47 protein-coding genes and 2 tRNA genes (1 of these 49 running past the window's edge) are annotated in these 57,671 nt (G+C 54.4%); 10 read left to right on the top strand and 39 right to left on the bottom strand.

Annotated features, from left to right (window positions below; all coding sequences use genetic code 11):
• The 4 genes from hppD to maiA all read left to right on the top strand — a co-directional run.
• Window positions 1-657, top strand: the 3' portion of a protein-coding gene (gene hppD, locus QSV34_RS10020; RefSeq protein WP_289154308.1) for a 4-hydroxyphenylpyruvate dioxygenase. Its footprint begins 423 nt before the window's first position; only the last 657 of its 1,080 coding nucleotides appear in the window; the start codon falls outside the window, past its left edge; it ends in the stop codon at window positions 655-657.
• Window positions 658-741: 84 nt separating this feature from the next.
• Complete coding sequence (gene hmgA, locus QSV34_RS10015) at window positions 742-2,049, top strand: homogentisate 1,2-dioxygenase (protein WP_289154306.1); 1,308 nt, start codon at window positions 742-744, stop codon at window positions 2,047-2,049.
• Between the two features lie 100 nt (window positions 2,050-2,149).
• Window positions 2,150-3,463 (top strand): fumarylacetoacetase, encoded by a 1,314-nt coding sequence (gene fahA / locus QSV34_RS10010; protein WP_289154305.1) that lies wholly within the window; start codon window positions 2,150-2,152, stop codon window positions 3,461-3,463.
• 295 nt (window positions 3,464-3,758) lie between these two features.
• Window positions 3,759-4,403, top strand: a complete 645-nt coding sequence (gene maiA, locus QSV34_RS10005) for a maleylacetoacetate isomerase (protein ID WP_289154304.1) — start codon at window positions 3,759-3,761, stop codon at window positions 4,401-4,403.
• A 216-nt stretch (window positions 4,404-4,619) separates the two neighbouring features.
• Here the strand turns inward: maiA and QSV34_RS10000 are convergent, their stop codons facing one another.
• The 8 genes from QSV34_RS10000 to sdhA form a co-directional block, all read right to left on the bottom strand.
• Window positions 4,620-5,291: an alpha/beta hydrolase gene (locus QSV34_RS10000; RefSeq protein ID WP_289154302.1), complete on the bottom strand. Its 672-nt coding sequence runs from the start codon at window positions 5,289-5,291 to the stop codon at window positions 4,620-4,622.
• Window positions 5,292-5,472: 181 nt separating this feature from the next.
• Window positions 5,473-6,345 carry a succinate--CoA ligase subunit alpha gene (sucD, locus tag QSV34_RS09995; protein ID WP_289154300.1) on the bottom strand — a complete coding sequence of 291 codons (873 nt, stop codon included), beginning with the start codon at window positions 6,343-6,345 and terminating at the stop codon, window positions 5,473-5,475.
• A 15-nt stretch (window positions 6,346-6,360) separates the two neighbouring features.
• On the bottom strand, window positions 6,361-7,527 hold the full coding sequence (gene sucC / locus QSV34_RS09990; RefSeq protein ID WP_289154298.1) for an ADP-forming succinate--CoA ligase subunit beta: 1,167 nt from the start codon (window positions 7,525-7,527) through the stop codon (window positions 6,361-6,363).
• 241 nt (window positions 7,528-7,768) lie between these two features.
• On the bottom strand, window positions 7,769-9,205 hold the full coding sequence (lpdA, locus tag QSV34_RS09985; protein ID WP_289154297.1) for a dihydrolipoyl dehydrogenase: 1,437 nt from the start codon (window positions 9,203-9,205) through the stop codon (window positions 7,769-7,771).
• A 78-nt stretch (window positions 9,206-9,283) separates the two neighbouring features.
• On the bottom strand, window positions 9,284-10,480 hold the full coding sequence (gene odhB / locus QSV34_RS09980) for a 2-oxoglutarate dehydrogenase complex dihydrolipoyllysine-residue succinyltransferase (protein WP_289154295.1): 1,197 nt from the start codon (window positions 10,478-10,480) through the stop codon (window positions 9,284-9,286).
• Between the two features lie 49 nt (window positions 10,481-10,529).
• Window positions 10,530-13,361, bottom strand: a complete 2,832-nt coding sequence (locus QSV34_RS09975; RefSeq protein ID WP_289154293.1) for a 2-oxoglutarate dehydrogenase E1 component — start codon at window positions 13,359-13,361, stop codon at window positions 10,530-10,532.
• Window positions 13,362-13,468: 107 nt separating this feature from the next.
• Entirely contained in the window at window positions 13,469-14,173 is a 705-nt protein-coding gene (locus QSV34_RS09970; protein ID WP_289154291.1) for a succinate dehydrogenase iron-sulfur subunit, read from the bottom strand.
• Window positions 14,174-14,188: 15 nt separating this feature from the next.
• On the bottom strand, window positions 14,189-15,961 hold the full coding sequence (gene sdhA / locus QSV34_RS09965; protein WP_289154290.1) for a succinate dehydrogenase flavoprotein subunit: 1,773 nt from the start codon (window positions 15,959-15,961) through the stop codon (window positions 14,189-14,191).
• Window positions 15,962-16,378: 417 nt separating this feature from the next.
• Between sdhA and QSV34_RS09960 the strand changes: the two genes are divergently transcribed.
• Together QSV34_RS09960 and QSV34_RS09955 are read left to right on the top strand one after the other, a co-directional pair.
• A complete protein-coding gene (locus QSV34_RS09960; RefSeq protein WP_289154287.1) occupies window positions 16,379-17,653 on the top strand; it encodes a citrate synthase in 1,275 nt (424 codons plus the stop codon).
• A 220-nt stretch (window positions 17,654-17,873) separates the two neighbouring features.
• On the top strand, window positions 17,874-19,172 hold the full coding sequence (locus QSV34_RS09955) for a GGDEF domain-containing protein (protein ID WP_289154285.1): 1,299 nt from the start codon (window positions 17,874-17,876) through the stop codon (window positions 19,170-19,172).
• Between the two features lie 46 nt (window positions 19,173-19,218).
• On the opposite strand, the gene QSV34_RS09950 is transcribed toward QSV34_RS09955, so the two are convergent.
• The 18 genes from QSV34_RS09950 to leuC all read right to left on the bottom strand — a co-directional run bounded on the left by QSV34_RS09950 (window position 19,219) and on the right by leuC (window position 37,919).
• Window positions 19,219-19,551 carry a barstar family protein gene (locus tag QSV34_RS09950; protein WP_289154283.1) on the bottom strand — a complete coding sequence of 111 codons (333 nt, stop codon included), beginning with the start codon at window positions 19,549-19,551 and terminating at the stop codon, window positions 19,219-19,221.
• 30 nt (window positions 19,552-19,581) lie between these two features.
• Window positions 19,582-20,109, bottom strand: a complete 528-nt coding sequence (locus tag QSV34_RS09945; RefSeq protein ID WP_289154281.1) for an SRPBCC family protein — start codon at window positions 20,107-20,109, stop codon at window positions 19,582-19,584.
• Between the two features lie 129 nt (window positions 20,110-20,238).
• Window positions 20,239-21,423 carry an O-succinylhomoserine sulfhydrylase gene (locus tag QSV34_RS09940; protein ID WP_289154279.1) on the bottom strand — a complete coding sequence of 395 codons (1,185 nt, stop codon included), beginning with the start codon at window positions 21,421-21,423 and terminating at the stop codon, window positions 20,239-20,241.
• Window positions 21,424-21,584: 161 nt separating this feature from the next.
• Window positions 21,585-23,111: an amidophosphoribosyltransferase gene (gene purF / locus QSV34_RS09935; RefSeq protein ID WP_289154278.1), complete on the bottom strand. Its 1,527-nt coding sequence runs from the start codon at window positions 23,109-23,111 to the stop codon at window positions 21,585-21,587.
• A 4-nt stretch (window positions 23,112-23,115) separates the two neighbouring features.
• Complete coding sequence (locus QSV34_RS09930; protein WP_289154276.1) at window positions 23,116-23,667, bottom strand: CvpA family protein; 552 nt, start codon at window positions 23,665-23,667, stop codon at window positions 23,116-23,118.
• Between the two features lie 55 nt (window positions 23,668-23,722).
• The gene (locus QSV34_RS09925; protein WP_289154274.1) at window positions 23,723-24,280 is read right to left on the bottom strand and encodes an SPOR domain-containing protein; all 558 of its coding nucleotides are present in this window, start codon (window positions 24,278-24,280) and stop codon (window positions 23,723-23,725) included.
• Window positions 24,277-25,497 carry a bifunctional folylpolyglutamate synthase/dihydrofolate synthase gene (locus QSV34_RS09920; protein ID WP_289154273.1) on the bottom strand — a complete coding sequence of 407 codons (1,221 nt, stop codon included), beginning with the start codon at window positions 25,495-25,497 and terminating at the stop codon, window positions 24,277-24,279. Before QSV34_RS09920 ends, QSV34_RS09925 begins: the two co-directional genes overlap by 4 nt.
• Before the next feature lie 9 nt (window positions 25,498-25,506).
• The gene (gene accD, locus QSV34_RS09915) at window positions 25,507-26,412 is read right to left on the bottom strand and encodes an acetyl-CoA carboxylase, carboxyltransferase subunit beta (protein WP_289154272.1); all 906 of its coding nucleotides are present in this window, start codon (window positions 26,410-26,412) and stop codon (window positions 25,507-25,509) included.
• Window positions 26,413-26,439: 27 nt separating this feature from the next.
• Window positions 26,440-27,246 (bottom strand): tryptophan synthase subunit alpha, encoded by an 807-nt coding sequence (gene trpA, locus QSV34_RS09910; protein ID WP_289154270.1) that lies wholly within the window; start codon window positions 27,244-27,246, stop codon window positions 26,440-26,442.
• Between the two features lie 2 nt (window positions 27,247-27,248).
• Window positions 27,249-28,460: a tryptophan synthase subunit beta gene (gene trpB / locus QSV34_RS09905; RefSeq protein ID WP_289154268.1), complete on the bottom strand. Its 1,212-nt coding sequence runs from the start codon at window positions 28,458-28,460 to the stop codon at window positions 27,249-27,251.
• Window positions 28,461-28,472: 12 nt separating this feature from the next.
• A complete protein-coding gene (locus QSV34_RS09900) occupies window positions 28,473-29,087 on the bottom strand; it encodes a phosphoribosylanthranilate isomerase (protein WP_289154266.1) in 615 nt (204 codons plus the stop codon).
• Window positions 29,088-29,185: 98 nt separating this feature from the next.
• Window positions 29,186-30,082, bottom strand: a complete 897-nt coding sequence (gene truA, locus QSV34_RS09895) for a tRNA pseudouridine(38-40) synthase TruA (protein WP_289154264.1) — start codon at window positions 30,080-30,082, stop codon at window positions 29,186-29,188.
• A 107-nt stretch (window positions 30,083-30,189) separates the two neighbouring features.
• Window positions 30,190-32,244, bottom strand: coding sequence for a motility hub landmark protein FimV (locus QSV34_RS09890; RefSeq protein WP_289154262.1), 2,055 nt, complete (start codon window positions 32,242-32,244; stop codon window positions 30,190-30,192).
• A 65-nt stretch (window positions 32,245-32,309) separates the two neighbouring features.
• Window positions 32,310-33,341 (bottom strand): aspartate-semialdehyde dehydrogenase, encoded by a 1,032-nt coding sequence (locus QSV34_RS09885; protein ID WP_289154260.1) that lies wholly within the window; start codon window positions 33,339-33,341, stop codon window positions 32,310-32,312.
• On the bottom strand, window positions 33,342-34,445 hold the full coding sequence (asd, locus tag QSV34_RS09880) for an aspartate-semialdehyde dehydrogenase (protein ID WP_289154257.1): 1,104 nt from the start codon (window positions 34,443-34,445) through the stop codon (window positions 33,342-33,344).
• A gap of 108 nt (window positions 34,446-34,553) precedes the next feature.
• Window positions 34,554-35,636 carry a 3-isopropylmalate dehydrogenase gene (gene leuB, locus QSV34_RS09875; RefSeq protein ID WP_289154254.1) on the bottom strand — a complete coding sequence of 361 codons (1,083 nt, stop codon included), beginning with the start codon at window positions 35,634-35,636 and terminating at the stop codon, window positions 34,554-34,556.
• A gap of 205 nt (window positions 35,637-35,841) precedes the next feature.
• Window positions 35,842-36,489 carry a 3-isopropylmalate dehydratase small subunit gene (gene leuD / locus QSV34_RS09870; protein ID WP_289154253.1) on the bottom strand — a complete coding sequence of 216 codons (648 nt, stop codon included), beginning with the start codon at window positions 36,487-36,489 and terminating at the stop codon, window positions 35,842-35,844.
• Window positions 36,490-36,491: 2 nt separating this feature from the next.
• Complete coding sequence (leuC, locus tag QSV34_RS09865; protein WP_289154251.1) at window positions 36,492-37,919, bottom strand: 3-isopropylmalate dehydratase large subunit; 1,428 nt, start codon at window positions 37,917-37,919, stop codon at window positions 36,492-36,494.
• 154 nt (window positions 37,920-38,073) lie between these two features.
• On the opposite strand from leuC, the gene QSV34_RS09860 reads away from it, so the two are divergent.
• Window positions 38,074-38,943, top strand: a complete 870-nt coding sequence (locus QSV34_RS09860) for a LysR family transcriptional regulator (RefSeq protein WP_289154249.1) — start codon at window positions 38,074-38,076, stop codon at window positions 38,941-38,943.
• Between the two features lie 146 nt (window positions 38,944-39,089).
• Here the strand turns inward: QSV34_RS09860 and QSV34_RS09855 are convergent, their stop codons facing one another.
• The 8 genes from QSV34_RS09855 to QSV34_RS09820 form a co-directional block, all read right to left on the bottom strand.
• Complete coding sequence (locus tag QSV34_RS09855; protein WP_289154247.1) at window positions 39,090-40,874, bottom strand: acyl-CoA dehydrogenase; 1,785 nt, start codon at window positions 40,872-40,874, stop codon at window positions 39,090-39,092.
• A gap of 145 nt (window positions 40,875-41,019) precedes the next feature.
• The gene (trmH, locus tag QSV34_RS09850) at window positions 41,020-41,691 is read right to left on the bottom strand and encodes a tRNA (guanosine(18)-2'-O)-methyltransferase TrmH (protein ID WP_289154245.1); all 672 of its coding nucleotides are present in this window, start codon (window positions 41,689-41,691) and stop codon (window positions 41,020-41,022) included.
• 1 nt (window position 41,692) lies between these two features.
• Window positions 41,693-43,909 carry a putative bifunctional diguanylate cyclase/phosphodiesterase gene (locus QSV34_RS09845; protein ID WP_289154244.1) on the bottom strand — a complete coding sequence of 739 codons (2,217 nt, stop codon included), beginning with the start codon at window positions 43,907-43,909 and terminating at the stop codon, window positions 41,693-41,695.
• Between the two features lie 480 nt (window positions 43,910-44,389).
• Window positions 44,390-44,476 (bottom strand) — tRNA-Leu (locus QSV34_RS09840).
• A gap of 39 nt (window positions 44,477-44,515) precedes the next feature.
• A tRNA-Cys gene (locus QSV34_RS09835) sits at window positions 44,516-44,589 on the bottom strand.
• An 85-nt stretch (window positions 44,590-44,674) separates the two neighbouring features.
• A complete protein-coding gene (pgsA, locus tag QSV34_RS09830; protein ID WP_289154242.1) occupies window positions 44,675-45,238 on the bottom strand; it encodes a CDP-diacylglycerol--glycerol-3-phosphate 3-phosphatidyltransferase in 564 nt (187 codons plus the stop codon).
• 163 nt (window positions 45,239-45,401) lie between these two features.
• Window positions 45,402-47,237 (bottom strand): excinuclease ABC subunit UvrC, encoded by a 1,836-nt coding sequence (gene uvrC / locus QSV34_RS09825; protein ID WP_289154240.1) that lies wholly within the window; start codon window positions 47,235-47,237, stop codon window positions 45,402-45,404.
• Entirely contained in the window at window positions 47,234-47,884 is a 651-nt protein-coding gene (locus QSV34_RS09820; RefSeq protein ID WP_289154238.1) for a response regulator, read from the bottom strand. Before QSV34_RS09820 ends, uvrC begins: the two co-directional genes overlap by 4 nt.
• A 162-nt stretch (window positions 47,885-48,046) precedes the next feature.
• Here QSV34_RS09820 and QSV34_RS09815 point away from each other — a divergent pair, with 162 nt between their 5' ends.
• Together QSV34_RS09815 and QSV34_RS09810 are read left to right on the top strand one after the other, a co-directional pair.
• Window positions 48,047-49,630, top strand: a complete 1,584-nt coding sequence (locus QSV34_RS09815) for a S41 family peptidase (RefSeq protein ID WP_289154236.1) — start codon at window positions 48,047-48,049, stop codon at window positions 49,628-49,630.
• A complete protein-coding gene (locus tag QSV34_RS09810) occupies window positions 49,630-49,998 on the top strand; it encodes a hypothetical protein (protein ID WP_289154234.1) in 369 nt (122 codons plus the stop codon). The genes QSV34_RS09815 and QSV34_RS09810 overlap by 1 nt, the downstream gene beginning before the upstream one ends.
• A gap of 71 nt (window positions 49,999-50,069) precedes the next feature.
• Here the strand turns inward: QSV34_RS09810 and thrC are convergent, their stop codons facing one another.
• The 4 genes from thrC to xerD all read right to left on the bottom strand — a co-directional run bounded on the left by thrC (window position 50,070) and on the right by xerD (window position 54,657).
• Entirely contained in the window at window positions 50,070-51,461 is a 1,392-nt protein-coding gene (gene thrC, locus QSV34_RS09805; protein WP_289154231.1) for a threonine synthase, read from the bottom strand.
• Window positions 51,461-52,762, bottom strand: coding sequence for a homoserine dehydrogenase (locus tag QSV34_RS09800; RefSeq protein ID WP_289154228.1), 1,302 nt, complete (start codon window positions 52,760-52,762; stop codon window positions 51,461-51,463). The genes thrC and QSV34_RS09800 overlap by 1 nt, the downstream gene beginning before the upstream one ends.
• Before the next feature lie 165 nt (window positions 52,763-52,927).
• Window positions 52,928-53,665, bottom strand: coding sequence for a DsbC family protein (locus QSV34_RS09795; RefSeq protein WP_289154226.1), 738 nt, complete (start codon window positions 53,663-53,665; stop codon window positions 52,928-52,930).
• A gap of 83 nt (window positions 53,666-53,748) precedes the next feature.
• Window positions 53,749-54,657 carry a site-specific tyrosine recombinase XerD gene (xerD, locus tag QSV34_RS09790; protein WP_289154224.1) on the bottom strand — a complete coding sequence of 303 codons (909 nt, stop codon included), beginning with the start codon at window positions 54,655-54,657 and terminating at the stop codon, window positions 53,749-53,751.
• A 304-nt stretch (window positions 54,658-54,961) separates the two neighbouring features.
• On the opposite strand from xerD, the gene QSV34_RS09785 reads away from it, so the two are divergent.
• Entirely contained in the window at window positions 54,962-55,486 is a 525-nt protein-coding gene (locus tag QSV34_RS09785; RefSeq protein ID WP_289154221.1) for a GNAT family N-acetyltransferase, read from the top strand.
• 91 nt (window positions 55,487-55,577) lie between these two features.
• Here QSV34_RS09785 and QSV34_RS09780 read toward each other — a convergent pair whose 3' ends face one another.
• Complete coding sequence (locus QSV34_RS09780; RefSeq protein WP_289154219.1) at window positions 55,578-57,437, bottom strand: M48 family metalloprotease; 1,860 nt, start codon at window positions 57,435-57,437, stop codon at window positions 55,578-55,580.
• Between the last annotated feature and the right edge of the window lie 234 nt (window positions 57,438-57,671).

Below are 57,671 nucleotides of genomic sequence, written 5' to 3'. Positions count from 1 at the left end.
ATCTACGATGTGGACTTCAAGTTCTACGACGGCTGGAGAGAGACCGTAGCAGCCAACGAAGGCGGCCTTAAAGACCTGGACCACCTGACCCACAACGTACACACCGGCAACATGGAAACCTGGGCCAGCTTCTACGAGAATATCGGCAATTTCCGTGAAATCCGCTTCTTTGATATCACCGGCAAGAAAACCGGCCTGGTATCCAAGGCCATGACTGCCCCCTGCGGCAAGATCCGCATTCCTCTGAATGAATCCTCTGACGACAAGTCACAGATCGCCGAATACCTGCGCGAATACAACGGCGAAGGCATTCAGCATATCGCCCTGTCTACTGAAGACATCTACCAGACCGTTCGCAACCTGCGCGCCAAAGGCATGGACTTTATGCCTACTCCAGACACTTACTACGAGAAAGTAGATAGTCGAGTGCAGGGCCACAAGGAAAACGTGGACGAAATGCGCGAACTGCAAATCCTGATCGACGGCGACCCGGAATCCTCTGGCCTGCTGCTGCAAATCTTCACCCAGACAGTAATCGGCCCTGTGTTCTTTGAAATCATCCAACGCAAAGGCAACGACGGCTTCGGCGAAGGCAACTTCCAGGCACTGTTTGAGTCCATCGAAGAAGACCAGATTCGCCGCGGCGTTCTGGACTAACAATTAATACGTCCGTCATCCCCGCGCAGGCGGGGATCCATGCGCGCCGCTGGGCGCACCCTTGAAACAACAAGGAATCCTCGTATGCCAAACAAATACGACGACCTACAATACCTCTCCGGTTTTAACAACGAACACGAAACCGAAGCTCTGCCCGGTGCACTGCCCCAAGGCAGGTTTTCGCCGCAGAAAGTGGCCTACGGCCTGTACGCTGAAAAATTCACCAGCACTGCCTTTACCGCGCCGCGCCATCAAAACCGCCGCACCTGGTTCTACCGCATTCGCCCATCCGTAGCCCAAGGCGACTATCGCCAGATCGACCAGGGGCTGGTGCGCAGCGCGCCTATTACTGAAGTGGTGACGCCGCCCACCATGTACCGCTGGAACCCGCTGCCGGTTCCCGCAGAGCCCACCGACTTTGTGGATGGCCTGGTAACCATGGCCGCCAACGGTGACCTGGGCGCGCAAGCGGGTATTGGCATTCACCACTACCGCATCAACCGCTCCATGGAAGACCGCTACTTCTATAACGCCGATGGCGAGCTGCTGTTTGTGCCACAAATGGGCGCCCTGGCGCTGCACACCGAATGCGGTATCTTGGCTATTAAAGCCGGTGAAATTGCTGTGATTCCCCGGGGTATCAAATTCCGCGTTGAACTGCTGGACGAACAAGCCCGCGGCTACCTCTGCGAAAACTACGGCGCCCCCATGGTGTTGCCAGAGCGCGGCCCGGTGGGCTCCGATGGCTACGCCAACGACCGGGACTTCAAATACCCGGTCGCTGCCTACGAAGACCGGGAAGGCAATTTCCAGCTGGCGTGCAAATTCGGCGGCAATCTATTTACCTGCGACATCGACCACTCCCCGTTGGATGTAGTGGCCTGGGTGGGCAATTCCGCGCCGTACAAATACGACCTGGAACGCTTTAACACCATGGGCACCATCAGCTACGACCACCCGGATCCGTCCATCTTTACCGTGCTGTCGTCGCCCTCGGATACGGAAGGTGTGGCCAATCTGGACTTCGTCATCTTCCCGCCCCGCTGGATGGTAGGCGAAAACACCTTCCGCCCCCCCTGGTACCATCGCAATATCATGAGCGAATACATGGGCCTGATTTACGGCGTGTACGACGCCAAGGAAGAAGGCTTTGTGCCCGGCGGTTCCAGCCTGCACAACTGCATGTCGCCCCACGGCCCGGAAGCAGCAGTATTCGAAAAAGCCAGCAACTGCGAACTGCTGCCGGAAAAACAAGAGGCTACAATGGCCTTTATGTTCGAGTCCCGCTACGTGATACAGCCCACCAAATACGCACTGGAAAGCGAACAGCGGCAGCAGGATTATTTGGATTGCTGGAACGGGCTGAATAAGCACTTTACTGGCGAGCCATAACTGACAACATGTCATCCTGAGCGCAGCGAAGGATCTCACAGCTAACTCATGCAAAGAGATTCTTCGCTGCGCTCAGAATGACAATAATCGAGAATACACAATGACCACTCTGTTAAACGAAACCCACGACCCCGCCCTCACCAGTTGGGTCGAATCAGCCCAAGGCAGCGACTTCCCCATCCAGAATCTGCCGTTTTCGGTATTCCGCCGCGCCGGCAGTGACGAAGAATTCCGCGGTGGCGTTGCCATCGGTGACCAGGTAATCGATATGCAAGCGCTGGCCGCTGCCGACATCCTTGACGATGCCGCTCAGGAAGCCTGTGAAGCCGCCGGTGAACCTATCCTCAATATGCTGATGAGCATGGGCAAAGACGCCAACTCCGCTCTGCGCCTGGCGCTATCCCGCGCTCTGCGCACTGGCTCTGAACAGCAGGCCGAGGTGGAAAAATGCCTGGTTGCCATGGCCGAGGTGGAATACGACCTGCCCTGCGTGATTGGTGATTACACCGACTTCTACACCTCCATCCACCACGCCACTGCGGTAGGCTCTCTGTTCCGCCCGGACAACCCCCTGCTGCCCAACTACAAGTGGGTACCCATCGGCTACCACGGCCGTGCCTCTACCGTTGACGTATCCGGCCAGAGCTTCCCCCGCCCGGTCGGTCAAACCAAAGCGCCGGACGCCGCCGAACCCAGCTTCGGCCCCTGCAAGCGCATGGACTACGAACTGGAAATGGGCATCTACATCGGCGAAGGCAACGCCTTGGGCGAGCGAGTGGATATTGAAAACGCCGAAGACCACGTGTTCGGCCTGTGCCTTTTCAACGACTGGTCTGCCCGCGACCTGCAAGCCTGGGAATACCAACCCCTGGGGCCGTTCCTGGCTAAGAACTTTGCCTCTACCGTTTCCCCGTGGATCATCACCACCGAAGCTCTGGCGCCATTCCGCAGCGCATTTACCCGCCCGGAGAGCGATCCGCAGCCACTGCCCTACTTGACCAGTGACTTCAATAATGAAAACGGCAGCATGGACATTCAGCTGGAATGCCTGATCGAAACCGAACAAATGCGTAACGCTGGCGAAGCACCTGCCAAATTGTCGGAATCCAGCTTTAAACACAGCTACTGGACCGTGGCACAAATGGTGGCCCACCACACGGTGAATGGCTGCGCCATGCAGCCCGGCGACCTGCTGGGCTCCGGCACCCAATCCGGCCCGGAGCACGAAGAAGCAGGCTCCCTGCTGGAACTAAGCCGCGGTGGCAAACAAGCCATCACACTGCCCAACGGCGAGCAACGCACCTTCCTGAACGACGGCGACAGCGTGATTATGCGCGGCTACTGTGAGCGCGATGGTGCGGTGCGTATTGGTTTTGGCGAAGTGGTTGGCACTGTGCTGCCAGCGTTGGTGTAAGTGCTTCGTTAGTTAGCAAGGAAAGCCCTGCTTGTGCGGGGCTTTTTTGTAATTGATTTGGTCGCACGTCTGACGTCGCACGTCGCACGCTAAAACCAAGCACTTTGTAGGTCGGGCTTTAGCCCGTCAGGACTCGCGCTACGTAGTGCAGACTTTGACGGCCTGAAGGCCGACCTACAGGGTACTGGCCAAAGCGTGCGACGTGCGACGTGCGACGTGTGACCTGTTGTTAAGAATAGTTTTGTCACCAACTCATCTATATTGTCTTAGTGGCACCAAACAACAGGACACAAACATGAAACTCTACGGCTACTGGCGCTCCTCCGCCGCTTATCGCTGCCGCATCGCCCTTAACCTGAAAGGTGTGGACTACGATCAAGAGTCTGTGCATCTGGTGAAAGACGGCGGTCAGCAATTCAGTGACAACTACACCGCCATGAACCCGGCGCAACTGGTACCAACACTGGTGGATGGTGAGCTGGTGTTAAACCAGTCCATGGCCATTCTCGATTACATCGAGAATAAATTCCCGCAGCCTTCCCTGTTTCCTATAGACACCGCCGCGCGCGCCCAGGTGCTCGCCCTGGCCAACGATATCGCCTGCGATATTCATCCCATCTGTAACCTGCGAGTGCTGAAACACATCACCGGTGAGCTGGGGGCCAGCGAAGAACAAAAAGTGCAGTGGATTCACAATTGGATAAACAAAGGCTTTTCTGCACTGGAAATACAGGCAAATAAATATGGCAGCAACGGCAAATTTTTATTTGGCGGTCAGGTGACCTTGGCAGATGTGGTACTGATTCCGCAAATTTACAACGCATTGCGGTTTAGTGTGGATATGGAACAACACCCAACCCTGAAATCCATTTGGGAGCACTGCAATACGCTGGAAGCGTTTGAAAAAGCATTGCCAGAAAATCAGCCGGATGCGGGTTAAAAAATTCGGTAAAAAATGACGTAGGGCGGATTAGCGTAGCGTAATCCGCCTTTTCTATTACTGCGAACTAAACGGTGGATTACGCTCCGCTAATCCACCCTACAAACTGTTATTTCCCTCTCCCAAATCAAACATATTTCGTCATCGCGAAGGAGCGTAGCGACTGCGGCGATCTCCATCTACAACGCGCAAAAGTCACGAGATTGCCGCGTCGTTTTACTCCTCGCAATGACGGAGGCTTTTTGTCAGCCACACCCCAATATCCAAAATTTCCGGCAAGCTAACATTGTGCTCAATGGGGTAGGTTTTGTAGTCCACATCATAATCTTTGCCACGCAACAACTGATTGGCTTTTTGCCCCAGCACTTCCGGCACTACCGGATCGCGAGTGCCGTGCATTATTTGGATAGGCAAACTCTTATTGGCCTCAGAAAATTCAATATCGTCGGCAGTGGCAAAGTACGTAGATAGCGCCAGCAAACCTCCCAGAGGCTTTCCATATCGCAACGCCAATTCGTAGGCCACCGCTCCACCTTGGGAAAATCCGGCAAGAATAATATTCTGACTATCGATGCCCTGTTCTATCTGTTGCTCAACCAGCTTTTCTACAGCGTCCGCCGAAGCACGCAATTGCACAGCGTCCACCTTGCGGTCGATATTCATTTCCAAAATATCGTACCAAGCCGGCATCACGTAGCCGCCGTTGATGGTGACCGGCATTTCCGGTGCATGGGGGAAAATAAACCGTACCACCAGATCACTGGGCAGCTTTAACTCTGGAATAACCGGCTCAAAGTCGTGGCCATTGGCGCCCAGGCCATGAAGCCAGATTACGGCAGCTGTTGGGCTGGGGGCGGTTTCTATTTGAATGTATTGCAAGTCTTGCACGGGTATTCCTTACTCAAAGTTGTCATCGCGAGCGAAGCGCGGCGATCCAGAGTCTTGGCATTAAAGCCACTAGATTGCCGCGTCGCTTCGCTCCTCGCAATGACGAAGAATACAAAAAGGCAGCCCTCCGGCTGCCTTTTTGAAGCGTCCGACCTCAGACGTCAGACTTCCGACCAGGAAATTACCAACCGGTAATTTCCTTCAGTCCTTCGCCAATATCCGCCAGGCTGCGAACGGTTTTTACACCGGCATCCTGAAGAGCGGCAAACTTCTCGTCGGCAGTGCCTTTACCACCGGAGATGATGGCCCCGGCGTGGCCCATGCGCTTTCCGGGAGGTGCGGTAACACCAGCGATGTAAGAAACCACGGGCTTGCTGACATTCTCTTTAATGTAAGCCGCCGCTTCTTCCTCAGCAGTACCGCCGATTTCACCGATCATGACGATGGCTTCGGTGGCTGGGTCTTTTTCAAACATTTCCAGAATGTCGATAAAGTTGGAGCCGGGAATCGGGTCACCACCAATGCCCACACAAGTGGACTGGCCAAAACCGAAGTCAGTGGTTTGTTTAACCGCTTCGTAGGTCAGAGTACCGGAGCGGGAAACGATGCCCACTTTACCGGGCTGGTGAATATGACCGGGCATAATGCCGATCTTGCACTCGCCGGGAGTGATCACGCCGGGGCAGTTGGGGCCGATCAGGCGTGCACCCAGTTCGTCACACTTAACCTTGGCTTCCAGCATATCCAGAGTCGGGATGCCTTCGGTAATGCACACGATCAGCTGGATGCCGGCGTTGGCCGCTTCCAGAATGGAGTCCTTACAGAACGGCGCGGGCACGTAGATAACGGACGCTTCCGCGCCAGTTGCTGCAACCGCATCGGCAACGGTGTTAAATACGGGCAGGCCCAAGTGTTGTTGGCCACCTTTGCCGGGGGTTACACCACCCACCATATTTGTGCCGTATTCAATGGCTTGCTCGGAGTGGAAAGTGCCCTGGGCGCCAGTAAAGCCCTGGCAGATTACTTTGGTGTCTTTGTTAATCAAAATACTCATGGTCTACTTCTCCACTCAGTTGCCAGCAGCGGCTTTTACCGCTTGCTGTGCAGCATCGGTCAGGCTGGTCGCGGCGATGATGTTGAGGCCACTGTCGGCCAATACCTTGGCACCCACTTCGGCGTTGTTGCCTTCCAGGCGAACCACCACAGGCACTTGTACGCCCACTTCTTCAACCGCACCGATTACACCTTCGGCAATCAGGTCACAGCGCACGATGCCACCGAAGATATTGATCAGTACCGCTTCCACACTGTCGTCGGAGAGAATGATCTTGAAGGCTTCAATCACGCGCTCTTTGGTAGCGCCACCACCCACGTCGAGGAAGTTGGCGGGCTGGCCGCCGTGCAGCTTAACGATGTCCATGGTGCCCATGGCCAGACCAGCACCGTTCACCATGCAACCGATGTTGCCGTCCAAAGCCACGTAGTTCAGGTCCCACTGGGCAGCGTGCGCTTCGCGAGCGTCTTCCTGAGAGGGATCGTGCATTTCCTTAACGGCTTTTTGACGATACAGCGCGTTGGAGTCGATGACGACTTTGGCGTCCAGGCAGTGCAGGTTGCCTTCGTCAGTGATTACCAGCGGGTTAATTTCCAGCAGCGCCAGGTCTTTTTCCTGGAACATTTTTGCCAGGCCCAGGAAGATTTGGGTGAATTGCTTCACCTGAACACCTTCCAGACCCAGGCGGAACGCCAGGTCGCGGCCTTGGTAAGGCTGAGCACCTACCAGCGGGTCAACTTCCGCTTTGAGGATTTTCTCAGGGGTTTCTTCCGCCACCTTCTCGATTTCAACACCGCCTTCGGTAGAGGCCATGAAAACAATACGGCGAGTGGAGCGGTCAACAACTGCACCCAGGTACAGCTCGTTGGCGATATCGGTGCAAGTTTCCACCAGGATACGACTCACAGGTTGGCCGTTGGCGTCTGTCTGGTAAGTCACCAGGTTTTTGCCCAGCCATTGCTTGGCAAATGCCTCTACGTCTTCGTAGTTATTTACCAGCTTTACGCCACCCGCTTTACCGCGGCCACCAGCGTGCACCTGGGCTTTAACAACCCAGGTGTCGCCACCAATTTCTTTTGCAGCCGCTACCGCTTCAGATGCGGTTTCGCAGGCGATGCCAGCAGAAACCGGCAGGCCGTATTCGGCGAACAGCTGCTTCCCTTGATATTCGTGTAAGTTCATAACTTCTAATCTCTGGATGGATATTTTTTGTCGCACGTCGCACGTCTGACGTCGCACGCTAAAACCAAGCACTCTGTAGGTCGGGCTTTAGCCCGTCAATAAAGGCACTACGTAGTGTCGAATTTTGACGGCCTAAAGGCCGACCTACATGGGTTCGGATAAAAGCGTGCGACGTGCGACGTGAAGCGTGCGACCACTATATTCAGCGTGCCCAGCCTAAGCGCACACCGCACTACAATACTTACTTCCTTTTCTTACGATTGGGCATATGAATGGCATGGCCATGCACAGCCAGTGCCGCTTCTTTTACGGCCTCGGAGAAGGTTGGGTGGCCGAATACGGTCATACCAATATCTTCTGCACTGGAGCCAAACTCCATGGCAATGGCCACCTGCTGCACCAAATCGGCAGCGCTGGGGCCAACAATGTGGCAGCCCAGAACACGGTCGGTCTCAGCGTGGGCCACTATTTTCACCATGCCTTCCGCCTGGTCTGCAGCCACCGCACGGCCAATGGCCATAAACGGGAAAGTACCCACTTCGTAGGGCTCACCGGACTGCTTCACTTCTTCCTCGGTAAGACCCACAGAAGCGATTTCCGGGTGGGTGTAGATCACATTGGGAATAATGTCGTAGTTCATGGCAGTTTTCTGACCGGCGATGCGCTCAGCCACCATCACGCCCTCTTCCGAGCCTTTGTGTGCCAGCATCGGGCCGCGTACTACATCACCCACCGCCCATACGCCAGGGGCGTTGGTGGCACAGTAATCGTCGACGAAGATAAAGCCGCGCTCGTCCAGGTTAACACCACTGTCTGGAGCCAGCAGGCCCTCGGTGTAAGGACGGCGGCCAACACAAACGATCAGCTTGTCAAAAGTTTCCTGTTGGGTGCCTTCGCCGTTTTCGTAGCTTACGGTAACCTGGCCATCTTTGACTTCACTGCCGGTAACACGGGCGCCCATGCGGATATCCAGGCCCTGCTTCTTGAAAATCTTCAGGGATTCCTTGGCAATCTGCTTGTCCATCATGGCGAGGAAGTCTGGCAGCGCTTCCAGTACCACCACTTCGGAACCCAGGCGACCCCAAACACTGCCCAGTTCCAGACCAATAACACCAGCGCCAATCACACCCAGGCGCTTGGGCACTTCCTGCAGTTCCAAAGCGCCGGTGGAATCGATGATCACATCGTTGTCCACTGGGGCAACCGGGATGTTAATGGGCAGGGAGCCGGTGGCGATAATTACGTTGTCCGCTTCCAGGGTTTGCACACTGCCATCAGCAGCGGTGACTTCCACCTTATGGCCCGCCAACAGACGACCAGAACCAAATACAGAAGTCACACCATTGGCCTGAAACAACCCGGAAATACCACCGGCCATTTGCGCGACAATTTTCTCTTTGCGGGCGATCATTGCGGGCACATCCACGCTCATTTCGCCGGTCACAATGCCGTGGGATTGATAAGCGTGGGCAGCGTCGTGGTATTTGTGGGAGCTATCCAGCAACGCCTTAGAGGGAATACAACCCACGTTCAAGCAAGTGCCACCGTTGACCATTTTGCCGTCTTTCTGCCACTTTTCCACGCAGGCGGTTTTCAAGCCGAGCTGGGCTGCACGAATGGCAGCCACATACCCTGCCGGGCCGGAGCCGATCACTACGACATCGTATTTATCAGACATTTTTACATCCTAAATCAATAATTTATATCGATAAGTTAAAGTTAAATCTTTACTTTGTCATTCCCGCGAAGGCGACCATTAAATCTCCAAAAGGATCTTGGCCGGATTCTCAATCATTTCTTTAATCGCTACCAGGAATTGCACCGCTTCTTTGCCGTCGATCAGGCGGTGATCGTAGGACAGAGCCAGGTACATCATCGGACGAATCACCACTTCACCGTTCTCAGCTACAGGGCGTTGCTGAATGCTGTGCATGCCCAGAATGGCGGTCTGCGGTGAGTTGATAATCGGTGTAGACAGCAGCGAACCGAACACACCGCCATTAGTGATGGTGAAGGTGCCACCAGTCATTTCATCAATAGTCAGTTTGCCATCGCGAGCTTTGCCACCCAATTCGGCAATTTTGGCTTCGATGTTGGCAATGCTCATTTGGTCTGCATCGCGCAATACGGGTACCACCAGGCCGCGTTCAGTGGACACTGCAACACTCACATCCTGATAACCGTGGTAAACGATGTCTTTGCCATCGATAGAAGCGTTGACTGACGGGAAGCGTTTCAGAGCCTCTACCGCGGCGCGCACAAAAAAGCCCATAAAGCCCAGCTTGGTGCCATCGTGGGCTTTTATGAAGGCGTCTTTGAACTGGGCGCGCAGATCCATCACCCGGTGCATATCCACCTCGTTAAAAGTGGTCAGCATGGCAGTGCTCTGGGTGACGTCCAGCAGGCGCTCGGCAATACGGGCGCGCATACGGTTCATGGGCACACGTTTTTCAACCCGTTCACCGGGGATGACTGCCGGCTCTGCAGCAGCGGGAGCAGCTGGGGCAGCTGGGGCGGCAGCACCCTTGTGAGCCACCACGTCTTCTTTGGTTACCAGGCCATTCTTGCCGGTACCAGTAACTTGTTGCGGGTCGATACCGCGTTCTTCTGCCAATTTGCGAGCAGCTGGGGCAACCGGCTTCTCGCCATCAGCGGCAGGCGCTTCCGCCTGAGGTGCAGCGTCTGCAGCCGGTGCGGCACTGGCAGCGGCGGCTGCGCCAGCCTCAATACGGGCAATCACCTCGTTACTGAGAACCGTATCGCCCTCGCCTTTGAGGATTTCCTGCAACACACCATCTTGAGGAGCGACAACTTCCAGCACCACTTTATCGGTTTCGATATCCACCAGCAGGTCATCGCGGCTTACCGCTTCGCCCGGTTGCTTGTGCCAGGTGGCAATGGAACCCTCTTGAACTGATTCTGGAAATGTCGGGGCCTTGATTTCGACTGACATTGTTTTGTTCCTTGGTTTTTTTCAGTTAATTATTGGTTACAGCCATCACCTAGGAGGTGGTTAGCGCTGCACGTACAAAGCGTTGCTGTTCTTCCAGGTGAGTGGACATATAGCCCGCCGCTGGCGCAGCAGAGGCCTCGCGGCCCACGTAATCCAGGTAAACATCCGGGTAGAATTTGTGCAGGATACGGCGCATATGATGCTGACTGCTGTACCAAGCACCCTGGTTCACTGGTTCTTCCTGACACCAGACCACAGATGTCAGATTTTTAAACTGGTCGATCACCGCTGAAAGCTCATCATCCGGGAACGGGTACAGCTGCTCCAGACGCACCAGAGCAACATCTTCGATGCCGCGTTCAATACGCTCTTCCAGCAGGTGGTAGTACACCTTGCCACTGCACATCACCAAGCGGGTTACCTTGGCTGGGTCTACCTGATTGTCACCAATCACCGAGTGGAAGCTGCCGTTGGCCAGGTCTTCCAGAGACGAGGTAGCCAGCTTGTGACGCAGAATCCATTTCGGACTCATCACCACCAATGGGCGACGCATGGGACGCACCGCCTGACGACGCAACATGTGGAATACTTGGGCCGGGGTGGTGGGAATGCACACCTGAATATTGTGTTCTGCACACAATTGCAGGTAGCGTTCCAGGCGCGCTGAGGAGTGCTCAGGCCCCTGCCCTTCGTAACCGTGAGGCAACAGCATGGTCAGGCCGCAGAGACGACCCCACTTGTGCTCACCACTGGTAATAAACTGATCGATCACTACCTGGGCGCCGTTGGCAAAGTCACCGAACTGCGCTTCCCAGATGGTCAAGCCGTTGGGGTGGGTAGTGGCATAGCCGTATTCAAAGGCCAGTACCGCTTCTTCCGACAGGTAGGAGTCGTAAATATCAAAGCGAGGCTGACCCGCCGACAGGTTTTGCAGTGGTACGTAGGCTTCGCCGTCTTTCTGGTTGTGCACCACGGCGTGACGGTGAGAGAAGGTGCCGCGGCCAATGTCCTGACCGGTCATACGTACCTGATAGCCCTCTTCCAGCAACGTGGCGTAGGCCAGCAGTTCCGCCATACCCCAGTTCAACGGCAGCGCACCGCCGGCCATTTTGCGGCGGTCATCGTAGATTTTGTTCACCTGGCGCTGAATCACAACACCATCGGGTACGGTGCTGATGCGTTTGGCCACATCCTGCAGTTTGTGCAGGTCGTAACCGGTATTGCCGGGCACCAGCCAGTCATGGCCCAGATAAGGGCTCCAATCGAAGTGCATGACTTCCTTGGGCTCTGGCACCAGGTTGTGAGTAACGTCTTCGCCATTATCCAACGCCGAACGGTAGTCATTGAGGAACTGAGTACCCTGAGCATCGGAAATCACCCCTTCCTTCACCAACTGCTCCGCGTACAGGGCACGAGTGGTTTTGTGGCTGCGGATTTTTTTGTACATCAACGGCTGGGTGGCCGAGGGTTCATCGGTTTCGTTGTGGCCGCGACGGCGGTAGCACACCAGGTCGAGAACGATGTCTTTCTTGAACTCGTAGCGGTAATCCATGGCCAACATGGTGGCAAACATCACCGCATCCGGGTCATCACCATTCACATGAATAATCGGAGCCTGAACCATTTTGGCAATTTCAGTGGAATACTCGGTAGAGCGAGCATCCTCTTTGCGGCTGGTGGTAAAGCCCACCTGGTTGTTGAGCACAATATGGATAGAGCCGCCAGTTTTGTAAGCCCGGGTTTGTGACATCTGGAAGGTTTCCATCACCACGCCCTGGCCGGCAAATGCGGCATCACCGTGAATCAGGATGGGCACTACCTTACTGCCCTCCGGGTCGTCACGACGATCCATCCGGGCGCGGCAGGAACCCTCTACCACTGGGCAGGCAATCTCCAGGTGCGACGGATTAAAGGCCAGCGCCAAATGCACTTCGCCACCAGGGGTCATCACATTGGACGAGAAGCCCTGGTGGTATTTCACGTCGCCGGAGGTGTTAACCAGCTTTTTGCCTTCAAACTCTTCAAACAGCTCTGCCGGGTTTTTACCCAGTACGTTCACCAGTACATTAAGCCGGCCTCGGTGAGCCATACCCAATACCATTTCCTTGGCACCGTATTCACCGCCGCGACGAATCAGGCCGTCGAGCATAGGAATCAGGCTTTCGCCCCCTTCCAGACCAAAGCGTTTGGTGCCGGGGTATTTGGAATCCAGGTGTTTTTCCAGACCTTCGGCAGCGGTCAGGCGCTGCAACACATCAATACGGGCGCTGCTGTCGTAATTGGGGCGGGAATGCACACTCTCCACCCGTTGCTGAAGCCAGCGCTTCTCAGACAGATCGGTGATATAGCCCACTTCCGGGCCAACGCTGCCGCAGTAGGTTTCTTCCAGTGACTGAACGATTTCCCGCAAGGTCGTTTCGTCTTTGCCAATAAACAGTGAACCGGTTTGGAAAGTAGTATCCAGGTCGGCACTGTTGAGGCCGTGAAAGTGCAAATCCAGATCCGGCGAACCGGGGCGCTGCGCCAAACCCAGAGGGTCCAGTTTTGCCTTGAGGTGGCCGCGAGAGCGATAGGCACTGATCAGTTGCAGGACTTTAACCTGCTTGCGCTCGTGCTCGATATTGACGCCACCGGAACCGGGCGCCGGGCCTTTGCGCGCCTTGCGTCGTCCAAGCAATTCAAAGTGCTGCTGGATGGTGGCGTGGGAAGTATCCGGGCCGCCGCCATTGACGCGAGGTAGAGAATCAAAAAAGGCGCGCCATTCGTCTGGCACGCCATTTGGATCGTGTAAGTAGTTTTCGTAGAGCGCTTCTACATAATCAGCGTTGCCACCGGAGAAATGGCTGCTGCGAATAAACTGCTCGGTGATGCTTTCTGGCATCGCTATCGTTTCCTCAAGAAAGGTGGATTACGCTTCGCTAATCCACCCTACAAAAATATTTTCGAAACCGTAGGGTGGATTAGCGAAGCGTAATCCACCGCTCGGAGTCAGCCTTTACTGGACAGCAGCATATGGCGGATATGGCCAATAGCCTTGGTCGGGTTCAGCCCTTTTGGACACACCGCCACACAGTTCTGGATGGTATGACAGCGGAACACGCTAAACGGGTCGCTGAGATTTTCCAGGCGCTTTTCGGTGGCCTCGTCACGACTGTCCGCCAGGAAACGGTAGGACTGCAACAGGCCAGCGGGGCCGATAAATTTGTCCGGGTTCCACCAGAAAGACGGGCAAGACGTGGAGCAGCAAGCGCACAGGATACATTCGTACAAGCCGTCCAGCTTCTCGCGATCCTCCGGAGATTGTTTGCGCTCGATGCCTTCCACCGGCGTGTCGTTCTGCAGGTAGGGCTCCACCTTCTTGTACTGGGCGTAGAACTGGCTCATATCCACAACCAGGTCGCGGATCACCGGCAGGCCAGGCAGTGGGCGCAGCACCAGCTTGCCGTTGGGAGCTACTTCTGACAATGGCTTGATGCAAGCCAAACCGTTCTTGCCGTTCATATTCATGCCATCAGAGCCGCATACGCCTTCCCGACAGGAACGACGGTAGGCCAGGCTGGCGTCCTGCGCTTTAAGCAATTCCAGCACGTCCAGCACCATCAGGTCACGACCCTTGGTATCTACCTGGTAGCTCTTCATGTAGGGAGCGCTGTCCGTTTCCGGGTTGTAGCGATAAATCTCAACATTCAACATGGTACAGCCCCTCTCTTAATAAGTACGCGCTTTGGGTTTGAAGGTATCGACGGTGCTGGGCGTGAAATTGACATCGCGTTTGTCGACTCGCTTGTCTTGCGGGAAGTACAAGGAGTGGCACAGCCAGTTTTCGTCATCGCGCTCCTGGAAATCCTCGCGGGCATGGGCGCCACGGGATTCCTTACGCTCTTCCGCCGCCACTGCAGTGGCTTCCGCCACTTCCAGCAGGTTTTGCAGTTCCAGCGCTTCGATACGAGCGGTGTTGAAGGCGGCGCTCTTGTCATCCAGACGAACATTTTCGATGCGCTTGCGCAGGTCGGCCAGTTTCTCGATGCCTTCTTTCATAAAGTCACCGCGACGGAATACACCGAAGTGGTTTTGCATGATGCTCTGCAGCTCGGTGCGCAGCTCCGCAGCACCTTCACCATCGTTGGTGTTGTTAACGCGATTGAGACGCGCCATGGCCGCTTCAATGTCGGCGTCGCTGGCGTCGTCCAGCTCAATGCCTTCGCGCAGCTGCTTCTCAATGAACAAGCCAGAGGCACGGCCAAATACCACCAGATCGAGCAGTGAGTTACCGCCCAGGCGGTTGGCACCGTGCACAGACACACAGGCCGCCTCACCACAGGCGTAGAAGCCGGGGATGACCACGTCATTGCCATCTTCATCCTGAGTCAGTGCCTGGCCATTCACGTTGGTGGGAATGCCACCCATCATGTAGTGGCAGGTAGGCACTACCGGAATCGGGTCTTTGGCCGGGTCGGTGTGGGCGAAGGTTTTGGCCAGTTCCATAATGCCGGGCAGGCGGCTGTTGAGAACTTCCTCACCCAGGTGATCCAGCTTCAGGTACACGTGATCGCCATTCTCGCCACAGCCACGGCCGTCGAGAATTTCCAGAACCATAGAACGGGCTACTACGTCGCGACCTGCCAGGTCTTTGGCGTTGGGGGCATAACGCTCCATAAAGCGCTCGCCGTCTTTGTTGATCAGGTAGCCACCTTCACCACGGCAACCTTCGGTAACCAGCACGCCAGCACCGGCAATGCCGGTGGGGTGGAACTGCCACATTTCCATGTCCTGCATGGGGAAGCCAGCGCGCAAGGCCATACCAATACCGTCACCGGTGTTGATGTGGGCATTGGTGGTGGAGGCGTAGATACGGCCAGCACCGCCAGTGGCAAATACCGTGGCTTTGGATTTCACGTACACCACTTCGCCGTCTTCGATGTTGATGGCGATAACGCCCACTACAGCACCGGAGCTGTTTTTCACCAGGTCAACGGCAAACCACTCGTTGAGGAACGTCGTATTATTTTTCAGATTGCTTTGGTACAGGGCGTGCAGCAGCGCGTGACCGGTACGGTCAGCGGCAGCGCAGGTACGGGCCGCCTGACCGCCTTCACCAAATTCTTTGGACTGGCCACCAAAGGGGCGCTGGTAGATGCGGCCTTCTTCGGTGCGGGAGAACGGCAGGCCCATATGCTCCAATTCAAAAATCGTTTCCGGGCCTACCTGACACATGTACTCAATAGCGTCCTGGTCGCCGATATAGTCAGAACCTTTCACTGTATCGTACATGTGCCAACGCCAATCATCGTTGGGGTCGGCACTGGCAATGGAACAGGTAATGCCGCCCTGGGCGGATACGGTGTGAGAACGAGTGGGAAATACTTTGGTGATCACGGCAGTATTAAAGCCGGATTGTGCCATTTGCAGCGCTGCGCGCATGCCGGCACCTCCACCCCCTACAACAATACCGTCAAATTCAATCGTTCTTATATCAGCCATGGGCTATGTATCCCCTTGTATGCTGTCAAATTGTGCAGAATATTTGGTCTGGCACCTTCGCACCCAGATGGATTGGCGCAAATTCAAAGCGTGCCGCAGTAGTTCTTTTGTTATCAATAAAAAGGGGCGTAACCCCTTCAAAAGCCGGCTGATTATAGGATCGTTACAGAGCCATTACAAATTCCTCCCGCCTTCACTACCTCAGGTTTTAGACTTTTGTTTCGTTCTCTACCCAAAAGTCGGCGTCAAGCGTGTAAAACAGTTACAAAACAACAATATGAGTTGACATAAATCCCGCCAAACGATAGCTTTCCCAACGGTTCTTCATCCAGTTTTTAAGGGTTTCCCCGATTTCTGGCTTGTTATTTTCTCATACGCCTATCCCGATAGTGGTATAGGTGTTCGAATGGAGTTTCTATGTCTGACAGAAAAGCGTTTCTCACACTTGAAGGTAGCGACGCAGCCATTGAGCTGCCCGTATACAGTGGCACCGCCGGCCAGGACGTGGTCAACATTGCTCCGATGGCATCAAACAACCTGTTTACCTTCGACCCCGGCTTTACTGCCACCGCCTCCTGCGAATCAAAAATCACCTATATCGACGGCGCCAACGGGGTTCTGCTGCACCGGGGTTACCCTATCGAGCAGTTGGCTGAAAAATCTGACTTTTTGGAAACCTGCTTCCTGCTGCTGAATGGCGAACTGCCCGATGCAGAGGAAAAGAAGCAGTTCTACAACACCATCACCTACCACACCATGGTGAGCCGCTCTATCGAACTGTTCCTTAACGGTTTCCGTTACGACGCCCACCCGATGGCCATTATGTGCGGCTCCGTTGGCGCCATGTCCAGCTTCTATCACGACTCACTGGACATCTCTAACCCGGAACACCGGATGATTTCCGCCCACCGCCTGATCGCCAAAATGCCGACCCTGGCAGCCATGTGTTACAAACACTACATCGGCCAGCCCTATATCTACCCGGACAACTCCCTGAGTTATTCGGAAAACTTCCTTCACATGATGTTCAACACCCCCTGTGAACACAAAGAAGTGAACCCCATCCTGGCCCGCGCTATGGACCGCATCTTCCTGCTGCACGCCGACCACGAGCAAAACGCCTCCACCTCCACCGTGCGCCTCGCAGGCTCCTCCGGTGCCAACCCGTTCGCCTGTATCGCCGCCGGTATTGCCGCCCTGTGGGGACCAGCACACGGTGGTGCCAACGAAGCGGTACTGACCATGCTGGAACAGATTGGCGATGAGAGCCGCATCGACGAGTTTGTCGCCCGCGCCAAGGACAAGAACGACCCGTTCCGCCTGATGGGCTTCGGCCACCGGGTGTACAAAAACTTCGACCCCCGCGCCACCATTATGAAGCAGACCTGCGACGAAGTGCTGGAAGCCCTGGGCGTGGAAGACCCCCTGCTGAAAATCGCCAAGCGCCTGGAGCAAATCGCCCTGGAAGACGAATACTTTATCCAGAAGAAGCTGTACCCCAACGTGGATTTCTACTCTGGCATCATCCTCAAGGCCATGGGCATTCCGGTGGAAATGTTTACCGTTATTTTTGCCACCGGCCGCACCGTGGGCTGGATCGCCCACTGGAACGAAATGCTCAGCAACGCCTACAAAATCGGCCGCCCCCGGCAGCTGTATACCGGTGCTCCCAAGCGGGATTATCCTGGCTAGTAGCGCCCTGTTAGTGAATTCTATAAAGCCGTCCAGTTTGGGCGGCTTTTTTTGTAGCGGTCGCACGTCTGACGTCGCACGCTAAAACCAAGCACGCTGCCCAAAAAAACACGTCATCCCCGCGTAGGCGGGGATCCATGGATCGCACGAAGCAGCCAAATGGATTCCCGCTTCCGCGGGAATGACAAAACCACGTTGGTTTTAGCGTGCGACGTCAGACGTGCGACGTGCGGCCAACGCCTTTACCCAATCCACGCAAACCCCTACACTTGTCACCATAAGCACAACAACCACTCACTGCCGTATGGTGCCGATACTCGCTCGCTTTCTTACGCCACTGCTATGCCTGGTAGCAGCGCTGGTCGCCCTTCCCCACGCATCCGACGTTCCCGGTGAACAACTCGCCTCATTGCCCTATGTTATCTGCGCCCTTGCGGCGCTGATTGCCCTGATCGCTCATCAGGGAAGAGAGCTGGCCACAGCACTGTTGGCAATACTCTGCTACTGGTTAATTCGCAACCACCTGCAAGCGGCACTATCCACCCAGCCTGCGGGGCAGATATTCTCCCTGTTGGCCCTTTGGCTGCCCATCGCCATAGGCGCACTGTTGCTATTGCCAGACACCAGTTGGCGCCACCCAAGTGGCATTATCGCAGTACTGGCGGCACCTCTGACCGCACTGTTAATGAGTGGCCTGTTCGCTATTAACCCGCTGTGGTTCGGCGACCAAGCCAGCGCCTTGCTGGCTACCAGCTTTCACGGATTGAAGCTCCCCACACTGGCCGCCTTCCTGTTTATTGGCGTCTCACTGCTGGCAGTTTTCCGGTTGCTGTGGCGCAATAACTACGCCGACAGCAGCCTGCTGGGCTGTGCCCTGCTGACTGGCATTACCCTTGGCTGGTTCCAACTGGCCAATATTTCTGCCGTACTGTTTGCCACCATCGGTCTGGTGCTGCTGATCAACCAGGTATTGAGCTTCCTGCATATCGGCTACCGGGACGAACTCACCCAGATCGCCAACCGCCGCGCTCTGCACAAAGCCGCCAAAGAATTGCGCAGCAATTACAGCCTGGCCATGGTGGACATCGACCACTTTAAAAAAATCAATGACAAACACGGCCACGACCTGGGGGATCAGGTTCTGAAAGTAGTGGCCGGAAAACTTCGCCAAGTGGGCAGCGGAGGTAAAGTATTCCGCTACGGTGGTGAAGAATTTTGCCTGTTGTTCAACGGCAAAAACGCCGAGCAAACCGAAGAAGAACTGGAAAAACTGCGCCAGACTATCGCCGAATACGACATGGTAATGCGTGACAAACACAGCCGCCCACGGCGGCAGAAAAACGGTATCAAAAAACGCGGTGCCACCCCCCGCAAAAGCAATATTCGCATTACCGTCAGTATGGGATTGGCGGATAGCTCAGTGGCGGATGGTGCTTTTGAGCGAGTAATGAAAGCGGCGGACAATGCGCTTTATGGGGCTAAAAGAAGTGGGCGGAATCGATTGAAGGTGGCAGCTTAACCTGTCTTGCAGAGAAGCAGCGATCTCTCGCTGCGCCGCAAATCTGTTAAATACCCCGCGAAATACTAAGCCCATAGTGACCATCTTTGGATTCACGCAACGGTTCATAACAGTCCATGAATGCCAACAATGTTTCTTTGCTCTGAGACATCCATTTCTCTCCATTTATTATCTTCATCGTAAAGGAGTCATCTTGATTTAAATTAAACTTGCAAAGGCTTTCATACTGCCCCCTTGTAAATATATCAGTCATGCAATCCAGCCATGCATCCAGGTTTCTACCGTAGCCATCAAAGAAGCCCATTTTCTCTTGAAATTCATTATGAAATGAATCCCAGTCACGTATATTCGAACCGTCTATTGTTACTTCGCAATTCATGGCTTTGCGTACTCACAAGTGCTGTTTTTTTTAAGTCTCCTGCCCCTCTACAACCTGCTTCAAATTTGCCAACCCAGCCTCAAAATCCGCACCCACCATATCGTCCATCATCAAACCAAAATAGCGACTCAATAAATTCCAGCCGTGATCCGTATCAAAGCCCCAGGTAATTTGGGTCATACCGTTGGTATTACTCAACCGATAGTGCGCTTTGGCGGTGCCGTGATCACCAAAGTCGAGAAAGGTTTCCAGGTGATCGCTGGGCTGGGAAGCTGTAATTTCCTGTGACCCGGAGCCCACTTCTTTGTGATCGCTTTGCCAGGACATTTTGCTACCAACGCCCGTAGCGGGGCCGCTGAATTGGTAGCGTGTATTGGGGTCTTTTTTCGCCCAAGGTGACCAAAGATTGAATTTTTGAAAGTCATTCAGGTAGGCAAAAACCTGGGTTTGAGGGGCATTAATCACCGTCGAACGTTCCACATGGGTACTGCCCGGCAGCACAAAGCCAACCACTACCAGCAACAGTACAATCACTAACAAACCTTTTAGAAATTTCATGGTTCTTTCCCCTTGTGATCAGTAATGGAAACCACACGTAGGGTGGATTAGCGAAGCGTAATCCACCAATGACTCAGGAGGCGGCGGATTACGCTGTGCTAATCCGCCCTACGGCAATGACGGGGTAGTTTAAATAGCGCTAAAGCCCAGCTCCAAGTCTGCTTTTATATCCTCAATATCCTCCAGCCCCACCGCCACGCGAATCAGGCTGTCGCGAATTCCAGCCTGCTCTCGCTGCTCATCCGTAAGGCTGCCATGAGTAGTAGTGGCTGGGTGAACGATGGTGGTTTTGGCATCACCCAAATTGGCGGTGAGTGACAGCAGCTGGGTGCTGTCGATCACTTTCCAGGCCTGCTCACGACCGCCGTGAATTTCAAAAGCCACCACACCACCAAAGGCCTTTTGCTGGGCTTTGGCCAGTTCATGGCCAGGGTGATCCGGCAGGCCCGCGTAATACACTTTGGCCACTTTAGGATGTTCATTCAACCACAGAGCCAGCGCCATGGCACCGGCAGAGTGCGCCTCCACGCGCAGGCGCAGGGTTTCCAGACCTTTGAGGAACACCCAGGCATTAAAGGGGCTCATATAGGGGCCGGCAGCGCGTATAAACATGCGCACCGCGTCGATATGTTCTTTGCTGCCCACTACCGCACCACCCAGAGCACGACCCTGACCATCGATGTACTTAGTGGCGGAGTGAATCACAATGTCCGCTCCAAACTCGATGGGCTTTTGCAGTGCCGGGGTACAGAAGCAGTTATCTACCAATAGCAGTGCTTCATGTTCGTGGGCCAGATCAGCCAACGCGCGAATATCGCCAACCACTGCACGGGGGTTGGAAGGGCTTTCGATAAACAGACCTTTGGTGTTGGGCTGGATGGCAGCCCGCCAGGCATCCAGATCATCCAGTGCCACATAGGACACTTCCAGACCAAAACGGCTCAGGTGTTTGGTGAACAGAGAAATGGTGGCGCCAAACACATCCTTGGAGCAAATAATGTGATCGCCCGCGTTAAACAGTGCCATGCAGGTACAGAGAATCGCCGCCATACCTGAGGCAGTACCTATACCCTCTTCCGCTCCTTCCATGGCGGCGATGCGCTCTTCAAACACCCGCACGGTAGGGTTGGTGTAGCGGCTGTAGACATTGCCGTCGCGCTCATTGGCAAAGGTAAGGGCCGCCTGTTCGGCGTTATCAAACACATAGCTTGAAGTGAGGAACAGCGCTTCGGAGTGCTCCTGCTCATGGCTGCGGGAAATGCCGCCGCGAATGGCCAGCGTATCGAGGCCCAGCTTTTTGTTGTCTTTGTTCACAATTGATTACCTGAAAAATACGTTCTGGCCACCTTAGAGCCAGTAAAGAAAAATCTCGTCATTCCCGCGCAGGCGGGAATCCATAAGCCACAGCATTTACAGACTTTAGTGCCGCCTTCAAGATGGATCCCCGCCTGCGCGGGGATGACGTTCTGCTTAGATTAGCGTGCCGCCGAGGCGTTGTGAATACCGATCAAATCGGAAGATTCCGGCCCCTCGCCTTTGCCATCTTTGGCATTGTCGTTGCGGGCGGCGTTGAGGGCATCCAGATAGGCTTGATCCACATCGCCGGTGACGTATTCACCGTTAAACACCGAGCAATCAAAGTGGTTGATATCACTGTTGCCCTCTTTGGCAGATTCGATCAGATCGTCCAAGTCCTGATAAATCAGCTTATCGGCGCCAATCTGCTCGGCGATCTCTTCCACTGTGCGGCCGTGGGCAATCAGCTCTTCCGCCGACGGCATGTCGATGCCGTACACATTGGGGAATTTCACCTCCGGCGCTGCGGATGCAATGTACACCTTGCTGGCACCGGCATCGCGAGCCATTTGGATAATTTCTCCGCTGGTGGTACCGCGCACGATAGAGTCATCCACCAACAAGACGTTCTTGCCCTGGAATTCCAGCTTGTTGGGGTTGAGCTTCTGGCGCACAGATTTCTTGCGCTGTTTTTGCCCCGGCATAATAAAAGTGCGGCCGATGTAGCGGTTTTTCATAAAGCCTTCACGCAGTTTCAAACCAAGGCGCTCGGCAATACTCTGGGCAGCCACACGGCTGGTATCGGGAATAGGAATCACCACGTCAATGTCATGGTCAGGCATTTCCCGAAGAATTTTCTCCGCCAGTTTTTCGCCCTGGCGCAGGCGGCATTTGTACACCGACACATCATCGATCATGGAGTCCGGGCGGGCAAAGTACACGTGCTCAAAAATGCAGGGTACCAGCTTGGGGTTGTCCGCACACTGGCGGCTGTGAAGTTTGCCATCCATATCAATAAACAAAGCTTCACCGGGGTAAACGCTGCGCACCAGTTCATAACCCATGGTATCCAGGGCAACGCTCTCGGAGGCGATCATATACTCGGTACCGCCAGTGCCTTCGCGCTTACCATACACCAGCGGGCGAATGCCCAGCGGGTCACGAAACGCGAACAGACCGTAGTTGGCGATCAACCCAACTACCGCATAGGCACCAGTGCAGCGACCGTGGAGGCGCTCAATAGCGGCAAAAATATCGTCGGCGCCGGGCTTCAGCTTGCCTTGAGATTGCAGTTCGTTGGCAAACACATTGAGCAGCAATTCGGAATCCGAATCGGTGTTCACATGGCGCATATCCGATTTGAAAATATGCTCATGCAACTGGGCCGAATTGGTCAGATTGCCATTGTGGGCCATGCAAATACCGTAGGGGGAATTCACATAAAACGGCTGCGCCAGCGCCGGGCTGGAGCTGCCCGCTGTGGGGTAGCGCACATGGCCAATGCCCACATTACCCACCAGATGTTTCATATGGCGGGTGTGGAAAACATCCTTCACCAGACCGTTGTCTTTGCGCTGGTGAAACAAGCCATTTTCACAGGTGGTAATTCCCGCCGCGTCCTGCCCCCGATGTTGCAACATGGTAAGGGCGTCATAGAGTTCAAGATTGACGTCACCGTTACCAAAAATACCGACTATGCCACACATACTGTTAGCTACCTGGAAAAGAAGTTTGAGTTTGCTGTTCAGGGTTGGGGTTGAGGTCAGGGCTGAGCAATTGCTTGCCAGATTCGTACAGTGAACCACCCATTTCAGCGGCCCACTGTTCAAATTTGAGGAATTGAGGAATCAAGCGCGACTGTTGCCACCAGGGGTCTTCATCCACCGGCAAAGCTTTGGGCACCAGCACCAGAACAATCAGCACCAACACCAGACCGCGGGCGATGCCAAATAGTGAGCCAATCAGCCGATCGGTACCACTAAGACCAGTGGCCTTTACCAGTTGCCCGATAACATAGGTCACCAGCATGCCCACCAACAAGGTGGCCAAAAACAGTACTACCCAGGCAACAATCAATTGCAGGGATGGGGTTTCGATCAGGTTGGTAAACTGGCTGGCAAGGGATTGGTAGAAGTTGGCGGCAATAATCACAGCGGCCACCCACACAGCCAGCGAAAGCGCCTCACGAACAAAGCCCCGCACCAGACTGATCAGCGCGGAGAGTGCGACAATAGCGATAATCGCCCAGTCAGCCCAATTCATTGCTTGTATCCACTCGCAGTAGGTGGCGCGATTCTAACAGAGACCTTGTTCAACATCAGGGCTCAAAAGAAAGAATTTTTGATTTGAGTCGGTATTTACTGTCAACTTTTTTCTGCACCCGCTGCAGTGTTTGCTTGTCTGCATCCGGGCCCACATAGACAAAAAACAGACCTCGGCTGGGATTTTCTCGCAGGTAGGCCTTGTAGCCGTCCGCCAGCAGGGATTGCTCGAGCTTTGCTGCCCGCTGTTTGTCACTAAAGGCTCCCACCTGGATCACCCAGGCGGCGAGCATACCCTGCTCATTCAAGCCCGGAGCCGGCGTTGTTTCCTCCACCGCAACCGCTGGCTCTTCGGTGTCAGATTCTGGTTGCTCTACAAGCGGCTCGCTGTCGTCGGGTTGGAAGATGCGTTCTGCGGGTTTCGGGTACTGAATGTTATCCGGGCGCGCAGGCTCTTCAAAAGGTCGGCTGGAAATATCGGGCCGTGAGGGAATATACGAGTTGCGGTCAATGTAACGCTCACCACTGAAATCAAACAACATGGGCAGAAAAATAATCGCCAGCGCCGCCAGTACGAAAGCGCCCACTACCCGTTGTTTCAGACCGTCATTCACTGTTTGTCACCCCTGTGCCACTGCAACGCGGCAGCCACGGTAAAGAAAGACCCAAATACCACCACCGTGCCACCAGCTCCGGCTTTTGCCAGAGCCTGCTCAATCGCACTACCAACACTGCTGGACTCGGTATTTGAGTGGCCGCCATTGTACAACAGTTGACCCAGCTCTGAGGGTTGCGCCGCACGAGGGTTATCCACCAGCGGCGGCAAGAACCAGTGCTCTACCAAACCGCCAAAAGGAGCGATGACCTCAGCCAAGTCCTTGTCCGCCATCATCGCCAATACCGCCTGACACTGGCGTTCTTTTGGCAAGCGCTCGGCCAGCAATTGTGCAGCGGCTGGATTGTGTGCCACATCCAGAATCAACTGGCGATCACCCATGGCAATGCGCTGGAAGCGGCCAGGTAAATTGACTTGAGGCAGCTGCTCGGCCAGCTCCTCGGCCGTCAACTCCACCCCCAACAATTGCGCTGCCTGCACTGCACAGGCAGCACTGGGGTATGGCAGGTGGTTGGGAACCAACTCTGGGGCCAGAGTAAAATCTTTGCCCAAATACAGGTCTCGACAACCGTATTGTTGCGCTTCGGCGACAAAATTTCCGGGCAGATTCATCTCGCCGCACAACAATGGCCTGTCAGGCCGAGCGATACCCAGCTTTTCGGTGGCAACTGATTCGCGGGTATTGCCCAGGTACTCCTGGTGATCCAGGTCGATACTGGTGACCACCGAGATGTCCGCATCAATGATATTCACCGCATCCAGGCGCCCACCAAGCCCCACTTCCAGAATAGCCATATCCAGCGGCTGTTGAGCCATCACCACAAAAGCCGCCAGAGTGGTGAATTCGAAATAGGTCAGGGAAACATCAGCGCGCGCCTGCTCCACTTTTTCAAAGGCGTCGATCAGCTGAGCATCGGATACCGGCTCATCATTAATGGCGATACGCTCATTAAAACGCAAAAGATGGGGAGAGGTGTAGGTGGCGACTTTGAGTCCGTTGCCTTGCAACAGTGCCGCCAGGGTGGCCACACAGGAACCTTTGCCATTGGTGCCGGCCACAGAAACGACTCGCTCTGCCAGCGCCCTGCCCGCCAAAACAGTATCGCCGAGGCGTTTATACACCTCGGCGATGCGATCCAGGCCCAGATCAATTTCCGTGGGATGGCGACTTTCCAGTAACGCCAACCAATCGTGAAGAGAATTCAACTTGTGCAACGGAGTCTGTTACGAAACTTCCTCAGCCTCTGCTTCCTCTTGAGGAGCTTCGGGGAATTCCGGCTTGCCGGTGAACTTGGCCAGCAGACGGGCAACCGTATCGCGCATTTCCGGGCGCGGAATAATCATGTCGATGGCACCGTGATCCAACAAAAACTCGGCGCGCTGGAAACCTGCGGGCAGTTTCTGGCGGATGGTCTGCTCAATGATATTGGGGCCGGCAAAGCCCGCTCGCGCACCGGGTTCGGCGGCATTGATATCACCCAACAGCGCCAGACTGGCAGAAACGCCGCCGTAAACCGGGTCAGTCATAATCGAGAAATACGGCGTGCCCTGCTGCTTGAGCTTTTCCACAATGGCGCTGGTCTTAGCCATTTGCATCAGCGAGATCAACGCTTCCTGCATTCGCGCACCACCGGTGGCCGGGAAGCAGATCAGGGGAATATTTTCTTCCAGCGCCAATTTCGCGGCGCGGGTGAATTTTTCACCCACCACATAACCCATGGAACCGCCGTGGAAGGCGAACTCAAAAGCCACCACCACGATGGGCAAGCCTTTAAGGGTGCCGCGCATGGCAACCACCGCGTCTTTCTCGCCGGTTTTTTTCTGGGCCTCGCTAAGGCGGTCTTTGTATTTCTTGATGTCCTTGAATTTCAGCCGATCGATAGGCTCTACGTCGGTGCAGATTTCCTCGCGACCATTATGATCCAGAAAAACATCCAGGCGGCGGCGGGCACCTATACGCATGTGGTGAGAGCACTTAGGGCACACGTCCATATTGCGTTCCAGCTCTGGACGATAGAGCGGCGCACTGCACTTGGGGCATTTTTTCCAGAGGCCTTCCGGGACGTTCTGGGTGCGATCTTTCTTCTGGGTAGTCAACCCTTGGGGTTTGATTTTCTCAAGCCAGCTCATTGCATAAACCTGTGTACTTTTACTTTATTAGGAATCAAGTGATGCACGAATTTCGCTCACTATATCACTGATAATAGTGGGAATTGAGTCATATTTCCCGTCTTCTGCGTTCGCCATGGCAGAAACAATGGCGCTACCCACCACCGCGCCACTGGCAGGGGCCGAGGCGGCCTTTGCAGTGGCGCCATCTTTAATGCCAAAACCGACGCAGATAGGCAGCTCGGTAAGCGAGCGAATCTCCGTCAATTTCTGTTCCACCGAAGCGATATCCAGGTGCCCGGCACCAGTAACTCCCTTCAGGGAAACATAGTAAATAAAGCCCCCGGCCTGACTGGCAATCGCGCGCTGGCGCTCAATAGTAGTAGTGGGTGCGATCAGGAAGATATTCTCCAACTGCTGTGCCCTGAGCACATCGGTAAATTCACTGGCTTCTTCCGGTGGCAAATCAACGGTAAGTACTCCGTCCACACCTGCCGACTTGGCTGCTGTAGCAAAGCCGTCGTAACCCATTTTTTCAATGGGGTTGGCGTAGCCCATCAAAATAACCGGCGTATCAGCGTCTTGCTGGCGGAATTCTGCCACCATATTCAGGGTATCCCGCAGGCTGGTGCCGTGTTTCAACGCCCGTTCGTGGGCCAGCTGAATAACCGGACCTTCCGCCATGGGGTCAGAAAACGGTACGCCGATTTCCAGAATATCCGCCCCCGCTGCCACCAGTGCGTGCATGGCGGGTACGGTGGTTTCCGGGGTAGGGTCACCGGCAACGATATAAGTCACCAGCGCCTTGCGGCCATCGTCTTTTAATGCCTGGAGTTTTTTGCCAATACGATTCATAGCTATACCGTAATACCGTCGATTTCCGCCACTGTAAGAATGTCCTTGTCACCGCGGCCTGACAGGTTCACCAGCACAATTTGCTCCGGGCTCATGGTCGCCGCCAGTTTTTCCGCATAGGCCAAGGCATGGCTGGATTCCAGGGCGGGCATAATGCCCTCTATCTGGGTCAGTTTGCGGAACGCCACCAGTGCTTCATCGTCGTCGATGGTGACGTATTCCACCCTTCCCTGATCCTTGAGCCAGGCGTGTTCCGGGCCAACACCGGGATAGTCGAGGCCTGCGGATACCGAGTGGGTTTCGATAATCTGGCCATCTTCATCCTCCATCAGGTAGGTGCGATTGCCGTGCAATACGCCAGGCACGCCCACAGTGAGCGGGGCTGCGTGTTCGCCGGTTTCCACCCCGTGGCCACCCGCTTCCACACCGTACATGGCCACGGATTCGTCACCCAGCATAGGGTGAAACAAGCCGATGGCATTGGAGCCGCCACCCACACAGGCCACCAGCGCGTCCGGCAGTTTGCCGGTCATTTCCAAACATTGAGTGCGAGCCTCGCGACCGATCACCGACTGAAAGTTGCGCACCAACTCCGGGTACGGGTGAGGCCCGGCACAGGTGCCGATGATGTAAAAGGTGTTGTCGACATTGGTAACCCAGTCGCGCATGGCCTCGTTCATGGCATCCTTGAGGGTGCGGGAGCCGGAGCTCACCGGGTGCACCGTAGCCCCCAGCAATTTCATGCGGTAGACGTTGAGTGCCTGACGGCGCACGTCTTCTTCACCCATATAGACATGACATTCCAAACCCAGACGGGCACACACAGTGGCACTGGCAACACCATGCTGCCCTGCCCCGGTTTCGGCAATAATCCGGGTTTTGCCGCTGTATTTAGCCAACAGCGCCTGACCTATGGTGTTGTTAATTTTGTGAGCGCCGGTGTGATTGAGGTCTTCCCGCTTCAGGTAGATTTGCGCGCCACCGGTTTCCCGGGACCAGCGCTCGGCGTGGTACAGCGGTGATGGCCTGCCCACATAATGGGCCAGGTCGCGGTCAAACTCCGCCTGCAATTCCGGGTCAGCCTTAAGCCGAGCGTAGTTGGCCTCAAGCTCATCCAGAGCATGCATCAGGGTTTCCGACACAAAACGACCGCCGTAGGGGCCAAAGTGGCCGCTATTGTCAGGGTACTGGTTGAAATCAATCGTTGAACTCACTGCGATCTCCAATTACGCGCTTTTAGCGCGCTCAATAAACTGCTGCATTTTTTGCGGGCACTTTTTACCGGGGGAACTTTCGACACCACCGCTGATATCCACGGCGTAAGGGCGCACGGTCTTTACCGCTTCGACCACATTTTCCGGGGTCAACCCACCGGCCAAAATAACCGGTTTATTCATCGCCGGTATCCGCTGCCACTCAAAGGTTGCCCCAGTCCCGCCGTATTTATCTGCCTGCCAGGCATCGAACAACAAGCCGTGGGAATCACCAAAAGCCTGCACCTGCTCCGCCACACCCAAATCCGGCGCCATACGAATGGCTTTGTACCAGGGGCGGCCAAATTGCCGGCAAAAGTCGCTGCTTTCATCCCCATGAAACTGCAAAACCTGCAGGGGAACCGTACCCAACACCTTATTCACCTGCTCGGCAGAGGCATTCACAAACAACCCTACCAGAGTGACAAAAGGGCCAACGGCAGCGGAAATTTGCCGGGCAACATCTGTTTCTACAAATCTGGGGCTCTTGTCGTAAAACACCAAGCCAATGGCATCTGCACCTGCTTGTAAAGCATGGCGAGCGTCTTCCACAGAAGTAATGCCACAGATTTTTACGCGAGTCGACACAGCTGTTCAGAGTACCGGTTGCAAAGCAGCGGATTTTAGCAAAGTCGTCTAATGGCAGCTATGCAAATTGTTGTTAGGTCAATAGTTTTGAGCAACGCCTATAAAGGTATTCGGTGCTCACAAGGCAGCCGCCTCAATGGCTCAGCAACACAATGAGGGCCAGGTGGCAATTGGGGAAATTCAAACTCGGCAGGATAACTGACATTCACCAAATACAACCCCTGCGGGGGCGCGGTAATGCCCGCCTGATTGCGATCCCGCACCGCCATCAGCTCGTCGATCCACTCCGGTTTTTTTTCACCGGCACCAACCGCTATCAAAGCTCCGGCAATATTGCGACACATATGCAATACAAAAGCGTTGGCACGCAGTTCGATGATTACCAGTTCCCCCTGACGCCATACATCCACATAATGCATGTTGCGATTGGGGGTTTTCGATTGACAGCCGGCGCCACGAAATGAGGAAAAATCCCGTTCACCTAGCAGGTAGTTAGCACCCTGCTGCATGGCTTTTTCATCTAACGGCAAGCGCTGCCAGGTCAAACCGCTGTGACCCAATGCAGGTCGATAGGGCTGGTTGCTGATCACATAGCGATAGGTGCGTGCGGTTGCACTAAAGCGGGCGTGAAACTGTGGGGAAACTGGCGAGGCCCAGTGTACACGGATACTGTCTGGCAGGTTGGCGTTGGCACCGAGAATCCAGTTGCGCGCTTCCCTTTGTGCCAGGGTATCGAAGTGAATTACCTGGTTGGTGCCGTGGACGCCAGTATCTGTGCGACCAGCGCAGGCAACAGTAATGGGTTCTGCTGCCACTTTTGACAGCGCCCGTTCCACTTCCGCCTGAACGCTGGGGCTGTGGCTCTGCCGTTGCCAGCCACAAAAAGCACTGCCGTCGTATTCAACGACGGCAGCTATGCGTTGCATGCCTTCTGGCATTTTGTCTTCGGGGCTCAACAGCATATTGCGTTGATACCCCTTGGGGGCTTCTGACATATAGAAATCATCGTCATTGCGAGGAGCTGCAGGCGACGCGGCAATCTAGTGATTTAAAAACAAAGACGCTGGATCGCCGCGCTGCGCTCGCGATGACGGACACAGGATTATTCCAAGTCGTCGAGCAGCTTTTTGGCCTCGGCTTTTTGCTCGTCGCTGCCCTCTTCAATCACTTCTTCGAGCATTTCACGAGCGCCATCGGTATCACCCACATCGCTGTAGGCTTTGGCCAAATCCAGCTTGGTACCGATTTCGTCGCCTTCCATATCCAGATCGAAGTCATCGTCGGCGTCTTCCACTACCACTTCAGGCTCACTCTCTTCTTCCGTGGCAGTCGCCTCTTCTGCTACCTCTTCCTCGGGCTCATCGTCTTGTTGAGCATCGGCCTCATCGGCGTCTTCTGAATCTGCGGCTTCTTCCTCAACAGCTTCAGGCTCATCTTCGGCAGAATCTTCTTCGCTACTGTCATCTGTCTCGCCATCTTCGTCCTGAGGCTCATCGTCCAGATCCAGCTCAACGTCAAAGTCCAGATCGTCATCAGCGTCTTGTTCAGCTTCCTCATCCGCTTCATCAAAGCGGGTGAGTATTTCGTCCAACTCTTCATCCTGTTCTTTATCGGACGGCTCATCCTCTTCCAGAGATTCATCCTCTTCTTCAAAGTCGAACAGCTGATCTTCATCAGACAAATCGACAACCTCTTCCTGAGGCTCCTCCTCTGGTTCCGGCTCAGATACCAGCGCGGCAGGTTCGGGCTCCTGTTCTTCCGGTTCGGTTTCATTCAGCTCAGCAATGGCGGCAGCGGGTTCCGGCTCCTCGAAGGTCGGCTCCGGAGCCTCGTCAAAGGTAAACTCATCGGCGTCATCGTCTTTTTTGCGACGCAAACCCAGAGCCACCAACAGGGCAAGCAACAGGCCGATTCCCGCCATCAGGTAGTATTTGTACTGCGCCAAAAATCCCTGCTCAGACTCTGCCGCCACTGGCTCTGCGGGTACTTGTTCTGCACTTTCCTCGGCAGTTTTTTGTGTTTGTTGTGCGGCTTCAGCCGCTGCTTGTTGATTCTGGGCCTGCGCCTGTTGCGCCTCTCCCAGAGTGCTGTTTTGTATCTCTACAATGCGGTCGTTGGTGGCCACCTGCTGTTCAAGCAGCGCAATACGCTCGCGGGCTTCTTCCAGTTCCCGGTCTTTGCGAAGCAGTTCTTCCTGAGCGATGGTCAAGTCATTGGAAAGGCGTTCGCTGTTTCCAGCGCCACCAGCCTCACTGCCATCGTATTCGGATACTGAGTAATCTTCCTCCGCACTGGCCGCATCCTCAGTGGCCGCAGACAGTTTAAGGCGGCCATCGGAAGACTGTTGGTCGTTTGATGACGGCGACGGTGTGTCTGCTGCATCGATCAGGGCACCGCTTTGGGTCTGCTGGCTGATGTCTGCCACTGCATCGCTGTGGCTGCTGTTGATTTGTGAGCCCGCTGGCAGGCGCAGAATTTCACCGCTTTTCAACAGGTTGATATCACCACGCACAAAAGCACGGGGGTTTAACTCGTGAATGGCTACCATGGTCTGATGGATGCTGGCACCTTGAGGACGGGAGCGTTTCGCGATGCCCCACAAGGTATCGCCACGGGCCACTTGGTAATCGCCACCGGCTTCCAGATTGCTACTGGCCGCTGGCTGAGGTGCTGGGGCCGGCCGGGGAGCAGTGGCTGGCTTGGCACTGGAGCTGCCGGAAGAACTGCTCTCAACCGCTTTGGGCTTGGCTTTTTCGTCAGAGTAGACTGGCAGGTCAACCAGCAAGGTGTAGTTGCGCAGCAGGCGACCGCTGGGCCACTGCATCTCCACCAGAAAATCCAGGAAGGGCTCTCGCACCGGCTTCTCGGATTTCACAATGACTTTGGGGCGCGAGCCGGACAGGTCAACTTCAAACCGCAAACCACTGAGAAAGTAGTCACGAGGCACACCGGCACGTTCAAAGTCCTTGCGGCTGGCGAGATTGACGAACAATTCCAATTCGTCCAAATCCCCCACACTCAGCAGTTCAATTTCCGCATTCAGCGGCTCATTGAGAGCGGAGTTCAGTTTGATCTCACCTAAACCCACTGCCGATGCAGCTTGAGAAACCAAAAGCGCCAACGCAGCGCTGAGAGCTTTGACCTTTGGGAAAGCCATGATGTGATAGTCCTATCTACATTATTGTGTTGGCGCCCCGGCCATTGCGGGCGTGGGGCGCATTTTTACAGGTACGTTTCTATCAGCAATTCCGCGATTTGTACACTGTTAAGTGCGGCCCCTTTCCGGACATTATCCGACACAATCCACAGATTGATACCATTGGCGTGGGATATGTCTTCGCGAATGCGTCCCACGTAAACCGCATCCTTGCCAGCAGCATCTCCTACCGGAGTTGGATAGCCCCCGGACTGGCGCTCATCCAGCAACTCTACACCAGCGGCATCCACCATCAGCGCACGCACTTCGTCTTCACTGATGGGCACTCGGGTTTCAAGGTGCACTGCCTCAGCGTGGCCATAAAACACCGGCACCCTCACACAAGTGGGGTTTACCCGAATGCTGCTGTCGGCAAAGATTTTCTGGGTTTCCCAGACCATCTTCATCTCTTCCCGGGTGTAGCCGTTGTCCTGGAAGTCGTCAATATGAGGCAGCACATTGAAGGCAATTTGCTTTGGATAGATTTCTTCTTCAGCAGGCAGCCCATTGAGCAGCTTGGCAGTTTGCCCGGCCAGCTCATTGACGCCTTTGCGACCACTGCCTGAGACAGACTGATAAGTACACACGTTAATGCGTTCAATGCCCACCTCATCGTGAATGGGCTTTAACGCCACCAACATTTGAATGGTGGAACAATTGGGGTTGGCAATGATATTACGAGCGCTGTAGTCACCCAGAGCATCGGGATTGACCTCCGGCACCACCAGAGGCACATCGTCGTCGTAGCGAAATTCAGACGTGTTATCGATCACCACACAACCGGCATCCGCCGCCACAGGGGCGTATTGCGCGGACACGGAACCGCCGGCAGAGAACAGCGCAATCTGCACTTTGGAGAAGTCAAATTCCGCCAGATTTTCCACCAGCACCGGGCGTTTGTTGAACAACACAGTTTCACCAGCGGAGCGTTCGCTGGCCAGCGCGTAAATTTCACCAATCGGAAATTCCCGCTCTGCCAGAAGCTCCAGAATTGCCTCGCCAACAGCGCCAGTAGCACCGACGACGGCAACGTCGTAGCAGTTCGTAAATTCGCCCATTTAAGATTCCAACAGGATGCGAAGCATACGGCGCAGCGGCTCGGCGGCACCCCACAGCAGCTGGTCACCCACCGTAAAGGCCGACAAGTATTCACCACCCATATGCATTTTGCGCAAACGCCCAACCGGGATATGCAAGTGGCCAGTGACCGCCGTTGGGGTGAGGTCGCGCAGGGTATCATCGCGGTGATTGGGCACTACCTGCACCCAGTCATTGGCCTCGGCCAGCATCGATTCCACTTCGTCCATGGGCACATCGCGGTTGAGTTTTACCGTCAGCGCCTGGCTGTGGCAGCGCATGGCGCCAATGCGGACACAAACCCCGTCCACCGGAATAGTTTTGTGACCTTGCAGAATTTTGTTGGTCTCCACCTGGGCTTTCCACTCTTCTTTGGATTGACCGCTTTCCAGCTCTACATCAATCCAGGGCAGCAGACTACCGGCCAGTGGCGCGCCAAAATTGTCGGTGGGGAAACTGTCGCTGCGCATGGTATTGGCCACCTTGCGATCGATATCCAAAATGGCAGACGCCGGATTATCCAGCTCCACAGCGACGTTATCGCGCAGCACACCCATCTGGCTGATCAGCTCGCGCATATTGCGGGCACCGGCCCCGGAAGCCGCCTGGTACGTCATGGCACTGACCCAATCCACCACGCCATTTCTGAACAGACCGCCCATGGCCATCAGCATCAGGCTGACGGTGCAGTTACCGCCAATAAAGTTTTTCACACCGCCCGCGATGCCGTTCTTGATCACGTCCAGATTCACCGGATCCAGTACGATCAAGGCGCTGTCGTCCATACGCAGTGCCGAGGCAGCGTCAATCCAGTAGCCGTTCCAGCCGGATTCACGCAGTTGCGGGTACACCGCCTTGGTGTAATCGCCACCCTGACAGGTAACGATAATATCCATAGCGCTGAGTTCGCTAATGTCGGTAGCGTCCTTGAGGGTTTCAGTCGCCTCTGCCGGGCCTTCCTGCCCTACCTGGGAGGTGGTAAAAAATACCGGTTCGATATCGGCAAAATCGTTCTCGGCACGCATGCGTTCCATCAATACGGAGCCCACCATGCCGCGCCAACCTACTAGACCTACTCGTTTCATCGCACTTCTCTTTATTACATCTCAATGGCGATCTGTTGACCGCCTAAAAAAACAGGGCAGGAAGTGTAACGCACCCCCTGCCACTATTCGACCTTACTCTAGCAAGCGTTACTGGGCAGCCAACGCCTCAACAACTGCGGCACCCATTTCACTGGTGGAGACTTTGACATCGCCATCGGTGTAAATATCGGCGGTGCGCAGACCTTTATCCAGCACGGTGTCAACCGCACTTTCAATGGCATCCGCCGCCGCACTCATATCCAGCGAGTAACGCAACATCATGGCAGCAGAAAGAATGGTCGCCAGCGGGTTGGCAATGCCCTGCCCGGCAATATCCGGGGCAGAGCCGTGACAGGGTTCGTACATGCCCTTGCCGCTGGCATCCAGAGAGGCCGAAGGCAGCATACCAATAGAACCCGTAAGCATCGCAGCGGCATCAGACAGAATATCGCCAAACATATTGCCGGTCACCATCACATCGAACTGCTTGGGCGCGCGCACCAGCTGCATGGCGGCGTTGTCCACGTACATATGGCTCAATTCCACGTCCGGGTAGTCTTTGGCCACTTCTTCCATAATTTCGCGCCACAGAATAGTGGCTTCCAGCACATTGGCTTTGTCTACGGAGCAAACCCGGCCATTGCGCTTGCGAGCGGATTCAAAGGCCACCACGCCAATGCGGCGAATCTCCGACTCGCTGTATTTGTAAGTGTTGTAGCCTTCGCGCTCGCCGTTCTCCAGCTCGCGAATACCCCGCGGAGTGCCAAAGTAAATGCCACCGGTCAGCTCACGCACAATCAGAATATCTAGACCGGATACCACCTCTGGCTTCAGGGAAGACGCATCCGCCAGCTGCGGATAGAGAATCGCAGGGCGCAGGTTGCCAAACAGCTCCAACTCAGAGCGAATACCCAGCAGGCCACGCTCCGGGCGAATGCTGCGCTCGATATTGTCCCACTTGGGGCCACCCACAGCGCCCAGCAAAATGGCGTCTGCCGCTTTAGCCTTGGCGGAGGTTTCTTCCGGGTAAGGTGCACCGTGTTGATCAATGGCTGAACCACCCAACAGGCCGTGATCAATCTCCAGTCCCAGGTTAAATTTTTCATCCGCAGCACGCAGAACGCGCTCCGCTTCGGTGACAATTTCCGGGCCGATACCGTCGCCGGGTAAAATAAGAACCTTCTTCGTCATCTTTTATCTCTCACTTCGCTTTTATTGGTCGCACGTCAGACGTCGCATGTCGCACGCTAAAACCAAGCACCTTTTGTAGGTCGACCTTCAGGTCGACACCCTCGGTGTCTTAGGTGAACAATGTTGTCGGGCTAAAGCCCGACCTACATCGAAGATGTGTTTTTAGCGTGCGACGTCAAGCATGCGACGTGCGACCCAAGTCTTTTTACTTAATCGCCCCAAACAACCAAGGGCATTGCTGTTTCCAACCACCTTCAAACTCACGAATGGCGTCTGCGTCTTGCAAGGTCAAACCGATATCGTCCAGGCCATTGAGTAAACAGTGTTTGCGGAACGGGTCTACGTCGAAGGGAATGTCGTCACCGTCCGGGCGCTTGATCAGCTGGGCGTCCAGATCAATGGTCAACTGATAGCCGTCGTTGGCTTCCGTCGATTTAAATAAATCGTCAACTATATTTTCTTCTAAAACAATGGGTAAGAGGCCATTCTTAAAGCTGTTATTAAAGAAAATATCCGCATAACTGGGAGCAAGAATGGCGCGAAAACCGTAATCCACCAGTGCCCAGGGGGCGTGTTCGCGGCTGGAACCGCAACCAAAGTTTTCCCGCGCCAGCAGAATGGAAGCGCCATTATAGCGGGGCTTATTCAAGGCAAAATCTTCGTTGATCGGGCGCACACTGCAATCCTGCCCCGGATAGCCTTCGTCCAGATAACGCAATTCATCAAACAAATTCACACCAAAGCCGGTGCGCTTAATGGATTTGAGGAACTGCTTGGGGATAATCATATCGGTATCCACATTGGCGCGATCCATGGGCGCAGCGATACCTTGCAGAACGGTGAATTTTTCCATGGTTACGCCTCCATCATCTGGCGAACATCGGTGAAGTGGCCGGCAATAGCCGCGGCCGCCGCCATAGCGGGACTCACCAGATGAGTTCGACCGCCAAAGCCCTGACGGCCCTCAAAGTTACGGTTACTGGTGGAAGCGCAATGCTCACCGTTACCCAGCTTGTCCGCATTCATGGCCAGGCACATGGAGCAACCGGGTTCGCGCCACTCCATACCGGCATCGGTAAAGACTTTATCCAGCCCCTCTGCCTCTGCTTTGGCTTTCACCGCTTGTGAGCCAGGCACAATCAGCACTTGTTTAACGGAATCCGCTACTTTACGCCCTTTGGCCACCGCCGCAGCTTCCCGCAGATCTTCCAAGCGAGAGTTAGTGCAAGAACCGATAAACACCCGATCTACCGGGATACTGCTGATATCCTGCCCCGCTTCCAGGCCCATGTACTCCAGGGCGCGGCTGATGCCATTGCTTTTCACCGGGTCGCTTTCGTCTGCAGGGTTAGGTACGGTGGCGTCCACTGGCAATACCATCTCTGGCGAGGTACCCCAGGACACCTGAGGCTTGATGTCAGTACCGTCCAGCTCCACCACAATATCGAACTCGGCGTCCGCATCGCTATGTAAAGTGTTCCAATAGGCCACTGCCTTGCCCCAATCGTCTCCTTTGGGAGCGTACTCGCGGCCTTTGACATATTCGATGGTGGTATCGTCCACAGCCACCATACCGGCGCGAGCACCCGCCTCAATGGACATATTGCACACTGTCAGGCGCCCTTCCATCGACATATCTCGGAACACCTGGCCACCGAATTCGATAGCGCAACCGTTACCACCCGCAGTGCCAATTTTGCCAATAATGGCCAGCACCACATCTTTGGGCGTAACACCTGCGCCCAGTGTGCCGTCCACACGCACCAGCATATTTTTCATTTTGCGCTGAATCAGGCACTGGGTCGCCAGTACGTGCTCCACTTCAGAAGTACCAATACCGTGAGCCAGGGCACCCAAAGCACCATGGGTGGAGGTATGAGAATCGCCACAAACTACGGTCATTCCCGGCAAGGTAGCGCCCTGCTCCGGGCCCACTACGTGAACAATGCCCTGGCCAGGGTCATTGATGCCGTGCTCAACAATACCGAATTCGTCGCAGTTTTCGTCCAGAGTTTTTACCTGAATCCGAGAAGTTTCGTCTTCAATGCCATCCACACCCGCCAGGCGCTCGGCACTGGTGGTGGGTACATTGTGGTCCGGGGTGGCCAGATTGGCGTCTACTCGCCAAGGCTGGCGATTCGCTAAACGCAAGCCTTCAAAGGCTTGGGGCGAGGTGACTTCGTGCAGCAATTGCCGATCGATATAGATCAGCGCAGTACCGTCGTCGCGCTGCTTGACCAAGTGTGCATCCCACAACTTGTCGTAAAGGGTTTTACCCGCCATTGGCTAATCTCCTGAATGGGTTATAGAGCGTGGCTCGCGAGGGATAAGTGACCGGCATTCTAATCTGCTCTTGCAATAAAATAAATTCATCTTTTTAATACATTGGATTCCCAAAAGGAATTCAATGTGTGAGACGAAAGACGGGAGATGAGAGATGGATACGTCGCTGTTAGAGGCCTTTGTTGTGGTGGCAGAAGCGGAATCTTTTTCTGTGGCGGCGGATCGCTTGCACCTGACTCAATCCGCGGTCAGCAAGCGTATTGCCTTGCTGGAACAACAGCTGGATTGCCGCCTGTTTGACCGCATCGCCCGCACGGTGAGCTTAACCAGCAGTGGCCGTGAATTGCTGCCCAGAGCACGGAGTATTCTTGGAGAACTGCAAGCCACTCGCCAAGCCATTGCCGATCTTAGTGGTTCGGTAAGCGGCACATTGCGTCTGGCTATCAGCCATCATATTGGCCTGCGACGATTACCAAAAGTATTGAAGCGTTTTACCCGGGAATTCCCGGATGTGTCTATCGATATGGCGTTTATGGATTCCGAGAGCGCCTACGACAATATCCTTCATGGCCATTTTGAGTTGGCAATTATTACTCTGTCACCCAAGCCTCACCCAAAAGTCATCGCCCAGAGTATCTGGCCAGATGAGCTGGCGTTTGTGGTGGCGCCAGATCACCCTCTGACGGAAACGCCATTTGCAGTAGAGCAGCTGCAAAACTACCCGGCCATTTTGCCGGAGCTCAACACCCACACCAGTCAAATTGTTACAGAGCTGTTTGCGGCGCAGCATTTAAAGCTCAATACCACCATGACCACCAACTATTTGGAAACCATCAAGGGTATGGTGGCTATTGGCATGGGTTGGAGTCTGTTGCCGCTGAGCATGCTCGACAACACGGTGACCGCCCTGCCCGCAAACGACCTGAAATTGGAACGGCAGTTAGGGTATATCCACCACAAAGAAAAAACCCTGTCCAATGCGGCCAGGGCGTTAATTGAGATGCTTCGGGCTACGGGCTGCTAGCTACGAGCAGACTGAGCGAAATTGTCATCCTGAGCGCAGCGAAGGATCTCTTTACAAGCGGATAGATGTGAGATTCTTCGCTACGCTCAGAATGACGGGATACCACCAATCTGCTCGCTGCCCGAAGCCCGCCGCTCGCAGCCGAACTAAAACTGATCTTCAGCCAACTCCATCGTGGCTTCGTGACCAGAAATAATCGCCTGCATATAGCCCAGAGTACGGGGCAATACTTGTTCAGCAAAGAAGCGTGCTGTAATCAATTTGTTCTTGTAGAACTGGGCATCGCCGTCACCGGCGTCCAGTTTCGCCTGCGCTGCCAAGGCGGATTGCGCCAGCAGTGAACCCGCTGCCGTAGTACCCAACAGCATCAGCAGGTTAAAGGACACCGCGCCAGGGAAACTCCAGTCCGCCATCACGTTGGTGAAAATATGGCGAATGGCTTTGTCACTGGCATACAACGCCTGCCCAAGGCCTTTGTGAATTTCCCGCAGGGGTTTGCCGGCAGCCTCTACTTGGGCAAGGGTTTTCTGGAATTCTGCAGCCAACTCTTGCAAAGATTTACCTTGATCCTTCAGCAGTTTGCGGCCAATTAAATCCAACGCCTGAATGCCGTTGGTACCTTCATAAATAGGCAGAATACGAGCATCGCGCTGGTGTTGTGCAGCGCCGGTTTCTTCCACAAAACCCATGCCGCCGTGAATCTGCACACCCAGATAAGTGACTTCCTGAGCCATTTCCGTACACCAGCCTTTCACCAATGGCGTCAACAGGTCTACGCGACGCTGATGGAAAGCCGCCTGTTTTTCATCCGGATTATGTAGGGATTTATCCACATGGGCCGCCGCCTCATAGGCCAACACACGACCTGCTTCGATCTGGCTGCGCATCAGCATCAGCATACGGCGCACATCCGGGTGTTTGATAATGGGCACTCGGCCATCCACACCGATCATCTCGCCTTGAACGCGGTCGCGAGCGTAATCGCGAGCCTGCTGGTAGGCGCGCTCACCCAGTGACACCCCCTGCAAACCCACCGACATTCGGGCGTGGTTCATCATCGCGAACATATACTTGAGGCCTTGATTCTCTTCGCCCACCAAGTAACCCACTGCGCCGCCTTCATCACCGTAACTCAGTACACAGGTTGGGCTGGCATGGATGCCCATTTTGTGTTCCACCGAAACCGGATAGAGGTCATTGGCTGCTGTAGTAGCGCCATTTTCATCGTGGAGGTTTTTCGGCACGATAAACAGGGAAATGCCTTTCACCCCTTCCGGTGCATCCGGGGTGCGCGCCAGCACCAAGTGGATAATGTTGTCAGTGAAATCGTGATCTCCCCAGGTAATAAAGATTTTCTGGCCACTGATCAGGTAATGGTCGCCCTGGGGAACTGCCTTGGTGCGAATGGCCGCCAGATCGGTGCCAGCCTGAGGCTCGGTAAGGTTCATCGTGCCCGCCCACTCACCGGAGATCAGCTTGGGCAAGTAAAATTGTTTCTGTTCATCACTGCCGTAATTTTCAAGAGCGGCGATCACCCCTTTACCCAACAGTGGGCAGAGGCTAAACGCCAGGTTGGCACTCTGGCACATTTCGTCCAAGGCAGCACCCAGCAGATGGGGCATACCTTGCCCACCGTATTCTGCGTTGCCCGCCAAACCTGGCCAACCGCCCTGTACCATTGCGGTATACGCTTCTTTCAGACCCGGAGCCGCAACCACTTTCTTGTCTACTACTTTGGAGCCCGCTTCGTCCGCATCCCGGTTGGTGGGAGCAATTACTTCACCAAAAAAGCGACTGCCTTCAGCGAGTACCGCTTCAACGATATCGTCTGTAGCCTGTTCATAGCCGGGAAGTTGAGCGATATCGCCCAAGCCGAGAACGTCTTGTAGAAGGAATTGAATATCTTGCAGGGGCGCCTGATAGTCGGACATGGTGTCTCCTTAAAGAATCACAACAATGATTTTTATTTGTCCAACGATAGTATGGAATTATCCCGTGGTGATAGACCGTTTCGTGACTGGGGAGTTTTGAGAATTGACCAGATATCGAATTTTGGTCACGGCCTTCGAAAGGCTATCAGTCGCCACGCTTTAGTGAATCGGGGTTAGCAACATCCCCTTGCTCGTTCAGCCCCGGGTACTCAAGCCCCTTGGCTTTGCAATAATCCGCAATCACCGGATGGCACCATTCAAACAGGGTTTTGTGATATTGCTGATCCGGCAGGCGACGTTGATCGTAAAAGCCCGCAGCTTGACGTTGGCGTTGAGCTTCAGAAAGGATAATGGCGCAGGCGACACTGACGTTAAACGATTCCACCATACCCAGCATGGGCACAGTAATTTCCTGATCGACCGCGGCCAGCGCTCCATCGCTCACCCCTTCCCGCTCGGCACCCAATAACAGAGCCGTGGGTTGGCAGTAATCTACCTGGCGAAAGTCCACCGCTTTTTCCGAAAAGTGCGCAGCGACAATTTGAAAGCCTTTGGATTTCAGCGCCTCGATAGGCTCGGCCACACTTGGCCAGATATTGGCCTGCACCCATTTTTGGCTGCCCATGGCAGTGCCGGTGTGGGGGCGATATTCGCCTTTGGAGTAAACCGCGTGAATTTCCGGAATACCGACGGCATCGCAGGTGCGCACAATGGCAGAGAGATTCTGCCCCTTGTGCACATCGTCGGTTATTACGGTTAGGTCGGGTTGTCTTTTATTAAGGACCGCCGATATTCGCTGGAAACGTTCAGGTGTCACGTTACTGAATAGTGTGGCTATTGGAGCCCATCTGCTGGGTAAAGGTTTCCGCACTCATGGGCTTGCCATAGAGGAAGCCCTGGGCGAAGCGGCAGCCAACACCGTGGAGGTATTTTTCCTGAATGGTACGCTCTACACCTTCTGCCACCACATCCACACCGAGCACATCGCCGAGGCCGATAATGGCGCGCAGCAGGCTGTCGTTCTGCTTGCCAATTTTGATGTCGTTCATCAGTTTGCGATCCACCTTGATCACACTCACTGGCAGCTCTTTCAGATAACCGTAGGGCGCCTTGCCGGTACCAAAATCGTCGATGGAAACCGCGACACCAATATCCGCCAGTTTTTCAATAAACTGTTTACTGTGACTCAGATCCACCAAAATGCTTTTCTCAGATATATCCAGCATCAGGCATGATGCAGGCAGGCCGGATTTTTCCAGGGCACGCTCCACCATTGTGGGAAATTTCTTGTCCTGCATCTGGGTAAGAGACACGTTCACCGACATAAACTGTATCGGTGCACCCTGATCGCGCCATTTGCTCATGCGCTCACAAGCGGACTCCAAAGCCCAGTTACCCAGCTCGCGAATCAGACCCGCCTGCTCCGCCAGAGGGATGAAAGTATTGGGCATTACCTGGCCACGGGAGTGGTGGTTCCAGCGCATCAGCGCTTCGCAACCAATCACTTCGCCGGTATGAATCAGCACCTGGGGTTGGTACACCAGTGACAGCTGATTGCGTGGGATCGCCATGCGCAGTTCCGAGTTGAAGAACAGATCGGAATTCTCATTGTTAGCCTGTTTGGCGGACAGGTAGTAGTAACCATTACGACCTTCGGCCTTGGCTTTGTACATGGCCGCATCAGCACCCTTCATCAGGGTAATCAAGTCTTCGCCATCATCAGGGAACACACCAATACCAACACTGGCAGACACATAAAATTCTTTGTCGTGGAGGTTAAACGGCAGCTCGAATATACCGAGGATTTTCTTCGCCAAGCCGCGTACTTCGTCGTTACCACCCACATTTTCGGCAATAATGGTGAACTCGTCACCGGCCAAACGGGAAACGGTATCCGCTTCGCGGACAATACCCCGCAGGCGCTCACCCACTTCTTTCAGCAGGCTGTCGCCCACGTGGTGGCCCAGGGTATCGTTGATCTGCTTGAACTCATCCAGGTCGATAAAGTACACCGCCAGACGGTCTTTCACACGACGTGCCCGCTTGATGCCTTGATCCAGGCGGTCGAGGAACAGGCGACGGTTGGGCAAGCCGGTCAGGGAATCATGGTTGGCCAGGTAGCGCAGCTCTTCCTGAGAGCGTTTCAGGTCAGTCACGTCAGAGAAAAACGCCACGTAGTTGCTTACTTCACCATCGGCATCGTAAACGGTTTTCAGGGTCATACGGCCAGAGAACAACTCACCGGATTTGCGCTTGCTCCACACCTCGCCGCGCCATACGCCGCGCTTTTTCAGGTCGCGCCAAACCTTTTTATAGAAAGACACATCCTGGCTGGCAGTGCGCGGCAAGCCGAGTTTTTCACCCAGTACATCTTCGGCGCTAAAGCCGGTAATTTCGGTGAAGGAGTTGTTGACTGATTCGATCACCCGACGGTTGTCAGTTACCACAATAGCATCGGCGGTAAAAGAGAATATCTTGGATGACAACCGCAGCTGCTCTTCCAGCTCTTTCTCGCGAGTCAGGTCCACCGATACACAGTGGATCATATCCACACTGCCACTGCCGGATTCATGGCTCTGAAAGTGGTGGCGGAAAAAACGGCCATTAATAGGCTGGTAGGACATAAATTTGCCCCCCTTCCTGGCGCGCTCAATATCACGCAACAGTCCGGGAGAGCTTCGGAATACCTGGCGGGCATCGCTACCGGTCACGGCCTTGCTGGCGTCGGCAACATTCTTTTGGGCGCGACCGCGAATTTCAGCAATGCGACCATGGCTATCAATGGACCACACCATCACTGGAGAAGAAGAGGAAATCACATCCAACAGCAGGCTTTTGTTGTCCATCTGGTGCTGTTGGCGACGCTGCAACAAGTCCGAGTACAACACCGCAGATACACACAGCCAGACAATCGCCGTCATCACCAGCAGTTGCCACAGGTTGGTACCGCTTTCCATGTTCTGCACCAACAGCAGTTCAATCAGGGCGAACAGTACTGTGATGCCGATCTGTTGTTTGATGTAACGCCAGTCCAAGGCTCTTCTCCGTAATATCCATGTGGGTCATATTGAGAACCACAAACATTATTATTGTGACGCAGTTCCGATTTGAATTATACGCAGTTCCATTGGATAGTCACCGCATTAGGCAGCACTAATGCTTAAACGGTAGCTAAGACGGCCTGAGTGCGAAGATAGTATTAGAAATTTGCCACTCATAGAGTTTTATATACCGCTGAGAAAGCTCATGACCGCCCAATACACTCAGACTGTTGATATTAAGCTCGCGGCAAAAGCGCCGAGAACCCAGTAACAAGGCCATGCGAAGTAGAAAGTGATATGAATAAATGGTGCGGGTAGACGGAAAAATTTGTCTGGAACAAATTTTGGCAGCCGCAGGCTGGCCCACAGGGCCGAGCGCAGGACGCGCGAATCACTTGAGCCGGCGGTTCAAGTCCTGCCTCGATTCATACAAGACATATCGGCCTTATTGGCCGTGGCGAGTATATAAAAGTGTGGTGCCCGGAGCCGGACTTGAACCGGCACGACCGTGAGGTCGGGAGATTTTAAGTCTCCTGTGTCTACCAATTTCACCATCCGGGCGACGGTATGCACAGTTGCCAGAGTGGCGTGCAGAGAAAGTGGAGGCGCGGGCCGGAATCGAACCGGCATCAGCGGATTTGCAATCCGCGGCATAACCATTTTGCTACCGCGCCAAGTGCCGCCTGCGGGCGACGAAGGCGGCTATTCTAGGGAATCTCGAAAAAGAATCAAGCGCTTCTCGCCCCTGCTATGAAATCACTACAGGGAATCGGATTTCACCAGCTCATCCCAGGCGGCTTTCAGGTACACGTACATAGACCACAGAGTGAGAATCACCGCCCCGTAGAGCAGCACCAAGCCGATAATGTGGTACACCCTGTCAGTCTCCGGGTTAAAGAACAACAATACACTGATGGCCACCATTTGCAGGGCGGTTTTCAGTTTGCCCACCATAGACACCGCGACGCTGGCGCGCTGGCCAATTTCCGCCATCCACTCGCGCAGGGCCGACACCACTATTTCGCGGCCGATAATTACCAACGCCGGTACCGCAAACAGAAAGCTGGGGTTGGCCTCCAGCAACAGAATCAACGCCGCGCTGACGCTGAGTTTATCCGCCACCGGGTCCAAAAAAGCACCAAAGGGCGTGCTCTGCTCCAACTTGCGGGCCAGATAGCCATCGAGCCAATCAGTAATTGAGCCAAGAATAAATATCCCCGCCGTTACCGGATAGCGCCACTCCCAGGGCAGGTAAAAAACGACGATAAAAATCGGGATCAACGCGATTCGCATCAGCGTCAGAATGTTTGGGAGGTTCCACATATAAAAGGGCTCGGTTCTTTTCGTTTTCTATATTGTTGTTGCTATCCCGTCATTCCCGCGAAGGCGGGAATCCATGTATTTCAGTGCTTCGTGACAATATGGATCCCCGCCTGCGCGGGGATGACGACCTTCAGGGTGGTAATAACGAACTTGGAATTTCAACTTACTCGTTGTGAAGTGCACTGTAAATAGTTTCTGCCAGTTTTCGGCTAACGGTTGGCACTCGCGCCAGGTCTGCCACACTGGCCTGCTGTACCTGTTGCAGACCACCAAAAAACTTCAGCAGTTCACGACGTCGTTTAGGGCCAATACCCGGTATACCTTCCAGTGGCGAGGTGCGGCGCTTTTTGTCGCGGCGCTGTTTGTGGCCGGTAATGGCAAAACGGTGGGCTTCGTCCCGTACTTGCTGTATCAGATGCAGCACAGATTGTTCGGCAGCCAACTCCCGATCGCCCTCGTCCGTGGCCAGGTACAGTGTTTCCAGTCCGGGCTTTCGGGTTACACCTTTGGCAATACCAACAAGGGCCACCCCCACTACACCCAGTTCGGCAAGAATGTCCGCCGCCTTGTGCATCTGCCCTTTGCCGCCGTCGATAAACAGCACATCCGGCAGCTTGCCCTCGCCCTTTTGAATGCGGGTGTAACGCCGCTTCAACGCCTGGGCCATAGCGGCATAGTCGTCGCCGGGGGTAATGCCGTCGATATTAAAGCGGCGGTAATCGGATTTTACCGGGCCACTGTGATCGAACACCACGCAGGAGGCCACTGTGGCCTCACCACTGCTGTGGCTGATATCAAAACACTCGACTCTTTGGGGCACATCTTCCAGTTCCAACATGCCCCCCAAGGTTTCAAAGCGGCTGCTCAAAGAGGCCAGTGCCGCTACTCGCCCGGAGAGGTTTTCAGCAGCAGTGCGAGTCGCCAGCTCCAGCCAGCGGGCACGGGTGCCACGCACCTGGTGCTTGATGTGCAGGCGTCGCCCTACCTGCTGACTCAGCACCTGCTGAATTAAATCGCTGTCGGAGATTTCGCCGTTAACGACAATTTCTTCCGGCGGGTCTGCGGCACCGCGACCACGCAAGTACAGTTGCGGAACAAAATCCGCCAGCAGCTCCGCAGCTGTCGTCGCCAGGGGCACTTTGGGATGATAGCTGCGGCTGCCCAATATTCGTCCGCCGCGTACGTAGAGCACATGCACACAGCAGTGGTCCCCCTCCATAGCGGCGGCCACCACATCGCAATTGCCACTGCCACTTTCGATCACCTGCTGGGCTTGCACTTTGCGCAGCGAGGCAATCTGGTCGCGCAGCTCGGCAGCGCGCTCAAACGCCAACTGCGCTGAGGCCTGCTCCATCTGCTGTTCGAGCACCCCCATCAGGGAGTCGGCGGTGCCATCCAGAAACAGTCGGCTGTGTTTCACATCCCGTTGATAGTCTTGCTCATCAACCAGGCCCACACAGGGAGCGGTACAACGCTTGATCTGGTATTGCAGGCAGGGCCGTGAGCGATTGCGAAAGAAGCTGTCTTCGCACTGGCGTACGCGAAACGTTTTTTGCAAAAAACTCAACGTTTCCCGCACCGCCTGCACGCTGGGAAAAGGGCCAAAGTAGGTACCCTTGCGTTTTTTCATGCCCCGGTAAAAGCCCAGGCGGGGAAACTGATCCCGATCTGACAGAAAGATGTAGGGGTAGGATTTATCGTCCCGCAGCAGAATATTATAGGGCGGACGGTACTGCTTGATCAGGTTTTGTTCGAGGATCAGTGCTTCCGCTTCGGTCTCGGTCACCGTCACTTCAACGCCGCCAATACGGCTTACCAAAGCGCGAGTTTTTGGCGCCAGACCACTTTCTCTGAAATAGCTACTGACCCGCTTACGCAGGTTTTTCGCTTTTCCCACATAAAGCACTTTGCCCTCAGCGTCGAGCATCTGATAGATGCCCGGACGTTGGGTAAGCTGTTTAAGAAAGGCCTTGCTGTCAAACGAAGCAGAAGAGCTCATAGGCTTTCGGATGGGTCCACCAGGCCGTGGCGCACCGCCGCCAAAGTCAGTTCCACATCGTTGCTGACACCAATTTTGTCATAAATGCGGTACTTGTGGGTGTTGATGGTCTTGGGGCTGATTTTGATAATCGCAGCCACTTCGTTAGCGCGGTAGCCGCTGGTAATCATCTGGGCGATTTGCAACTCTCTTTCGGTAAGCTGAGCAAAGGGTGAGCCACCTTCAACCCCCTTGAGACTGCCAACCGCCATCTGGCGGGCCACTTCTGGGCTGATGTAGGAGTCCCCCGCCATTACTGTATCCAGAGCACTGCGCACTTCGCTGGCATCGGCGTTTTTGGCAATATAGCCGCGGGCGCCAGCACGCAACATTTTGGTGGGATAGAGTTCATCACTGGCGGCGCTAAGGCCAATTACAATCACTTCGGGGAACAGGGAGGTCAGCCGCGATGTGGCTTCAATGCCCCCCATGCCGGGCATACGAATGTCCATAAACACCACATCCGGCTTGTGATCACGCACCAGATCAATGGCCTCCTCGCCACTGGTGCCTTCGGCGACAATTTCAATATCCTCCACCTCAGCGAGCAAACGGCGGATGCCCAGCCGCACCAGATCGTGATCATCTACCAGTACTACCCGTGTCATCTGAATCCCCACCTATCCCTCACTTGCACCCCATTAGAGTGCCTTGAAGCCTATCACCCTTGTAAGATATTTCCTACAAAAATGGGGACAAATTGGCGGTTTTGAAATGGCTTTTAAAGCACTATGATTAACCGTCAAAGCAGCTTCTATATGGATATAAACGTGAAAATAACAAACAACGTATTACTTCTTTTATCTGCCGCTCTACTGTCTGCCTGTGGCGGAGGCGGTGGTGGCAGTGATAACAGCGGCCAGACAACACCCCCAGCCTTCCAACAGGGCGTGTTCCAGGCTGCCAGCAATTTCGAGGCCCGCTGCCAAACGCCACGCACGGGCACCAACCCGGCAACCGGCACGGCCTACCCGGATAGGCAGGGCTCTACGTTGCAGGAAAACAACTGGTTGCGTTCCTGGAGTAATGACCTGTACCTGTGGTACGACGAAATCGTCGATCGCAACCCGGCAGATTTCAGCGATACCGAAAGCTACTTTGAACAACTGAAAACCAACGCCCTTACCTCCTCTGGCAACCCGCGGGACCAGTTTCACTTTACCTTTGATACCGAGCGCTGGCGCCAGCTGTCGCAATCCGGGGTATCCGCCGGTTACGGCGCCAACTTTGCGGTTTTGCAAACCACGCCGCCACGCAGAATTGTGGTGGCCTATGTGGAGCCTGGCTCCCCTGCCGCCAATGCTGGCCTGAGCCGCGGCACCGAGGTGCTGCGAGTGGATGGTGTTGATGCGGTCAATGGTGGTACACAGGCTGATGTAGATGTTATTAATGCTGGCTTGTCTCCCAGTGCCGCTGGTCAGTCACACACTTTTGTTGTGCAGGATGTGGGGGCGACATCCAGCTACAGCGTTACATTGCAGTCTGGCAACATCACGTCAACGCCGGTACTAACCACCGACATTATCAACACCAGCAGCGGCGATGTGGGCTATATCCTGTTTAACGATCATATCGCCACCGCCGAACAGCAATTGCTGGACGCAGTCACTCAAATGGCTAACGCCAATATCACCGACCTGGTGCTGGACCTGCGCTACAACGGCGGCGGTTTTCTCTCCATCGCCAGCCAAATGGCCTATATGATCGCCGGTTCCAGCGCTACCTCTGGGCGTACCTTCGAGAACCTGGTGTTTAATGACAAGCACCGGGTCAACAATCCAGTCACTGGTGAGCGTCTGGCGCCCAGCCCATTTCGCTCAACCACTACCGGGCTTTCTGCCACTGCGGGGCAGGCACTGCCTTCCCTCAACCTGTCACGGGTATTTGTACTCACCACTGCCGACACTTGCTCCGCCAGCGAGGCCATCATCAACGGCTTGCGAGGCATCAATGTGGAGGTAATCCAGATCGGCTCCACTACCTGCGGCAAACCCTACGGTTTTTATCCCCAGGACAACTGTGGTACCACCTATTTCACCATTCAGTTTGCCGGTGAAAACGACGTTGGCTTCAGCGATTACAGCGACGGTTTTTCACCTGCCAACGCCACCAGCAATGTCGGCGAACCAGTGGCTGGCTGCGCAGTGGCTGATGACTATTCAAGGCCGCTGGGTGACCCGGCAGAACGCCTGCTGGCCACCGCATTGCAATACCGCATTGATCGCACCTGCCCTACCCCCAGCGCGATTGTTGCACGACAGAGAATTGACAGCGGCGCGGCACTGGAAGTACCGGGAGGCGGCGTAGTGGGCAAGCCACTGTGGTTGCAAAATCGCATTCTGGAGCGCAACTGATGGCCGCTAAAGCCCTGCTGGTAAGTTTGCTGATCGCCATATTGCCCGGCTGCCAGTTACCGGCAGCAAGCGATGCCACACCTGCGCTTCTGGTGCGTGGTGAGCAACAGTCAGCGACACATCCACTGTCTGGGCTGATTTCCAGTGTACTGAATGGTGCCAATGTCACATTGGCGGATGATGCGTTTTACAACAGCAGCGAAGTGATTATTGAAGGCCCACGCCTGGGGCGAACCTTCGAAAAACCCAACCACTTTCGCCTGTGGTGGGACAACGGCGATTGTGTGTTGGAGCACGTTGAGAGCAAACAGAAATACACTTTGTTTGGTTTACAGTGTGTGGAGGAAACTCATTTAAGCACATATTGAACAAACACTGGTCATTGCGAGGCAAATCGGCTTTCCTGAAGATTTGTCTCGCAATGGCGGAATCAGATAGCCTACAAATTCCTCGCCACGAATTCCTGAATGGTTTTCAGGTCATTGTCTTTCACCGTATAGCGCTCCTTGCGCTCAAACAGATCGGCCATATGGTGGGGCAATGGCGGATCCTGGGGGTAACCTGCCTTGCGCACCGCTTCCGGGAACTTCGCCGGGTGGGCGGTGGACAGGCACACCATGGGCACATCGGTACCGCGGCGGCAGGCACGGGCGGCGTCTACACCGGTAGCTGTGTGGGGGTCTAACAGATAATCGCTGTTGTCGTATTCCCTGGCGATAACTTCCACCATGCGGTCATCGTCGCAGCGGTAGCTGGAAAACAGCTCACGCGCTTTTGCCAGAGCCGTTTCTTCCATTGACGCCTGACCATTGTTGAAGTCTGACATCAGCTGGCGAATGGCCTCGCCGTCGCGGTTGTAAAGGTCAAACAGCAGGCGCTCAAAGTTGCTGGAAATCATAATATCCATGCTCGGCGACAAGCTGTGTACCAGCGGCTGTTTGCTGAAATCGTTGTTGCTGATACAGCGGTGCAGCACGTCGTTGGCGTTGGTGGCAATCACCAGTTGTTCAATGGGCAGGCCCATTTGCTTGGCAATATAGCCGGCAAAAATATCGCCAAAATTGCCGGTGGGTACACTGAAAGAAACCGCCCGATGAGGGCCACCCAATGACAGCGCCGCGTGGAAGTAGTACACCACCTGGGCCATGATGCGCGCCCAGTTAATGGAATTTACCGCCGCCAATTGACGATCTTCCGGCAGGAAGGACTGATCCGCAAAGCTGGCTTTCACCATGTTCTGGCAATCGTCGAAGTTGCCTTCCAGGGCGATGTTGTGAACATTGGGCTCCAGGATGGAAGTCATCTGGCGACGCTGCACATCGGATACCCGGTTGTGTGGGTGCAAAATAAAAATGTCGATGTTCTTGCAGCGCTTGCAACCTTCAATAGCGGCAGAGCCGGTATCACCGGAAGTGGCGCCCATTACTACTACTTTCTGACCGCGCTTTTCCAACAGGTGATCAAACAGGTTGCCGAGAAATTGCAGGGCAAAATCTTTAAACGCCAAGGTAGGGCCGTGAAACAGCTCCATTACCCACAGGTTGTTTTCCAACTGCACCAGTGGCGCCACGGCGCTGTGGCGAAACGTCTGATAGGAACGGTCGATAATGTCTTTGAGGTCGGCGTCTTCAATTTCGCCATCCACAAAGGGCTTGATCACTTCAAAGGCCAGCTCGTTGTAGGGCAAACCCGCCCAGGCGGCGATTTGCTCACGGCTGAATTGGGGGATATTTTCCGGCACATAGAGGCCGCCGTCAGTAGCCAGGCCAGTAAGCACAGCCTCTTCAAAACTTAACGCCGGCGCCTGACCGCGAGTAGAAATATAGTGCATTACAATGCCTCCACACGAATGCGGGCTACTTTGTCCTTCACCTCTTGCAGCGCCTCTACCTGGGCGATGGCATTGAGTACAGTACTTTCTTTAGCGGCCCCAACCAACAGAATAACCGGCACCACCGGTTCGTCGCTCTCGTGCTCTTTCTGAATCAGAGACTCAATATCGAGGCCGTTATCCGCCATAATAGTGGTGATATTTGCCAGTGTTCCGGGGTGATCTTCCACCATTAGCCGCAAATAACTGGCACTGACCGAATCGGCGATATCCAGCACAAGCGGGGGGTTGGGGTGAGAAGCGTTGTAGCCCAGATGCCCTGTTCTGAATTCCGGCGCCATACTCAGGGTACGAGCCAGATCGACAATATCAGAAATGACCGCTGAGGCAGTAGGTTCGGCGCCGGCGCCGGCGCCGTAATACAGGGTTGGCCCAACCGCATCGCCCTGCACCATCACCGCATTCATTACCCCATCCACATTGGCCAGCAAACGGCGCTCACCCACCAGTGCCGGGTGTACTCGCAGCTCTACGCCCAAATCGGTTTTGCGGGCTATGCCCAGGTGCTTGATGCGATAGCCCAGCTCTTTGGCGTACTCCACATCCTGGGGTTCTATTTTGCTGATGCCCTCGGTAAATACCTTGTCGAATTGCAGAGGAATACCAAAAGCCAGAGAGGCCAGAATAGTGAGTTTGTGGGCGGCGTCGATGCCCTCCACATCAAAGGTGGGGTCGGCTTCGGCGTAACCCAGCTCCTGAGCCTGTGTGAGCACGGTATCAAAGTCCACACCCTTGTCGAACATCTCGGTAAGAATAAAGTTGCCAGTGCCGTTGATAATGCCCGCAAGCCACTCAATACGGTTGGCCACCAGGCCTTCGCGCATGGTCTGAATAATGGGAATACCGCCAGCCACAGCGGCCTCGTAGTGCACCGCCACACCCTGTTGTTCAGCAGCGGCAAATATGTCGTTACCGTGCAGAGCAATCAATGCCTTGTTGGCAGTCACTACGTGCTTGCCGTTGGCAATGGCCTTCATCACCAGTTCATAAGCGGTGGTGGTGCCACCAATCATCTCCACCACCACGTCCACTTCGGCATTGTCGGCCACGTCAAAAATATCGCGGGTAACGGCGACTCCTGAAGTATCGCAATCGTCCCGGTCGCGGCGCGCGCCTACCTGAACAATATCCACCGGAATGCCGGCCCGTGCGTTGATGTCCTCAATGTTACGGCGCAGTACGTTGAACGTACCGGAACCCACCGTGCCCAAGCCACAGATACCCAATTTGAGTGATTTCAAGGTGCCTCCCAAGGCGTTTGCGATGGCGGCCTGAAGATAGAAGTTAGCCGCCTGAAAACGGCCACGACCTTACCCACAGCCACAGACAGTGTCAATGACGCATTGGCAGTATATGTATGCTTTGGTGAGAGAGTTGGTCAGACCCGAAAAATTGCTGAACGCACCTTAAAGCCCAAGAACACTTCTCAATCTGCTGGCAGGCAGGTAACCGGGGATCAGGGTGCCATCACTGAGCACCATGGCCGGGGTACCGGTCAGGCCCATTTTTTCCACCATTTGCAGATGGTTGGCAATGGCCTCGGTTTTGCAATCTCTACGCGGTAAGTCGTAACCCTGCTTGGCTCGATCCATGGCTTGCAAAGGGTCATCGGCACACCATACCGAACGTATTTTGTGCTCTGATGCTGAATCCATACCGGCACGGGGAAAGGCCAAATAGCGGACTTCCACACCGAGGGCATTAAGCGCCGGTATTTCCTGGTGCATCTTGCGGCAGTAGCCGCAGTCGATATCCGTAAACAAATGAACCACCGCCTTGGTGGCACCACTGGCTTTATACACCACCATATCGTCTACATTAGCGGCTTGAATCAGATCACGGCGAATGGGCGCGTACACGCCATCCAGCCAGTTTTCGATACGGCCCAGGCTGGTTTTGTTGAGATCTCCCTGAATAAAGTAACTGCCATCAGCGGATGTATAGATACTGGGGCCGCCGACAATCTGTACGTGGTACAAACCATCGATAGGAGTGGCAATAATATTGGTGAAGTTCAAGTCCGGGCGCCATTTTTTCAGACCAGCAAGAATCTTTTGTTGTTGCTGATCCGTCACTTCCGCCAAGGCATTGAGAGAACAGAAAGCAAAAGCCAGAAAAGCGATCCAGGTACGTACAGCTGTCATTGGGTTATCCAGATTGAGTCGATAGCGATTGGAGTCTAGGGCAAGGTGGTGGTTCCCGGCAACACTCGAATAGGTACGCTTTTTTACCCTCTGGGGTGATGCTTGGCATGCAGTTCCTGCATCCGCGCATTGGCGATATGGGTGTATATCTGAGTGGTGGACAGGTCGCTGTGCCCCAACAGTAACTGCACCACCCGCAGGTCAGCACCGTGATTCAGCAGATGGCTGGCAAAGGCATGGCGCAGGGTATGGGGGGACAGTGGCTTGCTGATTCCCGCTGTGGTTGCACACTGTTTGATGCGATACCAGAAGGTTTGCCGGGTCATTTGTTGGCCGCGAGTGCTGGGGAACAACACATCACTCTGGCGGCCATTGAGTAGCTCCGGGCGCCCATGGCGCAGGTAGCGCTCCAGCCAATCCTGAGCCTCCAGGCCCAGTGGCACCAGGCGTTCTTTACTGCCCTTACCAAATACCCTTATCACCCCCTGACGCAGATTCACCTGTGGGATGGTCAACCCCACCAGCTCGGACACTCGCAGTCCACAGGCGTAGAGCACTTCCAGCATGGTGCGATCCCGCAAGCCGATGGCCTGACCGAGATCCGGAGCATTCAACAGTCGCTCGACATCTTCTTCGGTCAAGGTTTTCGGCAATGGCCGCCCCAGGCGAGGGTTATCGATATTATTGGTGGGGTCTTGCTGCAGGTGATTTTCTCGCACCTGATAACGGTAGAAACCCCGCAAACAGGAAAGCATTCGCGCTATGGAACGGGCTGCCAACCCCTGCTGCTGGCGATGGGCCAGATAGTCCTGCAGCTGGTAAGCACTGGCATTTAACAACGGGCTTTGCAGCCAGTTGGCAAACTGTTTTAGATCCCGGCGATAGGCAGCGAGGCTGTGCTCACTGAGCCCCCGTTCCATCCACACCGCGTCCAAATAGTGGTCAATAAGCTGTTGGTTATCCATCGACATGGGTGCTACTTTACACGGCATAAAGGGTCTGTTGACGCATCATCTCCACCTCTGCTGAGAGCGATTTTTGCGCTCAACAAGGCGTAAAGAGTGCTGTGTAGTTATTCTACATAAGCGATTTACAACGCAGTGGAGCGCAAAAATAGCCTCAGCCCCGTATTTTCTAACGAAAGGGGTTGGCACTGAAAAGGCGCCCCTCGTTGTTGCTCGTCGCTCATTTGGAATGACCAAACCACTCTCCTCGCGCCTAGATGGACGCCTTTTCAGCCGCCAACAGTGGCGGATATGATACGTCAACAGACCCTGAATGGAAGCGAGTTCAAAAATGAAACAATCTCTGGAAACTGACCGCCTGATTATTCGCCCCATGATGGAGAGTGATTTCGATAGCTACCTAACCTATGCCCAAGATATACAGGTCATGGCCTTTATCCGCGAAGTGGGCACCGTAGAGGAAATCCGCGAGCACTTTAATGGCTATATGGGCACTTGGAAGGGAGAGGAAAATATCTGGATGGGCGCTGCAGTTACCTTAAAAGAAAGCCGTGCATTGATTGGCGATATCGGATTTCGCTATCGAGATAAAGCCAGCGAAATTATCGAGATCGGTTACAAATTCAATCGCCACTACCACGGTTGCGGTTACGGCTATGAAGCCATGGAAGCCTTTGTCGAATTGATCAAGCAGGGTTGGCCCGTACACAAACTGGTAGCCTACGCGGACCCGGAAAATACCGCGTCAGTGCGGTTGATGGAAAAGCTGGGGTTGAAGAAAGAGGGTCACTTTGCATCCCATTACAAGCTGGGGAATCGCTGGACGGATGAAGTGGCTTATGGGTTGGTGGTTTGACCCATTATCACCCTGGGCCGCGCAGCGGCGTGAGACAAAATGGGCGCCGTAGACATCCCGTAGAGACGAAAGAGGAAGCATCAGAGAGTACCTACAAAATATTAACCCCCTGTTTTTTGACTTTTTTTGCCAGCTTTTTAGTTTCACCCCGAGCAGCCACAAGAAATATATCCCCCTCTCCTTCAAAACCCTGCACAAGGGATTCCAGAACTTTATCATCGGAAAAATAAAATCCTTTCGGCTTAAAGGCAATAATGTATACCGGTTGTTCCTGACAGTATTTGACCACCTTTTGCGCTACCCAGGCAGAGCGCACGTTCTTCTGTGCACCTAGCACTTGCTTCATCTTTTCCAGCAATGGTTGATCAATTACCGGGCTTACGTATTTATCTTTCAGCGATGCCGAGTCTCTTTCTGCCTGTGCCTTTTGGTGAATCTCATTTGCGCTTTCAGCTTCTTTCCACCAGGCCTCCGCAGCCTGATTCTGATTATTATCCAGCAAATACTGATAGCCCAAATGGGCCGCTTCCGAAATAGTATCAGGGCTTTTAAAGGCAATACGCAGGTGCTCCAGCCCTTCGTCATCCTTTTTTGTCAACAAAATACGTCCGATATAGTAAGCAGCTCCCACGCTACCCTTGTGCCTTGATTGAAATGCGCGATACAGTGGCAGTGCCTCATCCTCGCCAATGAACTCGTGGCTCCACGAGGCATAATCCCACAGTTCATCATCCGTGAGTGCAGCGGTCTCTCTGTTGGCGAATTCCGCTAATGATTTTTGCGCCCCTTTCACATATTCATAGCGATCTTTCCACTTGCCTGCATTGGCTTCCATCCACCGAGCATCAAAATATTCCAATGTTTTTTCATACAATTCCTCCAACCACTCTTGCGCTGCATTATTTTCGGATATTTCAGGCAACAACACTTCTTGACCCAAAGCCTTGACGCGATCATGCAGACTGGGATGGGTATCAGAATAGCGTGTTTCAACTTCAAGTGCCTTACCAACACGGTCAGCCAGCTCATCACCCTGAATAGGGTTTGACGTCAAAAAAGATGCGAGTCCGCCATAAGGCTTATGTGGAGGTTCAGATACCTTATCGGCCTGCTTAAAGTAAGATGACCAAAACTTTTCATCAATATACGGAGCCAATGCGTGCACATTGACAAGTGCCTTTATCGCTACAGGGGGAGACACAAGCTCCGCTGAAATAGCATCTGCTTCGTACTCGTTATTCCTGGCCAAGGCAAATGAATAAGCAGAAAAATAAGGTGAGTACCACTCAAAAAAACGCCTCATCAGACTGGCTCCAAAGGAGCCATTGCCTGAGAACGCATGCATAACACGATCCCAGCTCACACGAACGCGGTATATCCAACCAGAGAATCGACTATGATTGCCAGACAGGTGGCCAAACTCATGAGCAAGGACAGATCGCATTTCTTGCGGTGACAAAGCCAGCAATAATTCCAAACCTAAAAACAAGATATTTTGCTGGCCGCCTAAAATTCCGTATTTAGGGTGCTGTACAACGCCAGCATTAAGTTCTTCAGTCAAAATAACACGATGAATTTTTAGTGCTTTTAGACTTTTTGTCAGGTTATCAATTTCAGCAAATAGCTTTGGGTAGTCTTTTCGTGCGAGCTCATATCCCTCTGGTCTATCAAACTTTACCCAGAGCGCTTTAAAAAATGTCCAGATCGCAAATATAACGACAAAAATAATTTTTTTCTTTATCAACAAAAATAGCAGGCTTGAACTCACAAAGGCCAGTGCCACCATGCCACCGACCATACCCAGAAGCAATAAGAGGATCGTAAATATCACCACATAACCCAGGACAGCAAAGAGCGCCAGTCGAGTTTTATAGCTATTGATATTACGTGCTGAGTCTTTTTCTGCTTTTTGAACAACTGCTATGAACTGCTCTTCAGTTTTGATCGTCATTGCTTGCACCTCACAATATCCGTATTAATCCATCTGTGTTAATGGAAAACCATAACAGTATGGGCAAACTTATATCAACAAAAAAAGGGGCGGCTAAATAGCCGCCCCAGACTGCTGACAAAGTCCTCGCCCTCGTGCGGGGACTTTTTATAATGGGGCATGTTAAAAGACCGCCCCCAAACCCAGTCCACTATGGAGTTCGTCAGCATTGACGAGCTAGTTCCTGCCGACCAC

This window comes from Porticoccus sp. W117 (genome assembly GCF_030341905.1).
Taxonomy (GTDB): Bacteria; Pseudomonadota; Gammaproteobacteria; order Pseudomonadales; family Porticoccaceae; genus SCSIO-12696.
This window is presented reverse-complemented; position numbering and strand designations above follow the sequence as displayed.

What these genes read in the sequence shown, in the direction of transcription:
- leuB (WP_289154254.1), bottom strand. Translation starts at nt 35,636, where the DNA reads ATGACGAAGAAGGTTCTTATTTTACCCGGCGACGGTATCGGCCCGGAA.
- sucC (WP_289154298.1), bottom strand. Translation starts at nt 7,527, where the DNA reads ATGAACTTACACGAATATCAAGGGAAGCAGCTGTTCGCCGAATACGGC.
- accD (WP_289154272.1), bottom strand. Translation starts at nt 26,412, where the DNA reads ATGAGCTGGCTTGAGAAAATCAAACCCCAAGGGTTGACTACCCAGAAG.
- QSV34_RS09945 (WP_289154281.1), bottom strand. Translation starts at nt 20,109, where the DNA reads ATGAAATTTCTAAAAGGTTTGTTAGTGATTGTACTGTTGCTGGTAGTG.
- uvrC (WP_289154240.1), bottom strand. Translation starts at nt 47,237, where the DNA reads ATGAGCTCTTCTGCTTCGTTTGACAGCAAGGCCTTTCTTAAACAGCTT.
- asd (WP_289154257.1), bottom strand. Translation starts at nt 34,445, where the DNA reads ATGAAACGAGTAGGTCTAGTAGGTTGGCGCGGCATGGTGGGCTCCGTA.
- QSV34_RS09930 (WP_289154276.1), bottom strand. Translation starts at nt 23,667, where the DNA reads ATGAATTGGGCTGACTGGGCGATTATCGCTATTGTCGCACTCTCCGCG.
- truA (WP_289154264.1), bottom strand. Translation starts at nt 30,082, where the DNA reads ATGTCAGAAGCCCCCAAGGGGTATCAACGCAATATGCTGTTGAGCCCC.
- QSV34_RS09855 (WP_289154247.1), bottom strand. Translation starts at nt 40,874, where the DNA reads ATGTCCGACTATCAGGCGCCCCTGCAAGATATTCAATTCCTTCTACAA.
- thrC (WP_289154231.1), bottom strand. Translation starts at nt 51,461, where the DNA reads ATGCACTATATTTCTACTCGCGGTCAGGCGCCGGCGTTAAGTTTTGAA.
- QSV34_RS09890 (WP_289154262.1), bottom strand. Translation starts at nt 32,244, where the DNA reads ATGGCTTTCCCAAAGGTCAAAGCTCTCAGCGCTGCGTTGGCGCTTTTG.
- sucD (WP_289154300.1), bottom strand. Translation starts at nt 6,345, where the DNA reads ATGAGTATTTTGATTAACAAAGACACCAAAGTAATCTGCCAGGGCTTT.
- QSV34_RS09975 (WP_289154293.1), bottom strand. Translation starts at nt 13,361, where the DNA reads ATGCCAGAAAGCATCACCGAGCAGTTTATTCGCAGCAGCCATTTCTCC.
- purF (WP_289154278.1), bottom strand. Translation starts at nt 23,111, where the DNA reads ATGTGTGGCATAGTCGGTATTTTTGGTAACGGTGACGTCAATCTTGAA.
- trpA (WP_289154270.1), bottom strand. Translation starts at nt 27,246, where the DNA reads ATGAATCGTATTGGCAAAAAACTCCAGGCATTAAAAGACGATGGCCGC.
- maiA (WP_289154304.1), top strand. Translation starts at nt 3,759, where the DNA reads ATGAAACTCTACGGCTACTGGCGCTCCTCCGCCGCTTATCGCTGCCGC.
- QSV34_RS09950 (WP_289154283.1), bottom strand. Translation starts at nt 19,551, where the DNA reads ATGAATTGCGAAGTAACAATAGACGGTTCGAATATACGTGACTGGGAT.
- QSV34_RS09960 (WP_289154287.1), top strand. Translation starts at nt 16,379, where the DNA reads ATGTCTGACAGAAAAGCGTTTCTCACACTTGAAGGTAGCGACGCAGCC.
- QSV34_RS09860 (WP_289154249.1), top strand. Translation starts at nt 38,074, where the DNA reads ATGGATACGTCGCTGTTAGAGGCCTTTGTTGTGGTGGCAGAAGCGGAA.
- QSV34_RS09820 (WP_289154238.1), bottom strand. Translation starts at nt 47,884, where the DNA reads ATGACACGGGTAGTACTGGTAGATGATCACGATCTGGTGCGGCTGGGC.
- xerD (WP_289154224.1), bottom strand. Translation starts at nt 54,657, where the DNA reads ATGCCGTGTAAAGTAGCACCCATGTCGATGGATAACCAACAGCTTATT.
- QSV34_RS09795 (WP_289154226.1), bottom strand. Translation starts at nt 53,665, where the DNA reads ATGACAGCTGTACGTACCTGGATCGCTTTTCTGGCTTTTGCTTTCTGT.
- pgsA (WP_289154242.1), bottom strand. Translation starts at nt 45,238, where the DNA reads ATGTGGAACCTCCCAAACATTCTGACGCTGATGCGAATCGCGTTGATC.
- QSV34_RS09780 (WP_289154219.1), bottom strand. Translation starts at nt 57,437, where the DNA reads ATGACGATCAAAACTGAAGAGCAGTTCATAGCAGTTGTTCAAAAAGCA.
- QSV34_RS09785 (WP_289154221.1), top strand. Translation starts at nt 54,962, where the DNA reads ATGAAACAATCTCTGGAAACTGACCGCCTGATTATTCGCCCCATGATG.
- odhB (WP_289154295.1), bottom strand. Translation starts at nt 10,480, where the DNA reads ATGTCAGTCGAAATCAAGGCCCCGACATTTCCAGAATCAGTTCAAGAG.
- lpdA (WP_289154297.1), bottom strand. Translation starts at nt 9,205, where the DNA reads ATGTCTGATAAATACGATGTCGTAGTGATCGGCTCCGGCCCGGCAGGG.
- hmgA (WP_289154306.1), top strand. Translation starts at nt 742, where the DNA reads ATGCCAAACAAATACGACGACCTACAATACCTCTCCGGTTTTAACAAC.
- leuC (WP_289154251.1), bottom strand. Translation starts at nt 37,919, where the DNA reads ATGGCGGGTAAAACCCTTTACGACAAGTTGTGGGATGCACACTTGGTC.
- sdhA (WP_289154290.1), bottom strand. Translation starts at nt 15,961, where the DNA reads ATGGCTGATATAAGAACGATTGAATTTGACGGTATTGTTGTAGGGGGT.
- QSV34_RS09810 (WP_289154234.1), top strand. Translation starts at nt 49,630, where the DNA reads ATGGCCGCTAAAGCCCTGCTGGTAAGTTTGCTGATCGCCATATTGCCC.
- leuD (WP_289154253.1), bottom strand. Translation starts at nt 36,489, where the DNA reads ATGGAAAAATTCACCGTTCTGCAAGGTATCGCTGCGCCCATGGATCGC.
- QSV34_RS09885 (WP_289154260.1), bottom strand. Translation starts at nt 33,341, where the DNA reads ATGGGCGAATTTACGAACTGCTACGACGTTGCCGTCGTCGGTGCTACT.
- QSV34_RS09970 (WP_289154291.1), bottom strand. Translation starts at nt 14,173, where the DNA reads ATGTTGAATGTTGAGATTTATCGCTACAACCCGGAAACGGACAGCGCT.
- fahA (WP_289154305.1), top strand. Translation starts at nt 2,150, where the DNA reads ATGACCACTCTGTTAAACGAAACCCACGACCCCGCCCTCACCAGTTGG.